61 protein-coding genes and 1 pseudogene (1 of these 62 cut by a window edge) are annotated in these 56,296 nt (G+C 59.6%); 29 read left to right on the forward strand and 33 right to left on the reverse strand.

What is annotated here, in order from left to right:
• The 5 genes and pseudogenes from FZX13_RS11155 to cysK all read left to right on the forward strand — a co-directional run.
• A pseudogene (locus FZX13_RS11155) lies at positions 1-143 on the forward strand (photosystem II D2 protein (photosystem q(a) protein)); the annotation flags it as partial.
• Complete coding sequence (gene psbC, locus FZX13_RS11160) at positions 127-1,515, forward strand: photosystem II reaction center protein CP43 (RefSeq protein ID WP_115022594.1); 1,389 nt, start codon at positions 127-129, stop codon at positions 1,513-1,515. The pseudogene FZX13_RS11155 and the gene psbC, both read left to right, overlap by 17 nt.
• 110 nt (positions 1,516-1,625) lie before the next feature.
• Complete coding sequence (locus FZX13_RS11165; RefSeq protein ID WP_226409628.1) at positions 1,626-2,768, forward strand: PLP-dependent aspartate aminotransferase family protein; 1,143 nt, start codon at positions 1,626-1,628, stop codon at positions 2,766-2,768.
• On the forward strand, positions 2,765-4,219 hold the full coding sequence (locus FZX13_RS11170) for a PLP-dependent transferase (RefSeq protein ID WP_226409629.1): 1,455 nt from the start codon (positions 2,765-2,767) through the stop codon (positions 4,217-4,219). Before FZX13_RS11165 ends, FZX13_RS11170 begins: the two co-directional genes overlap by 4 nt.
• A 99-nt stretch (positions 4,220-4,318) precedes the next feature.
• Positions 4,319-5,305, forward strand: a complete 987-nt coding sequence (gene cysK, locus FZX13_RS11175) for a cysteine synthase A (RefSeq protein WP_226409630.1) — start codon at positions 4,319-4,321, stop codon at positions 5,303-5,305.
• Positions 5,306-5,352: 47 nt separating this feature from the next.
• Here cysK and queA read toward each other — a convergent pair whose 3' ends face one another.
• The 5 genes from queA to lipB form a co-directional block, all read right to left on the reverse strand.
• A complete protein-coding gene (gene queA / locus FZX13_RS11180) occupies positions 5,353-6,462 on the reverse strand; it encodes a tRNA preQ1(34) S-adenosylmethionine ribosyltransferase-isomerase QueA (RefSeq protein WP_226409631.1) in 1,110 nt (369 codons plus the stop codon).
• 12 nt (positions 6,463-6,474) lie between these two features.
• Positions 6,475-7,851 carry a dihydrolipoamide acetyltransferase family protein gene (locus FZX13_RS11185; protein WP_226409632.1) on the reverse strand — a complete coding sequence of 459 codons (1,377 nt, stop codon included), beginning with the start codon at positions 7,849-7,851 and terminating at the stop codon, positions 6,475-6,477.
• Between the two features lie 56 nt (positions 7,852-7,907).
• A complete protein-coding gene (locus FZX13_RS11190) occupies positions 7,908-8,351 on the reverse strand; it encodes a YlqD family protein (protein WP_226409633.1) in 444 nt (147 codons plus the stop codon).
• A gap of 92 nt (positions 8,352-8,443) precedes the next feature.
• The gene (locus FZX13_RS11195; RefSeq protein ID WP_226409634.1) at positions 8,444-10,357 is read right to left on the reverse strand and encodes an AMP-binding protein; all 1,914 of its coding nucleotides are present in this window, start codon (positions 10,355-10,357) and stop codon (positions 8,444-8,446) included.
• A 28-nt stretch (positions 10,358-10,385) separates the two neighbouring features.
• A complete protein-coding gene (gene lipB / locus FZX13_RS11200; protein ID WP_226409635.1) occupies positions 10,386-11,084 on the reverse strand; it encodes a lipoyl(octanoyl) transferase LipB in 699 nt (232 codons plus the stop codon).
• Between the two features lie 11 nt (positions 11,085-11,095).
• Between lipB and hpf the strand changes: the two genes are divergently transcribed.
• The 5 genes from hpf to FZX13_RS11225 are packed head-to-tail and all read left to right on the forward strand — an operon-like array spanning position 11,096 to position 15,761.
• Complete coding sequence (gene hpf / locus FZX13_RS11205) at positions 11,096-11,683, forward strand: ribosome hibernation-promoting factor, HPF/YfiA family (protein ID WP_115022159.1); 588 nt, start codon at positions 11,096-11,098, stop codon at positions 11,681-11,683.
• Between the two features lie 14 nt (positions 11,684-11,697).
• Positions 11,698-12,378, forward strand: coding sequence for a 2-deoxyribose-5-phosphate aldolase (locus tag FZX13_RS11210; protein ID WP_115022161.1), 681 nt, complete (start codon positions 11,698-11,700; stop codon positions 12,376-12,378).
• Entirely contained in the window at positions 12,379-13,152 is a 774-nt protein-coding gene (gene recO / locus FZX13_RS11215; RefSeq protein WP_226409636.1) for a DNA repair protein RecO, read from the forward strand. It abuts the gene before it with no gap.
• 28 nt (positions 13,153-13,180) lie between these two features.
• A complete protein-coding gene (locus FZX13_RS11220) occupies positions 13,181-14,560 on the forward strand; it encodes an MFS transporter (protein WP_226409637.1) in 1,380 nt (459 codons plus the stop codon).
• 31 nt (positions 14,561-14,591) lie between these two features.
• A complete protein-coding gene (locus FZX13_RS11225; protein ID WP_226409638.1) occupies positions 14,592-15,761 on the forward strand; it encodes a glycosyltransferase family 4 protein in 1,170 nt (389 codons plus the stop codon).
• 9 nt (positions 15,762-15,770) lie between these two features.
• Here the strand turns inward: FZX13_RS11225 and FZX13_RS11230 are convergent, their stop codons facing one another.
• The 4 genes from FZX13_RS11230 to FZX13_RS11245 form a co-directional block, all read right to left on the reverse strand.
• Positions 15,771-16,289, reverse strand: coding sequence for an isoprenylcysteine carboxylmethyltransferase family protein (locus tag FZX13_RS11230; RefSeq protein ID WP_226409639.1), 519 nt, complete (start codon positions 16,287-16,289; stop codon positions 15,771-15,773).
• Positions 16,290-16,844: a L,D-transpeptidase gene (locus tag FZX13_RS11235; protein ID WP_370630817.1), complete on the reverse strand. Its 555-nt coding sequence runs from the start codon at positions 16,842-16,844 to the stop codon at positions 16,290-16,292.
• Between the two features lie 106 nt (positions 16,845-16,950).
• Positions 16,951-17,352 carry a hypothetical protein gene (locus FZX13_RS11240; RefSeq protein ID WP_115022171.1) on the reverse strand — a complete coding sequence of 134 codons (402 nt, stop codon included), beginning with the start codon at positions 17,350-17,352 and terminating at the stop codon, positions 16,951-16,953.
• Positions 17,353-17,373: 21 nt separating this feature from the next.
• Positions 17,374-17,934, reverse strand: a complete 561-nt coding sequence (locus tag FZX13_RS11245; RefSeq protein ID WP_226409640.1) for an acireductone dioxygenase — start codon at positions 17,932-17,934, stop codon at positions 17,374-17,376.
• A gap of 47 nt (positions 17,935-17,981) precedes the next feature.
• On the opposite strand from FZX13_RS11245, the gene cobI reads away from it, so the two are divergent.
• On the forward strand, positions 17,982-18,713 hold the full coding sequence (gene cobI, locus FZX13_RS11250) for a precorrin-2 C(20)-methyltransferase (RefSeq protein WP_226409641.1): 732 nt from the start codon (positions 17,982-17,984) through the stop codon (positions 18,711-18,713).
• Here the strand turns inward: cobI and proC are convergent.
• The 6 genes from proC to der all read right to left on the reverse strand — a co-directional run bounded on the left by proC (position 18,710) and on the right by der (position 23,410).
• Positions 18,710-19,486 (reverse strand): pyrroline-5-carboxylate reductase, encoded by a 777-nt coding sequence (gene proC, locus FZX13_RS11255; protein WP_370630818.1) that lies wholly within the window; start codon positions 19,484-19,486, stop codon positions 18,710-18,712. The two genes, cobI and proC, sit on opposite strands and share 4 nt — an antisense overlap.
• A 44-nt stretch (positions 19,487-19,530) precedes the next feature.
• The gene (locus FZX13_RS11260) at positions 19,531-20,097 is read right to left on the reverse strand and encodes a cell division protein SepF (RefSeq protein ID WP_115022174.1); all 567 of its coding nucleotides are present in this window, start codon (positions 20,095-20,097) and stop codon (positions 19,531-19,533) included.
• Positions 20,098-20,172: 75 nt separating this feature from the next.
• Positions 20,173-20,835, reverse strand: coding sequence for a YggS family pyridoxal phosphate-dependent enzyme (locus FZX13_RS11265; protein ID WP_226409643.1), 663 nt, complete (start codon positions 20,833-20,835; stop codon positions 20,173-20,175).
• Positions 20,836-20,839: 4 nt separating this feature from the next.
• A complete protein-coding gene (locus FZX13_RS11270) occupies positions 20,840-21,106 on the reverse strand; it encodes a PipX family protein (RefSeq protein ID WP_115022177.1) in 267 nt (88 codons plus the stop codon).
• Positions 21,107-21,130: 24 nt separating this feature from the next.
• The gene (locus tag FZX13_RS11275) at positions 21,131-22,039 is read right to left on the reverse strand and encodes an energy-coupling factor transporter transmembrane protein EcfT (protein WP_226409644.1); all 909 of its coding nucleotides are present in this window, start codon (positions 22,037-22,039) and stop codon (positions 21,131-21,133) included.
• A gap of 3 nt (positions 22,040-22,042) precedes the next feature.
• Positions 22,043-23,410: a ribosome biogenesis GTPase Der gene (gene der, locus FZX13_RS11280; RefSeq protein ID WP_115022600.1), complete on the reverse strand. Its 1,368-nt coding sequence runs from the start codon at positions 23,408-23,410 to the stop codon at positions 22,043-22,045.
• Positions 23,411-23,561: 151 nt separating this feature from the next.
• Here der and FZX13_RS11285 point away from each other — a divergent pair, with 151 nt between their 5' ends.
• On the forward strand, positions 23,562-23,945 hold the full coding sequence (locus FZX13_RS11285) for a L,D-transpeptidase (RefSeq protein ID WP_115022181.1): 384 nt from the start codon (positions 23,562-23,564) through the stop codon (positions 23,943-23,945).
• A gap of 1 nt (position 23,946) precedes the next feature.
• Here FZX13_RS11285 and FZX13_RS11290 read toward each other — a convergent pair whose 3' ends face one another.
• Positions 23,947-24,396, reverse strand: coding sequence for a DUF1823 family protein (locus tag FZX13_RS11290; protein WP_226409645.1), 450 nt, complete (start codon positions 24,394-24,396; stop codon positions 23,947-23,949).
• Positions 24,397-24,558: 162 nt separating this feature from the next.
• The gene (locus FZX13_RS11295) at positions 24,559-24,708 is read right to left on the reverse strand and encodes a hypothetical protein (protein ID WP_226409646.1); all 150 of its coding nucleotides are present in this window, start codon (positions 24,706-24,708) and stop codon (positions 24,559-24,561) included.
• On the opposite strand from FZX13_RS11295, the gene FZX13_RS11300 reads away from it, so the two are divergent.
• From FZX13_RS11300 to FZX13_RS11335, 8 genes are read left to right on the forward strand one after another with little or no spacing between them, the layout of a single operon-like run.
• Positions 24,703-25,914, forward strand: coding sequence for a sulfotransferase family protein (locus FZX13_RS11300; protein WP_226409647.1), 1,212 nt, complete (start codon positions 24,703-24,705; stop codon positions 25,912-25,914). The genes FZX13_RS11295 and FZX13_RS11300 overlap by 6 nt on opposite strands.
• Before the next feature lie 2 nt (positions 25,915-25,916).
• On the forward strand, positions 25,917-26,924 hold the full coding sequence (gene dusB / locus FZX13_RS11305) for a tRNA dihydrouridine synthase DusB (protein WP_226409648.1): 1,008 nt from the start codon (positions 25,917-25,919) through the stop codon (positions 26,922-26,924).
• Positions 26,921-29,923 (forward strand): rhamnan synthesis F family protein, encoded by a 3,003-nt coding sequence (locus tag FZX13_RS11310; protein ID WP_226409649.1) that lies wholly within the window; start codon positions 26,921-26,923, stop codon positions 29,921-29,923. Before dusB ends, FZX13_RS11310 begins: the two co-directional genes overlap by 4 nt.
• A gap of 8 nt (positions 29,924-29,931) precedes the next feature.
• Positions 29,932-30,870 carry a glucose-1-phosphate thymidylyltransferase RfbA gene (rfbA, locus tag FZX13_RS11315; protein WP_226409650.1) on the forward strand — a complete coding sequence of 313 codons (939 nt, stop codon included), beginning with the start codon at positions 29,932-29,934 and terminating at the stop codon, positions 30,868-30,870.
• A complete protein-coding gene (gene rfbC, locus FZX13_RS11320; protein WP_226409651.1) occupies positions 30,860-31,450 on the forward strand; it encodes a dTDP-4-dehydrorhamnose 3,5-epimerase in 591 nt (196 codons plus the stop codon). Before rfbA ends, rfbC begins: the two co-directional genes overlap by 11 nt.
• The gene (gene rfbD / locus FZX13_RS11325; RefSeq protein WP_226409652.1) at positions 31,447-32,331 is read left to right on the forward strand and encodes a dTDP-4-dehydrorhamnose reductase; all 885 of its coding nucleotides are present in this window, start codon (positions 31,447-31,449) and stop codon (positions 32,329-32,331) included. The genes rfbC and rfbD overlap by 4 nt, the downstream gene beginning before the upstream one ends.
• A 56-nt stretch (positions 32,332-32,387) precedes the next feature.
• Positions 32,388-33,530: a dTDP-glucose 4,6-dehydratase gene (rfbB, locus tag FZX13_RS11330; RefSeq protein WP_226409653.1), complete on the forward strand. Its 1,143-nt coding sequence runs from the start codon at positions 32,388-32,390 to the stop codon at positions 33,528-33,530.
• Positions 33,523-36,999 (forward strand): rhamnan synthesis F family protein, encoded by a 3,477-nt coding sequence (locus FZX13_RS11335; protein ID WP_226409654.1) that lies wholly within the window; start codon positions 33,523-33,525, stop codon positions 36,997-36,999. Before rfbB ends, FZX13_RS11335 begins: the two co-directional genes overlap by 8 nt.
• A 27-nt stretch (positions 37,000-37,026) precedes the next feature.
• Here the strand turns inward: FZX13_RS11335 and FZX13_RS11340 are convergent, their stop codons facing one another.
• The 4 genes from FZX13_RS11340 to FZX13_RS11355 form a co-directional block, all read right to left on the reverse strand.
• Positions 37,027-38,115 carry a sugar ABC transporter gene (locus tag FZX13_RS11340; RefSeq protein WP_226409655.1) on the reverse strand — a complete coding sequence of 363 codons (1,089 nt, stop codon included), beginning with the start codon at positions 38,113-38,115 and terminating at the stop codon, positions 37,027-37,029.
• A 165-nt stretch (positions 38,116-38,280) separates the two neighbouring features.
• Positions 38,281-39,114, reverse strand: a complete 834-nt coding sequence (locus FZX13_RS11345; protein ID WP_226409656.1) for an ABC transporter permease — start codon at positions 39,112-39,114, stop codon at positions 38,281-38,283.
• Between the two features lie 15 nt (positions 39,115-39,129).
• Positions 39,130-39,939, reverse strand: a complete 810-nt coding sequence (locus FZX13_RS11350) for a hypothetical protein (protein ID WP_226409657.1) — start codon at positions 39,937-39,939, stop codon at positions 39,130-39,132.
• Between the two features lie 45 nt (positions 39,940-39,984).
• Entirely contained in the window at positions 39,985-40,500 is a 516-nt protein-coding gene (locus FZX13_RS11355) for a DUF1997 domain-containing protein (RefSeq protein WP_226409658.1), read from the reverse strand.
• A gap of 60 nt (positions 40,501-40,560) precedes the next feature.
• Between FZX13_RS11355 and FZX13_RS11360 the strand changes: the two genes are divergently transcribed.
• Positions 40,561-41,994 carry a class II fumarate hydratase gene (locus FZX13_RS11360; protein ID WP_226409659.1) on the forward strand — a complete coding sequence of 478 codons (1,434 nt, stop codon included), beginning with the start codon at positions 40,561-40,563 and terminating at the stop codon, positions 41,992-41,994.
• A 2-nt stretch (positions 41,995-41,996) separates the two neighbouring features.
• Here FZX13_RS11360 and FZX13_RS11365 read toward each other — a convergent pair whose 3' ends face one another.
• Positions 41,997-44,657 (reverse strand): DEAD/DEAH box helicase, encoded by a 2,661-nt coding sequence (locus tag FZX13_RS11365; protein ID WP_370630819.1) that lies wholly within the window; start codon positions 44,655-44,657, stop codon positions 41,997-41,999.
• Between the two features lie 359 nt (positions 44,658-45,016).
• Here FZX13_RS11365 and FZX13_RS11370 point away from each other — a divergent pair, with 359 nt between their 5' ends.
• Positions 45,017-45,247 carry a hypothetical protein gene (locus FZX13_RS11370; protein ID WP_115022205.1) on the forward strand — a complete coding sequence of 77 codons (231 nt, stop codon included), beginning with the start codon at positions 45,017-45,019 and terminating at the stop codon, positions 45,245-45,247.
• Here the strand turns inward: FZX13_RS11370 and FZX13_RS11375 are convergent.
• Positions 45,244-46,185 (reverse strand): bile acid:sodium symporter family protein, encoded by a 942-nt coding sequence (locus tag FZX13_RS11375; protein WP_115022603.1) that lies wholly within the window; start codon positions 46,183-46,185, stop codon positions 45,244-45,246. The genes FZX13_RS11370 and FZX13_RS11375 overlap by 4 nt on opposite strands.
• Before the next feature lie 54 nt (positions 46,186-46,239).
• Here FZX13_RS11375 and FZX13_RS11380 point away from each other — a divergent pair, with 54 nt between their 5' ends.
• Genes FZX13_RS11380 through FZX13_RS11400 form a run of 5 tightly spaced genes read left to right on the forward strand, consistent with a single transcriptional unit; the run spans position 46,240 to position 49,664 of the window.
• Positions 46,240-47,379, forward strand: coding sequence for an 8-amino-7-oxononanoate synthase (locus FZX13_RS11380; RefSeq protein ID WP_226409661.1), 1,140 nt, complete (start codon positions 46,240-46,242; stop codon positions 47,377-47,379).
• Positions 47,376-48,110, forward strand: coding sequence for an alpha/beta fold hydrolase (locus tag FZX13_RS11385; protein WP_226409662.1), 735 nt, complete (start codon positions 47,376-47,378; stop codon positions 48,108-48,110). Before FZX13_RS11380 ends, FZX13_RS11385 begins: the two co-directional genes overlap by 4 nt.
• A complete protein-coding gene (locus FZX13_RS11390) occupies positions 48,044-48,856 on the forward strand; it encodes a methyltransferase domain-containing protein (RefSeq protein ID WP_226409663.1) in 813 nt (270 codons plus the stop codon). Before FZX13_RS11385 ends, FZX13_RS11390 begins: the two co-directional genes overlap by 67 nt.
• The gene (gene bioD, locus FZX13_RS11395; RefSeq protein ID WP_226409664.1) at positions 48,853-49,512 is read left to right on the forward strand and encodes a dethiobiotin synthase; all 660 of its coding nucleotides are present in this window, start codon (positions 48,853-48,855) and stop codon (positions 49,510-49,512) included. Before FZX13_RS11390 ends, bioD begins: the two co-directional genes overlap by 4 nt.
• Positions 49,509-49,664: a hypothetical protein gene (locus FZX13_RS11400; RefSeq protein WP_226409665.1), complete on the forward strand. Its 156-nt coding sequence runs from the start codon at positions 49,509-49,511 to the stop codon at positions 49,662-49,664. The genes bioD and FZX13_RS11400 overlap by 4 nt, the downstream gene beginning before the upstream one ends.
• 4 nt (positions 49,665-49,668) lie before the next feature.
• Here the strand turns inward: FZX13_RS11400 and FZX13_RS11405 are convergent, their stop codons facing one another.
• Complete coding sequence (locus tag FZX13_RS11405) at positions 49,669-50,001, reverse strand: hypothetical protein (protein WP_226409666.1); 333 nt, start codon at positions 49,999-50,001, stop codon at positions 49,669-49,671.
• On the opposite strand from FZX13_RS11405, the gene bioA reads away from it, so the two are divergent.
• The gene (gene bioA / locus FZX13_RS11410; protein ID WP_226409667.1) at positions 49,976-51,274 is read left to right on the forward strand and encodes an adenosylmethionine--8-amino-7-oxononanoate transaminase; all 1,299 of its coding nucleotides are present in this window, start codon (positions 49,976-49,978) and stop codon (positions 51,272-51,274) included. The two genes, FZX13_RS11405 and bioA, sit on opposite strands and share 26 nt — an antisense overlap.
• A 12-nt stretch (positions 51,275-51,286) precedes the next feature.
• On the opposite strand, the gene FZX13_RS11415 is transcribed toward bioA, so the two are convergent.
• Complete coding sequence (locus FZX13_RS11415; protein ID WP_226409668.1) at positions 51,287-51,559, reverse strand: DUF3143 domain-containing protein; 273 nt, start codon at positions 51,557-51,559, stop codon at positions 51,287-51,289.
• Positions 51,501-52,040 carry a J domain-containing protein gene (locus FZX13_RS11420; RefSeq protein ID WP_115022215.1) on the reverse strand — a complete coding sequence of 180 codons (540 nt, stop codon included), beginning with the start codon at positions 52,038-52,040 and terminating at the stop codon, positions 51,501-51,503. Before FZX13_RS11420 ends, FZX13_RS11415 begins: the two co-directional genes overlap by 59 nt.
• Positions 52,041-52,065: 25 nt before the next feature.
• Between FZX13_RS11420 and rsmG the strand changes: the two genes are divergently transcribed.
• Complete coding sequence (gene rsmG, locus FZX13_RS11425; RefSeq protein WP_226409669.1) at positions 52,066-52,797, forward strand: 16S rRNA (guanine(527)-N(7))-methyltransferase RsmG; 732 nt, start codon at positions 52,066-52,068, stop codon at positions 52,795-52,797.
• 9 nt (positions 52,798-52,806) lie between these two features.
• Here the strand turns inward: rsmG and FZX13_RS11430 are convergent, their stop codons facing one another.
• From FZX13_RS11430 to FZX13_RS11455, 7 genes are all read right to left on the reverse strand, one after another.
• On the reverse strand, positions 52,807-54,006 hold the full coding sequence (locus FZX13_RS11430) for an aldo/keto reductase (RefSeq protein WP_226409670.1): 1,200 nt from the start codon (positions 54,004-54,006) through the stop codon (positions 52,807-52,809).
• The gene (locus tag FZX13_RS11435) at positions 54,006-54,356 is read right to left on the reverse strand and encodes a ferredoxin (protein WP_226409687.1); all 351 of its coding nucleotides are present in this window, start codon (positions 54,354-54,356) and stop codon (positions 54,006-54,008) included. The genes FZX13_RS11430 and FZX13_RS11435 overlap by 1 nt, the downstream gene beginning before the upstream one ends.
• A gap of 3 nt (positions 54,357-54,359) precedes the next feature.
• Positions 54,360-54,752 carry a DUF1257 domain-containing protein gene (locus FZX13_RS11440; protein ID WP_226409671.1) on the reverse strand — a complete coding sequence of 131 codons (393 nt, stop codon included), beginning with the start codon at positions 54,750-54,752 and terminating at the stop codon, positions 54,360-54,362.
• On the reverse strand, positions 54,752-54,955 hold the full coding sequence (locus FZX13_RS11445; RefSeq protein ID WP_115022223.1) for a DUF2997 domain-containing protein: 204 nt from the start codon (positions 54,953-54,955) through the stop codon (positions 54,752-54,754). The genes FZX13_RS11440 and FZX13_RS11445 overlap by 1 nt, the downstream gene beginning before the upstream one ends.
• A gap of 74 nt (positions 54,956-55,029) precedes the next feature.
• Positions 55,030-55,842 carry a HEAT repeat domain-containing protein gene (locus FZX13_RS11450; RefSeq protein WP_115022225.1) on the reverse strand — a complete coding sequence of 271 codons (813 nt, stop codon included), beginning with the start codon at positions 55,840-55,842 and terminating at the stop codon, positions 55,030-55,032.
• A gap of 30 nt (positions 55,843-55,872) precedes the next feature.
• A complete protein-coding gene (locus tag FZX13_RS12925; RefSeq protein WP_255453122.1) occupies positions 55,873-55,998 on the reverse strand; it encodes a hypothetical protein in 126 nt (41 codons plus the stop codon).
• 30 nt (positions 55,999-56,028) lie between these two features.
• Positions 56,029-56,296, reverse strand: the final stretch of a protein-coding gene (locus FZX13_RS11455; protein WP_226409672.1) for a sodium:solute symporter family protein. Its footprint extends 1,487 nt past the window's final position; only the last 268 of its 1,755 coding nucleotides appear in the window; the start codon falls outside the window, past its right edge; the stop codon is at positions 56,029-56,031.

Below are 56,296 nucleotides of genomic sequence, written 5' to 3' on the forward strand. Positions count from 1 at the left end.
CAGAAGATCCCGAATTTGAGACCTTCTACACCAAGAACATCCTTCTGAATGAAGGTCTGCGTGCCTGGATGGCACCGGCTGACCAGCCGCACGAAAACTTCGTCTTCCCTGAAGAGGTTCTGCCCCGTGGTAACGCTCTCTAATCCCGGTCTTGGCGCCACTGGCGGCAAAGACCTCTCCTCCACCGGGTATGCCTGGTGGTCTGGCAACGCCCGTCTGATCAACCTGTCAGGCCGTCTGCTTGGTGCCCACGTGGCCCACGCTGGTCTGATGGTGTTCTGGGCCGGCGCAATGATGCTGTTCGAGGTGAGTCACTTCACCTTCGACAAGCCCATGTACGAGCAGGGCTTCATCTGCATGCCCCACGTCGCCACCCTTGGCTATGGCGTGGGACCCGGCGGTGAGGTCACTGATCTCTTCCCCTTCTTCGTGGTCGGTGTTCTGCACCTGATCAGCTCCGCCGTGCTCGGTCTCGGCGGCCTCTATCACGCCCTGCGTGGTCCGGAGATTCTGGAGAACTACTCCTCCTTCTTCTCCCAGGACTGGCGTGACAAGAACCAGATGACCAACATCATTGGTTATCACCTGATCCTTTTGGGCGTCGGCTGCCTGCTGCTGGTCTTCAAGGCCATGTTCTTCGGCGGCGTCTACGACACCTGGGCCCCCGGCGGCGGTGACGTTCGCCTGATCACCAACCCGACTCTCGATCCGGGTGTGATCTTCGGCTACCTGTTCCGCGCCCCCTTCGGTGGCGAAGGCTGGATCATCGGTGTGAACTCCATGGAGGACATCATCGGTGGACACATCTGGCTGGGCCTGACTCTGATCTTCGGTGGTATCTGGCACGCCATCACCAAGCCCTTCGGTTGGGTGCGTCGTGCCTTCATCTGGAACGGTGAGGCCTACCTGAGCTACAGCCTCGGCGCTTTGAGCTTCATGAGCTTCATCGCCTCGGCTTACATCTGGTTCAACAACACCGCCTATCCCTCCGAGTTCTGGGGCCCCACAAACGCTGAGGCTTCCCAAGCTCAGAGTTTCACCTTCCTGGTGCGTGACCAGCGCCTCGGCGCCAACATCGGTTCCGCCATGGGCCCCACCGGCCTTGGTAAGTACCTGATGCGCTCACCAACGGGTGAAATCATTTTCGGTGGTGAAACCATGCGCTTCTGGGACTTCCGTGGTCCCTGGCTGGAGCCCCTGCGTGGCCCCAACGGTCTCAGCCTCGACAAGCTGCAGAACGACATTCAGCCCTGGCAGGTGCGCCGTGCCGCTGAATACATGACGCACGCCCCCAACGCCTCCCTGAACTCCGTGGGCGGCATCATCACCGAGCCCAACTCGGTGAACTACGTGAACCTCCGCCAGTGGCTGGGTGCAGCGCAGTTCGTGCTCGCCTTCTTCTTCCTGGTTGGTCACCTCTGGCACGCAGGCCGCGCTCGCGCTGCTGCTGCTGGCTTCGAGAAAGGCATCGACCGCAAGGCTGAGCCTGTGCTGGGCATGCCCGATCTCGACTGAGCCACCGGTTCAATCCAAACGATCGTCAATTAACCCCCGCCTCACGGTGGGGGTTTTTTATTGGGCGGGGGGAGGCGATTTCTTAGCCTGTTCGGATCGACGGATCGTCCGTGAACACAGGTCTGAACACCCGCGTGATCCACCACGGCGACAGCTACGCGGACGACACCGGCACGGTGATGCCGCCAATCTTTCCCACCAGCACCTTCGCCCATGGCAACCCCGGTGGGTTTGATTACACCCGTTCCGGCAACCCCAACTTCCGCGTCCTCGATGGGGTGCTCGCCTCGGTCGAGGGCTGCGCTCACTCCACCGTCTTCGCCTCCGGCGTCAGCGCTATTACCGCTGTGGTCTCCCAGCTAAAACAGGGCGATCTGGTGCTGTGCGAAGAGAACCTCTACGGCTGCACCGTGCGTCTGTTCGAACAGGTCTTCGCCAAGTTCGGGCTCAAAACCGCATGGGTGGACTTCACCCAGCCGGAAGCGCTGGAGGAGATCCAATCCCGCAAGCCCGCAATGGTGTGGCTAGAGAGTCCCACCAACCCGCTGCTCAAGGTGATCGACCTGGAGGCGGTCTGCGCCATCACCCAAACCCTTGGGATCCCCGTGGTGGTGGACAACACCTTTGCCACCGCCCTCGTTCAGCGCCCGCTGGATCTGGGCGCCACCCTCTCGCTCACCAGCACCACCAAATACATCAACGGCCACTCCGATGCCCTCGGCGGAGCCGTGTGCACCAACGATCCTGACTGGCACCAGAAGATGGTGTTCTCCCAAAAGGCTCTGGGCCTGCAACCCTCCCCCTTCGACTGCTGGCTGATCACCCGCGGCATCAAGACCCTGCCGCTGCGGCTCAAGCAGCAGATGGCCAATGCCGCTGCTCTCGCCGATCAACTGGCCCAGCACCCAGCGGTGAACTGGGTGCGCTACCCCCACCGCAGTGATCACCCTCAACATCAGGTGGCGACCCGTCAGATGACAGCCGGCGGCGCAATCGTCACCGCGAGCTTCAATGCCAGCCAGGAGCAGACCTATGCCCTCTGCAAGCAGCTGCGCTGGTTCACGATGGCCGAGAGCCTTGGAGGCATCGAGAGCCTGATCTGTCACCCCGCCACCATGACCCACGCCGCCGTGTCGGCTGAGATGAAAGCAAAGCTGGGAATCGACGACGGACTGGTGCGCTTCTCGGTGGGCTGTGAAGACCTCGCCGATCTGCAGGCTGACCTTCAACAGGCCCTGGAGCTGCTGGCGTGAGTCCCCGCAACCTGCTCAACGATCCGGCCTGGCAGGGCTGCGATCTTGGCCATCCTCTGCCGGACTCACCCCATGCGGTGTCCGTCGCGCTGCCGCGCTGGCGTGATGTGGTTGCCTACGAGGAGAACGATCCGGCCTGCCGCGATGCACTGAAGACCGTCTATCCCCGCTTCGGGCTGCATCCACTGATCCAACAACTCACTCAACCGTCCGAGATTGCGGGCAGCACGGTCTGGCCCTACCCCACGGCTGCAGCAGCTCAGGCGGCCCTGGCCCACTGTCGCCGCAAGGCACCAGACAGCCGTTCGGAGTTGATTGCTATCGCGAGCGTCTCCTGCCTGCACAGCGATGCATCGGCCACTCCCCATGCCAAAGCGTTCTGGCAGCACACCGGCCTTGGGCTCTCGTCCCGCCAGGCTGCGATCGCCCTGGGTCAGGAAGCGCCTCCCACAAGCGAAGACGGCGAAGCGGCACGGCGTGCCATTCGACAACGCTTAGCCGACATCCACGACGTGGGGCCTGACCACATCAGCCTTCATCCCTCCGGCATGGCGGGGCTCCATGCAGCTCTCACTGCAGTGCAAGGCCTGCGGCCAGGACGCAGCACACTGCAATTGGGCTTTCCTTACGTGGATGTGTTGAAGCAACCACGGGTGGTCTTCCACGGCGGAGACCTGCTTCAACCGCAAGACCTAGCGGACGTTGAAGCAGCGCTGGATCAACTGGAGCCCGCCGCCGTGATTGTGGAGCTTCCCAGCAACCCGCTCCTGCGCTGTGTTGATCTGCCTGCCGTATCCGCCTTGGCCCGCGCCCGTGGCATCCCCGTGATCGCCGACGACACGATTGGCACCGGAATCAACCTCAATGCCTTGCCCTATGCGGATCTGATCTTCACCTCCTTAACCAAAAGCTTTGCTGGGCGTGGTGATGTGATGGCTGGAAGCTTGTTGGTGAGTCCCCAGTCACCCTGGGCCAGAACATTGCTCACCGCCGTCACGACGGTGGCTGGTCTTGGCGATGCCGATGCCATTGCCTTGGAGGAAGCCAGCCGAGATGTAAAGGAACGGGCACCAAAGCTGGATGCCCATGCGCTCCTTCTCGCTGAACGGCTGGAAACCCATCCAGCCGTCGAACGGGTGCTTCATCCCAAAGACTGCCCCAATTTTCGAGCTCTGATGCGCAGCGGAGCCGGCTATGGCTGCCTGCTCTCGTTCGAACTGAAGCAAGGTCGTCAGCAGGCGCAGGTGGTGTACGACGCTCTCCGCGTCAGTAAAGGGCCCAGCCTTGGCACCAATTTCACCTTGGCTTGCCCCTACACCCAGCTCGCCCACTACGACGAACTGGCCTGGGCCGAGAGCTGCGGCGTCGCCGCTGGTTTACTCAGGGTGTCGGTGGGTTTAGAAGACCATGACGAACTTTGGATGCGCTTTCAGCGAGCCTTGGAGAGCTAAGAGTCCGGTGAGACTCTGAAAAAGCCCTTAACAACGGAGGGGGGAGCCGCTCAACATCATTAGTTTGTTTTCTTCGGGCCCTCCTACAGCAGCAGCTCAATGTCCCGCATTTACGACGACAACAGCCAGGCCATCGGCAACACCCCGCTGGTGAAGCTGAACAACGTCACCAAGAATTGCAAGGCCACCGTCCTGGCCAAAATCGAGGGGCGCAACCCCGCGTACAGCGTCAAGTGCCGGATCGGCGCCAACATGATCTGGGACGCTGAAAAAAGCGGAAAGCTCACCAAAGGCAAGGTGATTGTTGAACCCACCTCCGGCAACACCGGCATCGCTCTGGCCTTCACTGCGGCTGCCCGGGGTTACAAGCTGATCCTGACGATGCCTGAATCGATGTCGATCGAGCGTCGTCGGGTCATGGCGGTTCTCGGCGCCGAACTGATCCTCACGGAAGCAGCCAAGGGCATGCCTGGCGCCATCGCCAAGGCCAAAGAAATCGCCGATAGCGACCCGGCTAAATACTTCATGCCTGGTCAATTCGACAATCCCGCCAACCCTGAAATCCACTTCAAGACCACTGGTCCGGAGATCTGGAACGATTGCGATGGCGCCATCGATGTTCTGGTGGCAGGCGTCGGCACGGGCGGCACGATCACCGGCGTCTCCCGCTACATCAAAAATGAAGCAGGAAAAGCCATCGAATCTGTGGCCGTCGAACCGACCAACAGCCCGGTGATCACCCAGACCATGAACGGTGAGGACATCAAGCCCGGTCCCCACAAGATTCAAGGCATCGGCGCCGGCTTCATCCCCAAAAACCTCGATCTTTCCGTGGTCGACAAGGTGGAGCAGGTGACCAACGAGGAATCCGTCGCGATGGCCCTGCGCTTGGCCCAAGAGGAAGGGCTGCTGGTCGGCATCTCCTGCGGTGCTGCCGCAGCTGCAGCGATTCGTCTGGCCGAGAAAGATGAGTACGCCGGCAAAACCATCGTGGTGGTGCTGCCTGACCTGGCTGAGCGTTACCTCTCGTCTGTGATGTTCGCTGAGGTGCCGACCGGCATCATCGAGCAACCGGTGGCTGTCTGAGTTCACTCCGAACCATAAGCACCAGCCCCGTCCTTGACGGGGCTTTTTTATTGCGTTGCCAAGCCAGTGGGCGCTGCATGGGGCTGCACCGCTGCAGCATCAATCCACATGGCATCGCCATAGGAGAAAAAGCGATAGTTCCTCTCAATCGCTTCCGCATACAGCTTCAACAAGGTTTCCCGGCCGATGAGGGCACTGACCAACAGAAGCAAAGAGCTTTTGGGCAGATGAAAGTTGGTGAGCAAGGCTTGAATCACCTTGAACTGATAGCCGGGCTGAATCACCAGATCAACCGGCCCCGTATACGGCATCAGAACGCCGCCATGGGCCTGAGCGGCTCCCTCCAGAGCACGAACACTCGTGGTGCCCACGGCAATCACGCGACCTCGACAAGCCTGCACCGCTTTCACCACAGCGGGGCTGACATCGACCCATTCGCTGTGAAGCTCCAACGCGGTGAGATCTTCCGTTTCGACGGGACGAAAGGTGCCAAGGCCCACATGAAGGGTGATCCGGGCTAGGTCAACCCCTTTCTGCTGCAAGGCCTCCAAGAGCTCATCGCTGAAGTGCAGTCCAGCCGTCGGCGCAGCCACAGCCCCGGGACGATCGGCGTAACGGGTCTGATAACGCTCGGCATCACCGGGATCGTGCCGTTCGATGTAGGGCGGTAAAGGCACCTCACCCACGTCATTGAGCAAGGCCTCAATGGTTTCGGCATCCCTGCAATCACTAGGGAACTGCACCACCCGGCCACCGCTGGCGGGATCTTCAGCAAGCACCTTGAGGCGGATGGAGGTTCCATCAATCGTGAGGCTGTCGCCTGGCCGCATGCGCTTGGCGGGGCGCGCCAGACACAGCCAGCGTCCCTCCCCACGCGGCTCAAGCACCAGCAATTCGGACAGCCCACCCCCGGAACGACGCACCGCCAGTCGCGCCTTCAGCACCCGGGTGTCATTCACCACCAGCAGATCTCCGGGCCGCAGCTGCTCGAGCAGATCCCACACCGTGCCGTGAGTTGCTTCCTTTGATGGCTCACCCTGGGGGGGAACCATCAACAACCGAGCGCTGTGACGGGGCTCGACCGGTGCCTGGGCGATGCGCTCTGGCGGTAGCGGGTAGTCGTAGCTGCTGAGTTGATGGTCCCTGGGGTCAGGCACGCGAACGACCGATCAGAGCGCCAAGCTCTCCGGACGGGTCTCGATCAGTTCAGCGAGATCCTTCAGGAATGCAGCGCCATCGGCGCCGTAAATCACCCGGTGATCCGCCGTCAGGTTGACCTGCATCTGACGCTTGACGGCGATGGACCCGTCTTTGCCCGCCACCACCGTGGGCCGTGAGGCTGCAACAGCAAGGATGGCTCCCGTGCCTGGGGGAAGGATCGCGTCGAAGCGATCAACCCCGAACATGCCGAGATTGGAGAGGGTGAAGGTTCCCGTGGAATATTCCTCGGGCTGCAACTGCTTACTGCGGGAGCGCTTGACCAGATCGCCCCACTGACGCGACATCTCATAGAGGTCGGTGCGATCAGCGTTGCGCAGCACAGGTGTGATCAAGCCACCATCTTCCATCGCGACAGCCACGGCGACGTTGACCTCAGCGGGGTAGGCCATGCCAGCCGCGGTCGTGGCAGCATTCACCTGAGGGTGACGCGCCAAGGTGACGGCCACCGCCTTGGCAAGCAACGCCGTCATCGTGACGCCCTTCGGCTTCACCTGTTTGTAAAAGGCATCCAGCTTGTCGGTGGTGATGGCGTAGCCGACGCGGAAGCAGGGAACCGCCAGGCTCGCCTCCATGTTTTTGTTCACCGCACCCTGCAGGGTGTTGAAGGCCACGGTCTCGCCGGGCCGACCAAAGCTGTTTCCAGCGGGCGCAGCAGGGGCCGAGGATGCAGCCGCATGCTGACCCGTAGCCGCAGGAGCGGAACCCTCCGCCACACGGGGGACAGAGATGGGCTGTCCAGAGGCTTGTTCGACGTCTTCGGCCTGAATCCGGCCATGGGGCCCGCTGCCACGCACCGTGGCCAAATCCACACCCATCTGGGACGCGAGCTTTTTGGCCCGGGGGCTCGCCACGATGCGGCCATCGTTCACAACCGGCGCCGACGGAGCAGGGGCGGCGATAGGTGCTGGTGCTGGTGCAGCCGCAGGAGTCGGAGCTGAAGCCTGAACCGCAGCTGATGTGGGAGCCGGTGCCGGTGCAGGGGCTGGTGCAGCCGCAGGGGCGCTGGGAGCCTTGGCCTGCGCAGGGGCTGGTGCAGCCGCAGGGGCGCTGGGAGCCTTGGCCTGCGCGTCAGCAATCTCGGCTTCGGTTTCGACAATGAGACCGATGGTTTCGCCCACCGGTGCCGTGCTGCCAGCCGGCATCAAGACGGCGGCGAGATAACCGTCCTGAAACGACTCAACGTCCATATCTGCCTTGTCGGACTCAACGACAAGGACGGACTCACCCCGAGCGACCTTGTCGCCGGGCTGTTTCAGCCATTCCACGATCTTCCCCTCCGTCATGGTGGAGCTGAGGGCAGGCATGAAGATGTCTGTGGTTGCCAAAACCGTCTCCGAAGGGGCAGATCAGGGGAGTTTACGAGTCAGCAGAAGGAAGCCGATCAGGCCTCCTCGATCGACTGAACTACGCCGTCCTTCACAACGATGGCCACCTGCATCTTCTGAACCAGGTTGTCGCCGACCTTGAGCTCACATGTGCTTTCCAGCTGCCCCTGCTCAACGATCTGATCCATCTCCAGTTCACGGACCTGGGCCTGCTGCTGAAGCAAGTTGCGCTTCTGCTCCTCCAGTTCGGCACGCTTGGCCGCCACCTGCTGTTGAATCTGCGCAACCTGATCCTGCACACGGGGATCCAGCGGATTGGCACTCTGACGGCGCACCTGATCCACGACGTCCTGACCCTCCTGTTCCAGCTGCGCCAGCTGCTGGTCGGCAGTCGCGATACCGCTGCTGAGCTCGCGCTCTGCTTCCTCTTTCCAGGTGGGTGTAACCACGGCTCGGACGGTGATCGGACGCTTGATCGTCAAGGAGGTGCCGTCGGACATGGATTCTTGGGAGACGGCCAAAGCGTGTCAGCACTTCCGCGTGTGGTCAATCACCGGTAAACCGACCGCCTCACAAGCGTCTTAAGCCGCGTTCAACGTCCGTAGAGAGCATCGATCAAGTGCTGATCGCGGCTGGTAATGCGATCACGACGCTGCTTCAGGGTCTGGGTCAAAAGTCCGTTCTCGATGCTGAAGAGACTCACCAGCACCACCCCGGTCAAGCGCTCATCTCCCCGAGATCCAGCCCTCTGCTTCAGCAACCTGTTGCATTCGCGCATCAACAGTTTGAGCAGGGCCGGTTCTCCAGGCTGGCCGCCCAGATCTTGAGCAACGGTCACTCCGGCTTCTGCCGCCCAGGCAAGGATCGCCTCCGCACGAGGCACGATCAAAGCACCGAGCTGGCGTTCGTCCTGACCCACCAACATCACCTGCTCGATGAGGGGGCTGGCCATCAGGGCCTCTTCCAATGGGCCTGGCTCGATGTTCTCGCCACTGCTCAACACGATGGTGTCCTTGGCCCTACCGGTGAGTGCCACGGAACCATCCGGCAGGAGCATGCCCAGATCGCCGGTGTCGAACCAACCCTCTGCATCAAGAACTTTGGCGCTGGCCTCAGGCTTCCCGAGATAACCCGCCATCACCTGGGGACCCCGCACCATCACCCGACCCCGTTGCCGGAAGCCCAAAGGCTGACCGTTGTCGGGATCCACAATTCGGAATTCGGTCTGTGGCATGGGTAGCCCCGAACTGCCACGAATGTTGCGCCAAGGCCTCCTACAACTCACCACAGGGCTGGTTTCCGTAAGGCCGTAACCCACCAACAGTTCAATCCCCACGGCTTCAAAGAACGCATCGATGTGAGGAGCGATGGCACCGCCACCGCTGATCGGATAGGCAAGCTGACCACCACTGAGCTGCCGCCGCAGCTTGGGCCAGATCAGGGCCGAAGCCAGAGCATGCATGGGCCAGCGCAGCGCAGCAGAACCGAAGGCACACAACCGTCCGGAAGCTGAAACCGGATCGAGCAGGAGGTTGCGAGCCGTTCGCATGGCGTTGCGCTGGGCAGCACTGTTGGCCAACGCCGCCCGAAGCAAGCGCTGTCGAGACGGAGGGAAGGTCTTGAGCACATCCTCAAATCCGGCTTGAACTGCCTCCCACAGCCGGGGGACGGTGGCCATCGCAATCGGCCGGACCCGCGGCAGATCCTTCTTCAGTTGCTTGATGGTTGTGTAGGTCTGCGTACAACCGCAGGAGAGAAAGTAGTAGCTGGCGCTGCGCTCGTAGGCATGCCAGATGGGCAGCACACTCAGCACCGGAGCACCGGGCTCGGGATAGGCCACGCAAGCCAGTGAGCTCATCTGATGCAGCAGGTTGGCGTGGGTCAATGGGACCCCCTTGGGCTGCCCGGTCGTCCCGGAGGTGTACAAAACAGTTGCGACGGCCTCTCGCCCCCCAGCCGGGCGAACGGGATCACATCCAGCACCCGACGACAGGAACATTTCCCAGCCGATAGTCCCCTCGGCTGGCTCCCCTTCCAGCTGAAGCACAAAGCGCAACAGAGCCGGTTGTTCTGGGGGAAGGTCCAGACGACGCCACACGTCTGCGTTCTGAACAACCAGGGCTGTCGCCTGGCAATCCAGAAGGATGTAACGCAGCTCCTCCACTGGGGCAGAGGCCCCGCGCACAGCATCAGCGGCGCCGGCACGCATCAAGCCTTGATCGGCCACAAGCCAGCGGGGGCTGTTCTCAGCAAAGAGAGCCACCACATCCCCTTCCTTGACGCCATGGCGCCGAAATGCAGCGGCGGCGGTGGCGATGCGCTCAGCCAGTTCGCCGAAATTAAAGCTTTCGGGATGAGCCGCATGGGGCGCATCCACGGCAGCAATGACCCCATAGCGGTCTGCGAGCCAGGGCCAAACCGCATCAACCCTTGGCAACGTCTGAACATGGGCGTGACGTTGCAGAGCATCCGTCTCGCGGGCTATCGGGCTCCAGCTGGCCGTCATCCGATGCAGGGGTTCAAACAGCTCAGGTCTATCTCGCTTCGTCCTCCCAGACCAGACCGAAGCGATGGGCCAGGGCCTGCCGCAGCAGCGGCTGCACTTCAGCCATCGTTAGTCCCGGCAACCAGTCCGCCAGCCTTCCCACAGCACGACCGGTGAGACCACAGGGGGTGACCTGCTCAAACCCCTGCATCGCGCAATCCACGTTTAGGGCCAGGCCGTGCTGGGTGATCCAACGACGACAGCCAACACCGATGGCGGCGACTTTGCGGTTGTCTAACCAGAGGCCTGTCAATCCCGGCAAACGCTGACCCTCCAAGCCCAACTCCGACAGAACATCCAGCACGACCTGCTCCAGCTGACGCAAATACCAGTGCAAGTCGGGAGTGCGCCGCCGAAGGTCCAATACCGGATAGGCCACCAACTGACCGGGGAGGTGATGGGTGACCTCACCGCCCCGATCAATCCGGTAAAGGGGTGCGGGTGGATCGACAGGGTCAAAATGCAGGTGCTCCTCACTCGCGCCGCGGCCGAGGGTGTAGCAGGGCTCATGCTGAAGAATCCAGACCGCCTCGGGCGCCAACGAGTCAGCCAAAAGACTGCTCTGCCAGCGCTGTTGCGCTGACCAAGCCGCATCGAACCGAACCAGATGATCGGGCTCGAAAAGAAATGCACGCTGGGGGTGGGCCGAATCGTGCGCCGTATCTAGCTTGCCGATGACAACCGGCACAGGAGCGAGGCATGAAGTTGCTGATCCATGGTCGCAACCTCGAGATCACGCCTGCATTGCGGGACTACACCCAAACCAAACTGGAGCGGGCCACAGCGCACTTCGATGGTGCTGTGCGGGAAGCGGACGTCCATCTCTCGGTAGCCCGCAACCCCCGCGTCCCGCAGCAGACTGCCGAAGTGACGGTCTTCGCCAACGGAACCGTGATCCGGGCCCAGGAACGGAGTGAAAACCTCTACGCCAGCATCGATCTGGCCGCTGGCAAGCTCGCCCGCCAGCTGCGCCGCTGGAAGGAACGCCACAGCGATCACCACCACAGCCATGGCCACAGCGCCAGCCACACCCCCAGCACGGATGTCGTCAACGACGACATCCCGGTTGAGGACTCCCTGTTGCAGGGGCGACAGCCGGAACTGCCGGATCCGGGTGTCCGACGGAAATATTTCGCCATGCCACCGATGAGCCTGGACGACGCTCGTCGCCAGTTGGATCTCATCGACCACGACTTCTATCTTTTCCGCGAGAAGGACAGTGACCAACTGCAGGTGATCTATCGACGCAACCATGGGGGATATGGCGTGATTCAGGCTCGTGACTGACCGCTTGGCCCGCCATGGCTGATCCAGCCCAAGAACTCCCCGACCTACCGCCAAGGCTTGATCAGGCGATCCTGGACCCGTTGCTGACCCGAGACCAACTCCAAACCCTTTCTGACTCCGGGGTGCAGGAGGGTGTGCGTGCCATCTGCACCACTCCGCGGCAGTTGCCGCTGCTGCGTGAGCGACTCGGCGGCACCGACTCGGGCCCTCGCCTGGTGGCCGCCATTGGCTTCCCGTTCGGTGCTATCCCAGCCAATCTCAAGCTGGCGGAAGCGGAGTGGTGTGCCGCCCATGGAGCCCAGGAGCTCGATGTCGTTCCAGACTTCCTTGCCTTGGCAAACGGCGATTCAGGAGCATTTGCCGAAGAGCTCTCGGCTCTCTGCGACCTGGGGCTTCCTGTGCGGACCATCCTCGACATGGCACGTCTTGAAACGGAACAACTGGAGCTGGCCGTGGAGGCCGCCATTGATGCAGGCGCTGCTGGTCTACAGACCGGAAACGGCTTTGGTCCGGCGTGTCATCCCGATCAGATCCGTCAGTTGAAGCAACTGAGCCGCAAACGCTGCGCGATCAAAGCAGCCGGTGGTATTCACAGCCTCAGCCATGTGAGTGAACTGTTGTTGGCGGGGGCCGATCTACTGGGCACCAGTAGCGCCCCTGCTCTGCTTCAGGCCCAACGCCGCCCCGCTGCCTGAATGGCAGAACGACGCCTCACAGGACTCGCCCTCAAGGTGGGCCCCCTGGGCGAGCACGACCGCCTGCTGAGCCTGCTCAGTGATGCGGAAGGTGTCAGCCGTTTCGCCGTTCCCGGAGCGCGCCGGCCGAAGAGCAGTCTCGCTGCCGCGGCACCCCTCACCCTTTTGGAACTCCAAGTAGGAGGACGCAGTGGCCTGGCACGAGTGCGTCAACTGCGGGTTCTGCGGAGTTTCTCCGGTCTCGGACAACAGCTTGAAACCCTGGCTGCGGCGCAGGCTCTGTGTGATTTGTGCCTTCAGCTGGCGGCGCAGGACCCCGTGGAAGGCTTGCTCGCCACGATGCAACTGCACCTGGAACGTCTCGAGAGCCACCGAGCCGAGCCTGAGCTGGTGCTGGCCGGCACGGTCCAGGCCTGCATCCATCTGCTCACCCTCGGCGGTTATGGATTGCCACTGCAAACGTGCTGCATAACGGGCAATCCCCTGGCACCTCCACTGGGTCAGTGGGACTGGCGCTGCAGCCTGCTACCGCAGGACGGCTTTGCCATCGACGAGCAGCCTGGGGCGGCTATCCAGCTGAATCCCTCCGAACTAGCGCTGCTGCAGCGGCTGACCCGTGCCGATCTGCCCCGACGCCGTGACGGCAACCTGATGGGTCCCCCGGCCGTGTGGCGTCGCCTGCTGAGCGTGGTCGACATCTGGAGCCGAACGCATCTCAACCGCCCGAGCAAAGCCCTGGCCATGCTGCAGGAGACGCTGCTGGCAGGTGCGTGAGCCATCATGGCCGCGATGCAGTTACCCCTTGAGCGGACCCAGCCTGTCCACGCCTGAACCCGCTCTGCCCACCGGCAGCAATCCCGAAGGGAAACGCGGGTTGGAAGCCGTGCTTCGACTGAACGATTTCCGCAAGCTGTGGCTGGGCCAGATCTTTTCCCAACTTGCGGACAAGTTCTACATCGTGTTGATGGTCTTTCTGATCGATCAACACCTGCTGCTGAAGGGGCAGGGCAATGGCGTGCTGGTGGAGATGGCGTCGGATTACGGCCTGGACATCAGCACACGCACTCAGGTGATCACCCTGCTTGCCACAGGCATCTTTGTTGCCAACACCATCCCCGCCATGGTGCTTGGGACGGTGGCTGGGGTCTGGGCTGACCGCTGGCCCAAGCGTCGGGTAATGGTGGCCAGCAATGCCCTGAGAGCCCTTCTCGTGGTGTTCGCACCGATTTGTCTCCTCTCAGGCCCGATTTGGCTCGGGCTTCCCTGGGGGTACTGGGGGCTGGTGGGAATGACCTTCCTTGAGTCGATCCTGACCCAGTTTTTCGCCCCCTCTGAACAGGCCACCATTCCCGTTGTGGTGCCTGGGGAACACCTCTTGGCCGCCAACTCCCTCTATCAAGCCACCAGCATGGGAGCCACGATCCTGGGCTTCGCCCTGGGGGAACCAATCCTTCGAACGCTGCACAGCAGCCTGGCGTCCCTCGGCATCGATGGCGGCGAGTTTCTGTTGCTTCCTCTTTGTTATGGCCTCGCCGCCCTCAGCCTGTCGCGCCTGAAACTTCAAGAATCCCCCAAGCCCGCCTCCAATACCTCGGTGTGGACAGAGATCGGTGAAGGGCTGCAGGTGCTGCGACGGGTTCCCTCCGTACGGGGCGCCATGATTCATCTGGTGCTGCTCTACAGCCTGTTGGCGGCGCTCTACGTGCTCGCGCTTCAGCTCGCTGCCCTGATCGACAACCTGGGCCCCTCGGGGTTTGGCGCACTCCTGGCCATGAGTGGGCTGGGAATGGCGATCGGAGCCGTCGTGATCGCCCAACTGGGACATCGGTTCAGCCGACGTCGACTCACAGCGACAGGCCTGGGAACCATCACCTGGACGTTAGTGCTGCTCAGCCAACTTCAGGGCTCCCTGATCTTCACCCTGAGCCTTTGCGGCATTCTCGGAATTGGAGCAGCTCTAGTAGCGATTCCCGCTCAGACCACCATTCAGGAAGAAACCCCCGAAACAGAGCGGGGAAGAGTGTTCGGACTCCAGAACAACTTGATCAACATTGCCCTGAGTCTGCCGCTCGTTCTGGCAGGGACCCTGGTGAGCAGCATTGGCCTGCAACCAGTGCTGTGGATGCTGGCTGGATTGGCACTGGTTGCGGCTTTGATCGAACGACCGTGGCAACGCTGCTAACTTGCCGTTCGCATGAAGAGGCCTAACCCGCTTGGCGCAGATTGCCTGGCTCGGCAAGAAGTCTCCCTTCTGCGGGAATGTGTCCTACGGGATCAGCACCACCGAAGCGCTGCGGCGTCGCGGGCATCAGGTGCACTTCATCCATTTCGACAACCCGCGCAGCCCTGAGCGCGACAACACGTCACTGCTGGCCAACGACCCTGACGTCAGCCTGCCCTATCTGGTCAAATCGCAGGTTTATACGATTCCCTCTCCTGGAGCACAAAGGGAGCTGAGGGAATCACTCGAACGGCTGCAGCCTGACCTGGTTCACGCCAGCCTCACCCTTTCGCCTCTGGATTTCCGTCTGCCGGAGCTCTGTCAGCAGCTAGGCGTCCCCCTCGTCGCCACCTTTCATCCCCCCTTTGATGCGGGCCTACGCAATCTGACGGCGGGAACCCAACAGCTCTCCTACCAGCTGTATGCACCGGCTCTGGCCCGCTACGACAGGGTCATCGTGTTCTCGCAGCTTCAGGCGGATTTCCTGGAGCGCCTCGGCGTTCCTGCAGATCGTCTGACAGTGATCCCGAATGGTGTTGACACCGACCGCTGGTGTCCAACAGCCCCAGGGACCCTTTCGCTGATGCATCAACAGGTTCGGCAGCGGCTGGGCCGAGAACGAATCGTGCTTTATATGGGGCGATTGGCGACGGAGAAGAACGTCGAGGCCCTGCTGCGAGCCTGGCGTCTTGTCTCCCCAGAGGGGTGTCGACTGGTGATCGTGGGCGACGGACCGCTTCGCAACAGCTTGATGAACCAGTTCAACGACGACCGGATTCTCTGGTGGGGCCATGAGCCGGACCAGGACACCCGGGTTGCCCTGCTCCAGTGCGCTGAGGTCTTCATCCTCCCGAGCCTTGTCGAAGGCCTGTCGCTGGCCCTGCTAGAGGCGATGGCCACCGGAACAGCCTGCGTTGCCACCGATGCGGGTGCCGATGGCGAGGTCTTGGAGCAAGGAGCGGGGATCGTGTTGAGCACGCAAGGAGTCACCACCCAGTTGCGCACCCTGCTCCCAGTGATCAGAGACCAGCCGGTGCTGACAGCGGAACTGGGCCGGCAAGCCCGCATCCGCGCGCTGGAGAGATACACGATTTCACGCAACATCGACGCCCTCGAACAGCTTTATTCAGATCTGATGCTGCGCAGCAGGGTCGCCGCCTGAACTTGTCGATCAGCGCCAGTCGAGACCAGGCATCCAGCCGACAATCGCCGGAGTAACCGCGACGTATTGGGTGTAATTCGGATGCACCGCCCTTAACCCCTCCTCCTCAAAGCGGGCTTTCCCCCGCAGCACCACCGCCAAACTGAACAAGAGCAACAGATGCAGCAAGCTGCCGGTGGCCAGCACAACACCTGCTGAACAAAGCAACAGGGCCCGGTAAAGAGGATGCCGACAGATGGTGTAAGCCCCAGTAGCGATCAGTTGATTCGACAGCTTGGGCGCCGGCAGCGGCGAGAGGCTGGCCCCAAGAGAGCGCAGGGCCCCGATGGCCCGAAACAGACCCAAAGCCAGCAACAGCAAGCCAAGCCCAAACAAGGGCAAGGGCCAGATCAACAGACCGAAGCTGGCCGGGGAAGGCCAGACAGGGAGCAGATGGGCCGTGATCAGCAGCAGCTGAGCCAGAAGCCACCACTCACCGCGGCGGTTGTCCAACCAGCCACCCCAACTGAAGCCCCAATCCGAGAACATTTACTCACTCACCACCAGTGTTCGGACGTTACGGCGCTGCACAAGGCCCGCCAGGGCCTGCATGTCCTCCCAGCGAATCAACCCCACACAGCCCAGCGTGCCGCTGTTGGCATTGCGGTTGGCGCTGGGATCGAGATGAATGCCCAAATGTCCTCGCCCTGTTGGGAACTCCGGTTCAATCCCGATCCAGATCGGCCCGAGCTCGCTCGGATCAGCGGGACCCAGGGCTTCTACCGGCCCGAGGCTGTAACGACCAGCAGGAAGCGGCGCACGGGTGCCGGACCGATGACGATCGGCGTTCTGACGGTGGGCTCGACCGCTGACGGCATCAAAGTGCTGCACAGGCTCGCCAGGGGTTTCCAGACGAAGACTCCAGATCGGATCTCGAGTGTGTGTGAGCGATCGCATGGTGCGGTTCAGCACCAGAACCGACTCACCAGTGGATGAGGGAGTGGATGGGGAAGTGGATACAGAGGCCAGATCCATCTCAGCCGCAGAACAGGGCACCGATAACAGCGCCAGCAGATTCAAGGCGAGACAAGACCGAACGACCACAGCAACCAGGCAAGGAGGCCGGAACCCTATGGGCGGTTTTTATTCGCTGAGGAAATAAAAGCCAGCCGTCTCACCGTCCCCTTCTGAGACCCGCCGCGAGAAGGGCTCAGAGTTCGTTTCCAGCGAGCTGCAGCGCTTCAGCCTCCCTCTTGGGATCCAAGGCACAGCTGTCATCCAGCAAGAGCTGAAGACGTGGGCTCACGGCCTCCACCAGGGGGTTGGTCAGCACAACCCGGCTGATGCCCAGCTCCTCCAGCGTGTTGACCAGCGCTTGGTTGGCTTGGCTGCGCCGAAGACGTCCCTTCTCTACGAGGCAGTCGCTGCTGGCCTTGGCCATGGCGGCATAACTTCGAATTCTGCGGGCCAGCACCACCACGGCGACCCGCCGTTGAACCTCGGGTGCCAGGGGAGCATCCTCTGCGGCAACAGCCATCACTCCGGCAACAGCCATCCCTGACGCCAAGGGCAGAACCAAGAGCAGCCCAGCGAGAGATCGGGGGAAGTGCATCAACCTGCCTGGAAAGCTCACTCAGTCAAGCCTGGGAAAACGCTGGGCGATGGTGCTGCCGCTGTACTGAGCCACCCATCCCTCAGGATTATTGAACCAACGCACGGCACAGAACCGGGGGTGCTGGCCCATATCAAACCAATGACGGGTCCCTGCCGGAACACGAATCAGGTCGCCCTGTTCACAGAGCACGCTGAGCACCTCAGAACCGATGTGCAGCACAAACAAGCCGCACCCTTCCACAAAAAAGCGCACCTCGTCTTCAGCATGAGTGTGCTCCTCAACAAACTTGCAACGCAGGGTCTCGCGATCGGGGTGATCCGGGGTCATCCGAATCGCATCGACCGTGGCATAGCCGCCATCGCGCTGAACCCGGGCAATGGCTGCGGCATAAACCTCAAGGATGGAGGCTTGATCAGCACCCTCAGGAAGGGGCTGATGGGCGGGCCATTGCTCAAAACCGATGCCCCGGCGCTGAAGTTCCGCCTGAATCACCGCTGGATCACCGCTCTCCAGCTCGGGTAGAAGCCCATTCGGGGCATTTTGTGCTGTTTCGTCTGGAAAGATGCTGAGACGACTCATCGTCTGGACCCCGGGCGCATCGACTGCTGACCATCATCGATCCCACCATGACTGGGGGTCTCACGCTGGTGGGAGTCGGCCCGGGCGATCCATCTCTGCTGACCCTCGCCGCCGTTGAGGCAATCCGCCAAGCGCAGGTGGTGGCCTACCCGGTCGGACGAACGGGAGCCGACAGCATGGCCGCCCGCATCGCCACCGATTGGATCCGCAGCGACCATCAGTGCCTGCCGCTGTTATTCCCGATGGTGGAGGCCGCCGAGCCACGTCGAGCCGCCTGGGAGACGGCGGCGCAACAGCTGCAAAACATCGTCCGTTCTGGCCAGCGCGTTGCGCTGCTGTGTGAAGGCGATGCGTCTCTGTTTGCGAGCTGCAGCTATGTCCTGCTGGCCATTCTCCAGGAGTGGCCCGACTGTCCCGTCACGGTGATTCCCGGTATCACCTCGTGCTCCGCCGCGGCCGCTGCCGGCCTCTGGCCCCTCGCCCTGCAGCAGGATCAATTGCTGGTGCGCCCCTGCCCCGACACCCCTGAAGAGCTGGGAGTGGTTCTGGACACCGCCGCCACCACAGGGCAGGTGCTCGCCCTGCTGAAACTGGGGCGACGCTGGAGTTGGGTGCAACCCCTGCTGAAGCAACGCTCGCTGCTGGATCAAGCACTGTTCGCCGAGCGAGTCGGCTGGCCGGAACAACGCATCTGTTCAGCGGATGTCGTTGATGCCGAACCGCGCCCCTACTTCTCACTACTGCTCATTCGTCAGGGATGGCCTGATGTGTTGCCCTAAGCCAGCTCCCGACTGCGTTCCGCGGCTGCGATGACAGCTTCGATCAAGGCGGAGCGCAGACCGATACGTTCCAAGGCACGAACGCCAGCAATCGTCGTTCCCGCCGGTGAAGTGACCATGTCCTTGAGCTGGGCAGGGTGCAAATCGCGACGATCCAGCAGTTCAGCCGTTCCAGCCAGGGTTCGGTGGCTCAGCCGCAACGCCAGATCCCTTGGCAGACCGGCAGCCACCGCTCCATCAGCCATGGCCTCAGCCACCAAAGCCACAAAGGCTGGACCCGAGGAAGTCAACGCCAAGAAGGCATCAAGCTTGGCTTCAGCCAGCTCAAGCACTTCGCCCACATCGGCGAATAGCTGCTGCACCTGATCCCGTTGCGCTGGAGCGATCCCTTCACCCCAGGCCAAAGCCGTCAAACCGGCTCCCACCAGCGCAGGGGTATTGGGAACCGCCCTCACACAGCAGTGGCCAGGAAACAGATGCTGCAAGCGAGCCAGAGACACTCCCGCCAAAACAGAAATGAGCAGCGGCCGATCCGTGACGGGTGGAGCTGCTGCAGCAACGGAATCCAATTGCTGCGGCTTCACCGCAAGCAACTGGACCGGTGCGGTCCAAACCTTGGGAGCTGAAGGATCGTCAGCAGCAACCAGTCCGATGCCAGCCGGCAACTCCAAGCGGCGTTGCTCCAAGGAGCCGCTCCCCCCAACAACGGCCAACAGCTGGTGAGCCGGAATCCGACCACTCTCCAGAAGTGGAAGCACAAGGGCCTGAGCCATGCGGCCCAGACCGATTACACCGAAAGCTGGCTGCACAGGAGAATTCAGAGAGCGGCGGCTCCCCAAGCGGGCGAAGGAGCGCTGGAGGATTCCCCAGCATCTGCCACATCGGCCTCACGGCTCACAACCGTGGGGGCCGAGGCCTCGTCCTGGCCCGTGTTGGTGACGGTGACGCAACTTGGGGCGAACAGGAAGATGCTCTCTCCGACGCGCTCCTGATGACCATCAATTGCGAAGGTGCCACCAGCAACGAAGTCAACGGCACGCTGCGCCTGGTCAGGCTCCATCATCGTGAGGTTGAGAATGACCGTCTTGCGTTCTCGCAGGGCCTGGATGGCCCGAGGCATTTCGTCGAAGCTGCGAGGTTCCATCACATTCACCTCAGCAGATGCAGTGCTGATGCCCGGCATCCCGATCACATTGGATCCAGGCAGGTCACTACCGAGATCAAATGGGTTGGTATCACCAATGGTTGCCAGTGCACCACCATCAGCCTGCATGGCGCGCTGGTCCTGGTCGTCTTGTTCGTCTTCGTAAGCGAAATCATCCAATTCGCCATCGAGATAGTCATCGCCAGCGACGACAGCACGGAGACGGGAGATCAGCGACACCTTGGGATTCCTCTCGGTCTGAATGTGGTTCGAAAACCATGTCCCTGGATACCGTTTTCGCCGGTGCGAGGCAAGTCAATTCGCAGAGTCTGTTGACACCAATCTCGGGCCGAACAGTGCCGAGCCAACCCTGAGCCAGGTGCTGCCCGCCTCCGCAGCCTCTTTCCAGTCGCTGCTCATCCCCATCGAACACTCCGCCAAGTCGAACCGATCCGCCAGGGAACGGCAGTCGGAAAACAACTCTTTGCGCTGCTTCGCGGCCATGTCGAATGGCGCCATGGTCATCAGGCCCGAGATCCGCAACCCCGGCAGAGCTTGCAGATCTGACCAGATAGCGCAGAGTTCATCGGCAGACAGCCCCCCTTTACTGGGATCTGGGCGCAGTTTGACCTGAAGCATCACATCGGGCAGCCGGGCCTCCTCCACAGCAATGCGCGACACCCGTTCAGCGAGCAGCAAAGAATCGACGGAGTGGATGAAATCGAAGGCCTTCACCACGGGCCGCACTTTGTTGCTCTGGAGGCGGCCGATGAAATGCCAGCGCAGCTGCAGATCGATCAGCTCCTTCTGCTTACGCAGCGCCTCCTGAACACGGCTTTCCCCGAAATCAAACTGACCGAGCTCTGCCACGGAACGGACGGCCGATGCCGGGTGGCCCTTGCTAACCGCCAGAAGCCTGGCGGAGGAGGGGCGGTCAACTTGGAGCGCCTGCCAACGCGCAGCGAATGAATCCGTCAAGAGTTCAGATGAACGTCTGATCGAACAGCTGAGTCCAGGAGTTCAGGTCCTCTGACCGGTCCCGCCGGCACCGGCCCAGATGCACCTCAGCGTGGTGACGTGCGTCGCCGTAGGGGATCACTTCGAACTGGGCGCCACGGGGCTGCAAGGTGACCAGGAAGAACATTCTCTGGGCATACAACGTGGCGTAAACGTCACGCCCCTCACCAGCCGGAGCTACCCGATAGAGCATCCCGAAGGTGGGGTGATTCAGATATCGCTCGGACGCCATGCCGTGATCAGCCTTGATCAGAGGTCATAGAGCACCGTACTGACCCCGGAGCCCGATCACCAACAAGAGCAATGTCATCGCCAGGCCATTCAGCAGGTGAGCAGGATGTTCAGGAGGCATGCGGAAATACGAAGGGCCAAGAATCCGACCCCCACGGGCCACCAGTGCATCCGCTCCCTGCTCAGCTCTTAGAAGGATGTTGGCCAACAGCCTCTCTCCCACGGCCAGCACCAAGCCGAAGCCGGCCTTGAAACCCAGCTGGCGCAGATTGACGGCACGACTGGCAAGAGATCGCAGCAGATTCTGGAGCTCTTCCTGAACGAGAGGCAGAAAACGAAGGGCCAACAACAGTTGAAACCCCAGCCGCTCCACAGGACACCCCAGCCACTTCAAAGGAGTCAGACACCAACTGAGAGCCCAGACCAGATCCTCCGGAGGGGTTGTGATCAGCATCAAATTGACGCTGTGAATCACCGTGAAGATCAAGGTCGACGTCCGCAGCCCCAGCACTGCAGAGGCGCGGTCCACCACCAGAGGACCCAGCTTGAGACCACCCAACTGCAGGGGGCCTAGGCGCAGCAGATCCCAGGAGGGTCCTTCCGTCTCGAGCCCAGGAAGCTCGGCCGGATTACGAAGGGGGAAAGCCGCAGGGGGATCAACAGCAGGCAACAGCATCGACAACAGGCCCACCACAAGCGCCAACGCCGTCAGCAGAAGAACGGACCGCCACCACAGCGACCGGGCCAGACCACTGGCCAGGGTGATCACCACCAGAGCAACCACAAGAGCGACGCGCCACAAGGGGCCGGCCAAAACAGGTGTGAGCAGAAAGACGAGGGACCAGGCCAGCTTCAGTCGAGGGTCCAACCGCCTGAGCCAACCACTGGAGCCATCGACGTATTGGCCCATCGGGACCTGACGTAACCAGTCCATGACTCAGCCTTTACGGCTCTGTTGACGGGCCAGATCGCGTTCAGCGTCGCGCTGTTGCTTGCCGCGCCAGAACAGACGCAACGGACTTCCATCGAAGCCGAGGCCCTCGCGGATCTGACGCTCGACATAGCGCCGATAGGTCTCCCCGAAAAGTTTGGGGTCGTTGACGAACAGGGTGAAGCTGGGGGGTCGACTTGCGACCTGCGTGCCGTAATACAACTTGCCCTGACGCCCCCCTCGGGTGGTGGGCGGACTACGCCAGCTGAGTGCTTCCTTCAGCACCTCATTCACAACGGAGGTACTAACTCGGCGACGATGCTGTTCAACCGCCAAGGCGGCCAGAGCGAAGATGCTGTCCACCCGTTGGCCGGTGAGTGCCGATGTGAACAACATCGGGGCCCAATCGAGGAAGTACAGCTTGGAGCGCAGCTCTTTTTCCATCGCCGTCATGGTGTGGCTGTCCTTCTCGACGGCGTCCCATTTGTTGACAACCACCACACAGGCTCGTCCGTCCTCTTCAATGCGGCCCGCCAGGCGCTGATCCTGCTCGGTCACGCCATCCAGGGCATCAATGACCAGCACGCAGACATCGCTGCGTTCGATCGCCTTGAAACTTCGGTTGATCCCGAAAAATTCCGGGCCATAGTTGACGCTGCGCCGCCGGCGGATGCCAGCTGTGTCCACCAGACGCCAGGGGCGTTGCTCCCGGATGATGCTGGTGTCGATCGTGTCGCGCGTTGTGCCGCGAATCGGACTGACGATGGCCCTCTGTTCTCCACAGATGGCATTGAGAAGACTGGATTTCCCGACATTCGGCCGGCCGATGATGGCCATCTGAATCGGTTCCTCCTCCTCCCCCTCTTGATCCTTCGGCGGGAGAAACGTGAGCACCTGATCAAGGAGTTCACCGGTTCCGGCCCCGTGGATGGCCGAAATCGGATGGGGCTCACCAAGCCCAAGACTCCAAAATTCGCCGGCCATGGCCAGGCCCTGTTCAGGCGACTCACACTTGTTCACCGCGAGAAGCGTGGGACAGCGATGACTGCGCAGAAATTCAGCGATGGATTCGTCAGCGGCCGTCAGTCCCTGCTGACCGTCCACGATCACCAAGGCCACACTGGCTTCCTCGAGAGCAAGAGCCGCCTGCTCCCGGATCTCAGGCAGAAATTCACTGTCGTCATCAAACACCAGTCCGCCGGTGTCGACGACCTTGAATTCCCGATCACCCCAATAGCCGTCCTGATAGGTGCGATCACGCGTCACGCCGGGCTCATCGTGAACGATGGCTTCTCGGCTGCGGCACAACCGGTTCACAAGGGTCGACTTACCGACATTGGGGCGTCCGATGATTGCGACGACGGGACGCGCCAAGGGTCTGTTCAGGCCAATCATTCACCCTACAGAGACGCCTTTAGTGCCGATGAGCCTGGTGCCCATCGCGAGCAGAACCGAAATTCTTTCCGGCCGAGACAAATGAGTCTTAATTGAGACAGCTAGGGCGAGTGAAGTGTGTTCCCTCGCCATGCTCGAGCTCGTCGCCAGCCTTGTGGTCGACCTCTCCGACCAGCGCCTGACGGTTTACAACAGCCAACAGGAAGTCGTCCGCGTGATCCCCGTCAGCACCGGCAAGGCCTCAACGCCAACACCGACCTTCAACAGCAAGGTCTTCACGAAGTACCGCTCCACCACGATGTACGGACGCACCTACACCGTTCCAGGCGTGCCTTACACGATGTGCGTCAGTGCCAACGAGGCCATCTGCCTCCATGCAGCGCCCTGGCAGGAGAACGCCGGGCAACCCTTCGGCGTCCCCCGCAGCCATGGCTGTGTGCGCATGCCCATGACCCACGCCCGCTGGTTGTTCCACAACACGCCGAAGGGCACGCCGATCACCATTCAGGCCTGAATCACCCCACCGGCAGATCGCCGGGGTGCCCCTGCACCGGATCGGCTGGAGCCGGAAGCTCTGTACCTAAAGGCCCCTGTTCCGGCAGGGGCTCCCCTTGCTGTGCCAGCCAGGCCAAAAGCCAGTTCACCGCCGTGGCACGACGGGTCCGTCGGGGGAAAAGCTCACCGATCCGGTAGCCCGCAAAGTTGAGCTGCTGCTTCAGCAGCTGCTTGTATTCCTTGGGAATCGATCGGGTCAAACGAACCGATGCCGGCCGCTCGGCGATCAACTCGGGCGCCAAGGGGAAGGCATCCGCCCAATCTGTTGGCGTGTCTGGACCGGCGCACCATTGGAGTTCATTGGGCCGGTATCCCAAGCGCTCCCAAACCCTCTCGCAGACAAAACGATCACTGCAGCGGTCCTCCAGAATTTGATCAAGCAGATCTCGACTAATGGGCCACAGCTCCATCAATGGAACAATGAGAGAGATGGAATAAGGGTATGACCATCGTGACCCCTAAAGCTCAAATACACCGATAGACCTACCAACTAAGATGGTATAATTATATTTGATATTTACAATCAAGACCTATCGCTTAAATCGCGAGCAAGGCAAAAAGCAACAAAAACCTTAGCAAGGTCTAACAACAAAAGCCAAAGCCATGACATCACTTAAAAATAAAAACAATCCGTCATAACAATGACCAATCCAATAAGCCAAAAATCTTCCAACAATAGCCAAAACAGTGCTGGTCACGCCGTCTTCATCACTGGCATGCATCGAAGCGGCTCAAGCGCGTTGTCACGCGCCATGACAACACTTGGCATTCAGCACACATCCAATCTGATGAATGCAAGCGAGGACAACAAAAAGGGATACTGGGAAGACAATGAATTCGTCTGCTTCAACGACGATCTACTGAGGAGAACAGGACAACTTTGGGAGATGCCCAAACTAATAAAAGTCGATGAAATCTTAAACCTTGTAGACGACCTCGGAGAGGAAGCATCGTCCTTTCTCAATCGAAAAATATCCTCAGGAAAGCCCACCTGCCTCAAAGACCCAAGACTATGCAATCTGGCCCTTTTTTGGAAAAAAATATGCGAAGTAAACAGCATAAAATACGACTTTATAGCAACATACAGAGATCCACTATCGACGGCAAATTCAATAAAAAAGCGAGACAACATTGACATTGAAAAAGGACTTTCAATGTGGTGCACATACTACCTCAATCTCCTTGAAAATCTCAACTGCAACGACGTAATAGTTGTCAACTACGATGAACTACTAGACAACACACGCTACGCACTTGAAGCTCTTTCAAGCTCCTTAGGAATCACTCTGATTGAAGACGAGTTAAAGATTTACTCAGAGCAGTTTCTCGACATAAGACTACGACATAACGATCAAGCACTCATTTCAAAAAAGCCAATTGAAATTATCAGCAATCAAATTAAAAACACTCTAGACGACCTGAAGGCAAAACAAACAGATCATTACCCCAACTGGAGCAATACATTAAATCAACTACGTAATTCTTTGATCGAGGCAGATCCAGAACTCTCAGAGGAAAGCACAGCGTCTAAATTGAAAAAACTTTTCGCAGTTCACTACACAAAAGCAGAAAGATGTTCCAAGGAAATTTGCGAAGCCAAACAAGATATACATACACTACATTCTTGGCTTAACGAAAGCAAACAAGAAACACAATCTACGCGGATAGAGCTAAGTGCCATCAAAAAAGAACTCCAACATACCAACGAAGTGTTGGTAGCCACCCAGACTGAATTCGAGCGCATCAAAGTTCTCCGACAAGCGGCTAGAAAGCGCTACGTGGAAGCCTTAGAACAATTCCACAGCTTAACCCAAACTATTTGGTGGAGAACAGCAACACCATTGAGATTAATACTCTCATCACGGCATGACAGAGCGAATCTCCGGTCACTCAAATCGCGCATTAGCCCCGAAACAGAGAAGGACTAAATATGGAAAACCTTTTTAATCAACCAATATCACTAAAGGGCAATGGAAAGCCACGCTCATTGCATTCTCGGGTATTGCAGTCGCCTCTCGCTGGCGTTAGCGACAGAGTTTTTAGATCACTTGTTCGTCACTGGGCTCCCGATGCCCTGCTGTTCACCGAGATGGTGAATGCCACCAGCCTGGAAATGGGGCACGGGCGCGGCAAGGTTGAGTCGCTCGCCGGCGAATCAGGACCCATCGGCGTGCAGCTGTTCGACCATCGCCCCCAGGCCATGGCTGATGCCGCACGGCGGGCCGAAGCCATTGGCGCCTTTCTGATCGACATCAACATGGGATGTCCCGTGCGGAAGATTGCCCGCAAGGGGGGCGGTTCCGGCTTGATCCGTGATCCAGAGCTGGCCATTCGGATTGTGGAAGCGGTAGCGGGTTCCGTGGCGGTGCCCGTCACGGTGAAGACGCGCCTGGGTTGGTGCGGCAGTGATGCGGATCCAGTGCACTGGTGCCAGCAACTGGAACGTGCAGGAGCTCAACTGCTCACGCTGCATGGACGCACCCGCGAGCAGGGCTTCAAGGGCGCTGCGGACTGGAGCGCCATTGCCCAAGTCCGAGAGGCCCTCACGATCCCGCTGATCGCGAACGGCGACATCAACACCCCCGAGGATGCGTTGCGCTGCCTGAATCAGACCGGTGCAGCGGGCGTGATGGTGGGCCGAGGCACCATGGGAGCTCCATGGCTGGTGGGACAGATCGACGCCGCACTGGCCGGTCGCGCCATCCCTTCCACACCCAACCCGTCAGCACGGCTTGCGCTGGCTCGAAATCAACTGGACGATCTGGTGCAGGAACGCGGCGACCATGGACTGCTGATTGCCCGAAAACACATGGGCTGGACCTGCACGGGCTTCCCTGGAGCGTCGCGACTGCGTCATGACTTGATGCGGGCTCCCACACCCGACCAAGCCAGGGATCTGCTGACTCAGCAGATCGACGCCCTTGCCGCGTCCGCTTGACTGGACACCCCGACGATCAGGGCGTGGCGCCTTCAAGCGGCAAGGACAACACGCTTGATGCCAATGCCTGGCAGCGCTGGCGGTCTGGCCTCGCCAACGCCGAAGAGATCGAGCATTGGCAGCAACAGCTCCACCAGCAGCTGCCCCAGCTCCCGCAAGAGCTGCTGGATCCGTCTCTGCTGCCCATCGCCCTGTTGCGCGACCCGATCCATTGGTCCCCCGAAGACAGCGGGCTGGATCCGGTCGATCTGTTGGCATCCCACAGGGATCTCACGCACGCCAACCAATTGCTTTCCAGCGGCCGCCTGCGCGAAATCGCCCTCGGCCACCGCAGCCTGTTCACTGATCTGCCGCCGGTTCACCTCCAGGCCTACCGGGATGGGCTGAGACCAGTGGCATGTCAGGACGGCCTCAGCGCCCTGGAGCACCTGGCCGGCATCGGCCGTCAACGCTTTCAGCGAGGACTGCCCCTTGGCAAGGATCTCGATCGGTACCAGCCCCCCGCTCCAGACCCAGCACCAAGCGAGTCCATTCCCTCAGCGGCCTCGATGCTGGTGGTTCTCCACCAAACACAAGCGGAGCTCGAGGCCGACCACATCCAGCCAGGGCAGGGGTGGGGCCAGATCCGCCACGCCTCTCTGGAGGATCCTTCCGGTTGGATGAGCGAGCCAACTCTCGATGGCGAAACCCTGGTCAGCTTCTGCCATGCCAGTGATCAGCTGGATCGCCAGGCGGCCCTGCGCATGGCGCAGTGTGCGATGAAACACCCTGCAGCGGTCTTGCTGACCAGCGATGAGACGCTGCGCTGGAGCGATGACCCAGGCATTCCGGCAGGGAACCGCCAGAACCGAACAGAGATCACACCGTTTCGTCTGCTCTGTCGGGGATGCCTAGGCGGCCTGGTGACGATCCGCTGGTCAACGCTGCAACAACTGACACTGCCGGCGTCCACCGGTTCGCTCCATGCCCTGCTGCTGGATCTGGCGCTGCAGGTTTGCGAACGCGGCGACGCCGTCGCCCACTGTTCAGAGGTGTTGCTAGCGCGATCGATTCGGGCGAACCCGACCGTGCCCGACGTGGCCTCGCCGGCCGACCGCCATTGCTGGCCCCCTGAGCTGAGCGCTGAGATCCTGGCGATCACCCAGCGACACAGCCCAAGCTTTCTGGTGCCCGGTGGGCAACTCACTCCCGTTGATTCGCTGAGCGCCTGCCATCAGCTGCAACTCCACACCGAACCCACCGTTCTGGTGTCGGTTCTGATCCCGTTTCGCGACCGGATCGACCTCACCCAAAGCTGCGTCGCCTCCCTGCGCCGCTGCGCCGGAGCTGTGGCCTATGAGCTGATCCTGATCGACAACGGCAGTGAGGAATCCGCCACCCAGGCCTGGCTAGACGAACAGGCGCAGCGCGACGACGTCTGCGTGGTGCGGGTGGACGAACCGTTCAACTATTCGCGTCTCAACAACATCGGCCGACGCCATGCCCGTGGCAGCCATTTGTTGCTGCTGAACAACGACATCGAATTCCGATCAGCTGAGGTGCTTCAGGCCCTGCTGGACCCGTTCGCGTACCGCGGCACCACTGCTGTGGGGGCGAGGCTGCACTACCCCGACGGGAGCATCCAGCATCAAGGGGTCGCCGTGGTGAAGGGGGAACGGCGCTGTGTGGTTGAGCCCGGAAAACACCTGCACAGTGCCCCTGTGCTGGCCACGCTCACCCCCTTGCTGGTGCAGGAGGAGTTCACCGCAGCGACAGGGGCCTGCCTGATGCTCCGCTGCAGCGATTTCGATCGCATCCAAGGGTTCGATGAAGATCTCGCCGTGGTGTTCAACGATGTGGATCTCTGCCTGCGCCTCAGGCAGAGCGGTGGTTCGGTCGCCGTGACCCCCTTTGTGGAGATCGTTCATCACGAATCAATCAGTCGCGGCAAAGACCGCGAAGGCACCGCTCTGGCCCGGCATCAAAGGGAGTCCGGTCACCTGAGGGCCAAGCACGCCAGGTTGTTCACAGAAGGTGATCCCCTCACCAGTCAGGGCATTCACCCCCACAGCAATCGCTACCAACCCAGGGAGACAGCGCCGCGATCGAAAGGGCCGGTTGCCGATGCCGTGCTGATGCACTGGAGGAATTCAAACTTCCAGCCCAGCCGCCAACGACCAATCGTTCTGCTGGCGCATTTTTCAGGCAACAACCGGTTTCGAGACGACCTCTTCCCACTGATTGATGAGTACCGACGCTTCGCCGATGTGATCGTTGTGTCGTCGGCCAGCGGGTTGCGCTGGCACCAGAGAACGCTGCATCGGCTGCGCCAACGCTGTGCAGCCATCGTTATTCGACGCAACCAGGGGTATGACTTCGGCAGCTGGAAAACAGCACTGAACCTGCATCGGCAGGACATTGAGCAGGCAGCATTCCTGGTGCTCACCAACGACAGCTTCTGGGGACCGGTTACTCCCCTCGACGACCTGTTCCATCGCCTGCATGCCAGTTCAGCGGACGTGATTGGGCTGACGGACGATTTGATGTACGAACCCCATCTGTCGTCAGCCTTCACTGCTTACAAACCCAAGGCACTGCAGTGCCCAGCCTTTGGCCGTTTCTGGGAGACGTTGCAGCTCTGGCCCCGCAAACGGGACCTGGTCAAACATTGCGAAGTCGGGCTGCCGGTGCAGCTACAGGCAGCGGGGCTGAGGCTTGAGAGCCTCTACACCCACAACGCCAACGGCAATGTTCTGCACTACGACTGGAAGCACTTGATTGAGCAACGCGCCTTCCCCTTCCTCAAGGTGAGCCTTCTGCGGGACAACCCGACGCGACAACCCGTCGACACCTGGCCCGAAGTGATCGGCCAACGCAACCCTCAGCTGGCGGCCAGCATCCAACGACAACTGCGGCCCAAACCAGGATTGCAGCGGCTGTTGGAACGGCTTCGCCGTCGAGGGAACGCAAGTGATCGCAGGGGGTCTCGTGCTGTAATAGCGCCGACTTCACGCCGGTGAGCCAGCTGATGAGCACCGCATCCAAGCGACGGGGAATCATCCTGGCTGGCGGAACTGGCACGCGGCTGCACCCGATCACCCAGGCCGTCAGCAAACAGCTGTTGCCGGTTTACGACAAGCCGATGATTTATTACCCGCTCAGCACCTTGATGCTGGCGGGGATTCGCGAGGTGCTGATCATCACCACCCCCCACGACAGGGAGTCTTTCCAGCGCTTGCTCGGCGATGGCAGCCGCTGGGGCATGACGATCGAGTACGCCGTGCAACCAAGCCCGGATGGATTGGCCCAGGCGTTTCTGATTGGTGCCGACTTCCTGGCGGGCCACCCCGCTGCTCTGGTGTTGGGGGACAACCTCTTCCATGGACACGATCTGGTGCCCCAGCTGGTGAACAGCAACGCTCAAGCCCAAGGGGCGACGGTCTTTGCCTACCCCGTCAGGGATCCCGAGCGTTATGGCGTGGCCGAGTTCGATGCCGATGGCCGCGTGCTGAGCCTGGAGGAAAAACCTCAACAGCCCAAGAGCCGCTACGCCGTGACGGGGTTGTACTTCTACGACGACAGCGTCGTGGAACGTGCCCGCCAAGTGAAGCCTTCGGCGCGGGGCGAGCTGGAGATCACCGATCTCAATCAGATGTATCTGGACGAAGGGCGGCTGCGGGTGGAGCTGATGGGCCGGGGCATGGCCTGGCTCGACACCGGCACCTGCGACTCCCTCAACGATGCAGGCAGCTACATCCGCACCCTGGAACACCGTCAGGGGCTCAAGGTGGGGTGCCCGGAGGAGGTGGCTTGGCGCCAGGGCTGGATCACAGCAGAACAGCTGAATCAGCTAGCGCAGCCCTTAAAGAAGAGTGGCTACGGCTCTTATCTCCTCCAGATGCTTGAGGAGAGCGTGAGCGATCACGCGGCCCTGCAAACCAGCCTGGAGGTAAGCCATGCAGCTTGAACAACTCACAACTCCTTCCGGCGCATTGATGCAGGGGCCCCTGCTGATTACGCCCCAGGCCTTCGGCGATGACCGTGGCTGGTTCTACGAAAGCTGGAACCAGCGCAAGTTCGATGAAGCCGTCGGCGAATCGGTGCTGTTCTCGCAAGACAACCACTCCCGCTCGGTCCGGGGTGTGCTTCGGGGACTGCACTATCAGCTCGCACCGGAACCCCAGGCCAAGCTGGTGCGTGCCACGGTCGGATCGATTTACGACGTCGCCGTCGACATCCGGCGCGACTCGCCCACCTACGGCGCTTGGGTCGGCGCCGAACTGAGTGCCGAAAACAAATGCCAACTTTGGATTCCCGAAGGCTTCGCCCACGGCTTTCTCACCCTCAGCAGCGTTGCTGAAGTGCAGTACAAGGCACGGGGGTTCTGGAACAAAGCTTGTGAACGGGCCATCGTCTGGAATGACCCGGATCTGGCCATTGCCTGGCCGATTGATCGGCTAGAGGGCGGAGAGGTGAGCCTCTCTGGCAAAGATGCCGAAGCGCCGGGGTTCAAAGCCGCTGAAGCCGCGGGAGACGTTTTCCCATGAAGGTTCTGCTCACCGGAGCTGGCGGACAGCTGGGGCAGGCCCTGATCGCCTCCGCCCCCCAGGGACTTGAGCTGGTGGCCACCAGCCGCCAAGAGCTTGACCTGGCTGACCCTGACGCCTGCCGCGGCGCCGTGGAACAGCATCAACCGGATTGGGTGCTCAACGCAGGTGCTTACACAGCGGTGGACAAGGCCGAGTCGGAACCCGATCTGGCCCACGCCGTGAATACCGGAGCGCCGGAAGCCTTTGCTCATGCGCTGGATCAACAGGGGGGACGCCTGCTCCAGATCAGCACCGACTTTGTCTTCAACGGAACCCAGGGAACGCCTTATCAACCGGAGCAGCCCCGCGAGCCTCTCGGGGTTTATGGCGCCAGCAAAGCTGCTGGAGAAGCGGCGGTCCAAGACGTTTTTGGAACAGGAGGCCGGGGGCTGATCCTGCGCACCAGCTGGGTGATCGGGCCCGTCGGCAAGAACTTCGCCCTCACCATGCTGCGCCTTCATCGCGAGCGGGATCAACTGGGTGTTGTCGCCGATCAGGTGGGCTGTCCGACCAGCACGCTGAACCTGGCCATAGCCTGCTGGAGAAGCCTTGAGGTCGCCGGTGAAAGCGAGCTCCCGGCGGTGATGCACTGGAGTGACGCCGGGGCCGCCAGCTGGTACGACGTAGCGGTGGCAGTGGGCCGGATCGCGGCTGAGTTAGGCCTCATCGACACGCCCGCTGAAGTTCAACCGATCACAACAGCGGACTACCCAACGCCAGCAGAGCGCCCGGCCTATTCCCTTCTCGATTGCACGGGCACCAGAGCCGCCTTGCAACTGAACGGGCAGCATTGGCAACACGCCCTGAGGGATGTGTTGCAGCAGGCCAAAACCCAATAAATCTCCACTGAGTTCACAACCCACTCCCCCACAAAGCCTCTCCCCAACCCTGATCAATGGTTTCTTCCATGCCTTCCGCCTCTGACCTGCTGGGAGAGCGCCGCAGAGTTCTGGTCACTGGAGGTGCCGGGTTCATCGGAAGTGCCGTGGTCCGCAGGCTGCTGCGGGAGAGCACGGTGACCGTGTTCAATCTGGACAAGATGGGATACGCCAGCGACCTGTCGTCGATTGAGGAGGTGCTGAACGAGCTGGACGACGCGGCGACAGGTCGGCACAGGCTCCAACAGGTGGAACTAAGCGATGCAGCTGCCGTGGAGGCGGCGGTCAAGGAGGCCGACCCGGATCTGGTGATGCACCTGGCGGCCGAAAGCCACGTGGATCGATCCATTTCTGGTCCTGGCGTGTTCATCGAGAGCAATGTCACCGGCACCTACAACCTGCTCCAGGCAGTGCGAGGGCACTTTGAGGACTTGCGTGCTGAACGCCGGGACGCCTTCAGGATGCACCACATCAGTACGGACGAGGTGTTCGGCTCGCTTGGATCCGAGGGACGCTTCTCAGAGACAACGCCCTACGCCCCCCGTAGCCCCTACTCCGCCAGCAAAGCGGCAAGCGATCACCTCGTGCAGGCCTGGCACCACACCTTCGGTCTTCCGGTGGTGCTGACCAACTGCTCCAACAACTACGGACCCTGGCAGTTCCCGGAAAAGCTGATTCCAGTGGTGACCTTGAAAGCAGCCGTAGGAGAATCGATCCCTCTCTATGGCGATGGGATGAATGTGAGGGATTGGTTGTACGTGGAAGACCACGTCGATGCCCTGCTTCTCGCGGCCTGCAAGGGTGAATCCGGCAGCAGTTACTGCGTGGGCGGCCACGGTGAACGCACCAACAAAGAGGTCGTTCAAGCGATTTGCCAGCAGCTGGATCAGAGCTGCCCTGCATCAGCTCCCCACACGGATTTGATCACGCCGGTGACCGACCGTCCAGGCCATGACCGCCGCTATGCGATTGACCCGACCCGCATCAGCTCCGAGCTGGGCTGGAGTCCACGCCACAATGTGGAACAAGGTTTGGCAGAGACCGTTCGTTGGTACCTGTCCCATCAGGAGTGGTGCAACAAAGTGCGAGCGCGCGCGGGATATGACGGCAGCAGGCTGGGAATGAAAACACAAACCAATGCAGAGTCGGGGAATGCCTAAACAACGACATTCACTATCGGCGCTGTCCAACACGGCGCGGCAGCTGCTCAAAGCCTCTGCGTCTGCACTGGGCGAGCAACGAATATTGCCCAAGGCACTGCGAAAACGCCTGATTCGACTGTGGCAGCCCGTCCCCTCAAGCCCACCGGAGAACAGACGCAAGAGAACCTCTCCTGAACTGCAGGATTACATCAAAGACCTGCAGAACAACAAAGCAGAAAAACAAATAATTCGCGACTTTCGAGAACTAGCGCATTACGCCTATGCCTTTGATATTGAACATTATAAATCACAATTAGAGCCAAACATAGCGAATACACTTCAAAGCATCGGCGACGTCATTTTTCACTACTGCTCCTCAGGGAGCAACAATGGAATTGATCCCAGCAAACTATTCGATACAGACAATTATTTCAGCAAATACCCCGACATCAAAGAGAGTGGACTTAATCCAATGGTCCACTTCTTCAAGTTTGGCATCCATGAAAACCGCTATTCAATGGATGACATCCACTACATGCGGAAGATGGCCGACATCAAAAGGCCAGACGCAGATGCAATAAATCAAACAAAAGAAGATCTTCATACTAAAAAAATTGGCGTATTTCTTCACGTCTTTTACCCAGAACTTGCGGAGACAATCGCCGCCTACCTAGAAAACATACCGTGCAGAATTGATATCTTTATTTCCACCACAAAAGATGCAACCCAGGCACTGCAGGACATCTTTGGAAGGGTCAATAATGCCCAAAAAGTTGAAGTCAGACATTTTAAAAATATTGGACGCGACGTCGCACCTTTTATTGTTGGATTCGGGGATCAGATCCTCAATTACGAGCTTATTCTCAAGCTGCATTCCAAAAAGAGCCCCCACAGCAATGCCCTAAGTGGCTGGTTTCTACACTGCCTCGACAACCTGATTGGCAGCAAAGCCGTCACTGCAACCAACCTAAAGGCACTGCAATCGACAGAGATAGGCATCGTCTATCCAGTTGAAAATTACGCCCTCAGCCTTGGGATCAAACACGATTCGTGCTGGGGACATGAAGATGGAAACTACAAAAAAGCCAATTCTTTCCTGACTCAATTCAACCTCAGTCATATCAAAAGAGACAGTCAGTTCCGATTCCCGACTGGAACCATGTTTTGGTGCAAGCCAGACCTACTCAAGCCGATTCTCGACTGGAATCTGGATTGGCAGGACTTTGATGAAGAAGGGGGGCAGATCGACGGAACAATCGCCCATAGCATCGAAAGACTCATTGGCATTTCAACAACCGAAATATACAATCAAAAACTACAAACAACCTACTGCGGATATTCCCTTTCAAAACAACACCTCACCGACAAATCTGTCATCGAAGGTCGCAATAAACTAAAAATCGATGGCTTCGAGAAGGTCATTCACTTTAAACCTCAACCGCTTGAGCCAAACTGGTCACTGCAGAACAACATTAATCGCAAGTCACTCCACATTCATTGGGTGATCCCCAACTTTACGCCAGGTCTCGGTGGCCACATGACCATTTTCAGAGCAATCGACTTTCTCGAGCGCTGTGGCCACAAATGCACGATCTGGGTGCATTCCGAAATGAAGGGAGACAAGCCGAGTCGACTAAGCCTTTTGCATAAACGTGTTATCGATCAATACTTCATATCGCTAAAAACTGACCAGGTTTACATGCTGGGCAACAGCCAGGACGACCTGGATCGTGTGAGTGGAGACGTGGTCATTGCTACAGATCGAATGAGCACCTATCCAGTTCTTGGAATGAGCAAGTTTCAGAAAAGATTCTATTTTGTTCAAGACTACGAACCGTACTTTTTTGCGCGAGGAAGTTCAAGCATCCTTACTGAACAATCCTACGCATCTCATAATAATTTCTCATGTATTTGTGCAAGCCCATGGCTGAAAAAACGGATGGAAAGTTTTGGTAATTCAGCGATGTCCTTTCCACTCGCTGTTGATCAAAGTGTTTACCACCATGAGGCAACGGAGCAGCGCAGTCGAAACACAATTGCCTTTTATGTGAGACGCAGCACGCCTAGGCGGCTATACGAACTTGGACTTCTTGCCTTGAGGGCTTTGTTTGATCTGGGAGACAATTTTGAAATTATTACCTTCGGAGAGAAAGAGCTCCCAGATCTTGGAATCCCTGTGAAAGTCAAACACGCAGGAATTCTGGATGCCAGTGCCTTGGCCAACCTGTATCGCGAATGCACGATTGGATTCGTCCTTTCAGGAACCAACTACTCCTTGGTTCCCAATGAGATGATGGCCTGCGGGCTGCCCGTTGTTGATATCGATGCTGAGCACACACGGCTTTCCTACCAACCAGGAACAGCAGTCTTGGCCGAAGCCTCACCAGCTGGCCTGGCAAGTGTCTTAAGTCGCTTGTTGAATGATGCAACATTCAGAGAAAACACCGCAAGTGCGGGACGCGCAGCCACCGCAAACCTCCACTGGGATGCCTCCAACAAGCGAATTGAAAGCTTTATTCAGGAAGAACTGCCAGCAACAACAGCAGGATCTTCGCGTTCCACCCCATCGACTCCTTTGGTGACGGTGGTAATCCCCGTTTACAACGGAGGTAGATTGCTCAAAGCCGTCGTTGAGTCCTGTCTTGCGCAGGATCTCGATCAGGCATTTGAAGTGTTGTTGATCGATAGTGCGTCCAGTGATGGATGCCTGGAGACCCTGCCACAGGACGAACGACTCCGCCTCCACAGGATTCGCAAGGAGGATTTCGGCCATGGGCGCACCCGCAACCTGGGAGTGGAGCTTGCCCGAGGGAAGTACGTCGCTTTCATCACGCAAGACGCCCTCCCAGCGAATCGCATGTGGCTCATGAACTTAATCGCGCCACTGCAGAATGATCCAAGTGTGGCCGGGGTCTTCGGCTGTCATATCGCCCATACCGATCATGGACAACTCACCGCCCATGACCTTGACCAACACTTCAATCGTTGGATTTTCAGAAGCCATCGCCAACCGATCGAGCTCGATGCTGATCGACAGAGCTCCAATGGCGTTGTCTCTACCCATGAACGCTTTTACTCCGACAACAATTCCTGCTTGAGGAAATCAATTTGGGAGAATCTGCCACTACCAGATGTCGTGTATGGGGAAGATCAGTTGTGGGCACGTGAAATTCTCAGGCAGGGTTACAAAAAAGCCTATGCCTCAACAGCAGTGGTTCGCCATTCCCATGAATATGGTTTTCGGGAAACGGTCATACGCGCCAACACAGAATGGCATTTCTATGACCAAATGCTCGGCGAAAGGTTGCCTTCCACTAAACAAGAGGTGCTGAATATGGTTGAGACAGCTTGCGCCAATGATCGTAAGGCCAAAGATCTCTATCCAAATATCAGCGACAATGACCTAAGTCGACGACGTCGGCTTCATTTTGCACGGGCTTGCGGCTATTACTTGGCCAGCAAAGGTCATGGTGACATACGCCCTTGAACACTCGAATGGTGCTGTAATGGAGTCTCAGGCTTTCCGCATCGCATTAAGGAGGAATCCACCCACACCCCAAGCCACAATAATGATACCGACAGACCCTAGAAATGCTTGCCACCGCCAGTTTTGATCTGGCGTAGCAGGCAATTGAGGTTGACTGAGAACAACCACAAATTTCAACTGTCGTTGACTCTCGCGACGACTGTTATCGGAAGCAAGACGAGCAGACTGCAACGTTTGCGTCGCAAATTCAACATCAGAAACCAAACCAGCCTCTTCAAGCGCAAGAGTATTTAAATCACGTCCATTCTTACTTACGGCACGATCTCTCTCCTCACGAATCTGAACTTCAAGTTCTTTAACTTGGTCTGCAATAAACGAGACTTCCGGTGCATTGGGGTCTCGGTACTGGCGGCGCAATGCGGCTTCTTGAACTTTCAAATCAACCAGTTGAGACTCAAGCCCAGAGATATACGAACTAGTTGCTGATTGTTCAGTCAACACACTTAGGTTTCCATGCTTTTCCTGGAAGAGCTCAAGACTTCTCTTTGCTACCTTGAGATTAGTCTCGGCCAGTCCCACCTCTTTTCTCGCAAATTGATTTTGGTCAGCATTAATGGATTGATTCACCTCATTAACAAAACGACGAGACTGTTTTAGCAACTCGTTGTTGAGGTTGAAAGCCTGCTGGGGTGAAAATCCAGATGTCGTCAGGATGACTGAACCACTCAAGGGCTGAGGGGCCACACTCAATTGCTTTCTATAAAAGCCAAGCTGTGCCGGAGCAGAACTGTTAGCGGGCAATCCAGCCCGAAGATCGGGAAGCTTGATGCGGTAATCCTGCTCAAGTTTTTTCCCATCGGGGAACAAGCGATTCTTAACATCAGATGATTCGAGATAAACCTGTAGGTACTGACCATCCACAAGGGAGGTCAAAACCTGAGGAGCTGCGGCTGCACCCGACAACACCGAAGCTGATGCTCCTTCTAGAGGTAAAGCCTGTTGAATCACAAACTCTGAAACGGCCGTATAGCGATCCCGCCCAATCACAAAACAATAGAAAGCCGAGGTTGCCAGAAAGACTGATATCAGAACCCTAGGCTTTGCAATCCTGTCCAACCGCTCTCGCCAGACCGGTTTTGGCTGATCCGGAACCAGGGAATTAGAAATCCGAAACGACGATGGCAGCTCCTTTTGGAGAGAAGTGGAGGAGCTGGAAGGCGGGATTGATTCAGGCATAACTAAAAATTAAACCAAGGCAAGCGACTGGGCAGGGAACAAGTGCTAATCATCATTGGCCTCCAGGAGCACTGACTCGTTGGTTCGGTAAAGAATCAAAGAAAATCCAAGAAGAATCATAGAACACCAAACCAAATAAGACAGAGAAATATCTGGTATCGGATATTCGTTATTCATCGAATACCTGAAAAGCTCAACGGCATGAAGAATTGGATTCCATGTTACGAACGGCCTTGTATACTCAGGAAGCTCGAAAGTCGCGAAAAATATTCCAGAAGTAAAAATAATCAATCGCTGCAAAATTCGCTTAAGAATTCTCGTAATCCACTTATTAAATCTGCCAAGAAACACAAGACAAATCCCAAAACCAAGCGCCATGAATACCGTCAACAAGTAGACACTGATTGCCAGACCAGGACTATCGAGCTGAAAACTCCACGTAAAATACCAAACCAAACCAAGGATTGCCAACGATATGGTTGAAATAGCCCTGAAATCATTAACCAATAAGGCCAAGAGAATATCCAATGGCTGGATTCTTTTATAATAAAGAGGAGCCCTTAGCTTCAAGCCAGAAAGCGCCTTAATCGCCCCTTGCCTAAACAAAAAAGCAAGAGTAAATCCGGAAGCGATAAAAACAACAATATTGAAGTACATGTCCGTTGAACCACCCGCAGCATACCTATTAGTACCCCTCAAAAAAGCAAAACCTACGCGCATAACAATATAGAACAACATGATCTGCAACGGAGTCACAATGCTCTCCCAGGCACCAATCGAAGTTCCGGTCGATTTTCTATTATTCTCATAGGTGGCTATCGCCAAAACAATTGCAATCTGACGCCAAATTGAATTGAAAAGCTTTCGCAAAAAAATCATGACTTCAAGAGCCCCTCAACCGAAACCATCATCATCAAAACCATCATCAGTAGATTCCAAATTAAGAAGATTTTGACCCAGCTCAAGTTGATCATCTTCTGATTCTGACAGATCAAACGCTTCAAGATTTTGATCGGCCCACTGAATCGACTCTGAAAGTCCACCTGAAAACAGAATCTGACCCAAGGAGCCCAACACAAGGCCCTCGTTACAAAAATCGCGTCGAAAGCGGCTGTTGGTGGAAGTCGCTAAAAGAGTCTTGCCCTCAAGCTGCCTCAACAAGAGTGATCGAAGCGGCTTCGCAGGCCTAGACATTAAAAACCTTGTGCTAGAAAATAAATAGCAGTCAAATGAAAAAAGAACGGACAATGCTAGGAAGAAAAAGTCTTTTTGCTCTTTTGAAAGCTCTTTAATAATGACGCTGGGGTATATCTCCTTTTCTGACAGCAGGCCCCAGAACTCATCCAAACCAACGCGAGATTTTTCAAGACAGTCGCTATAGACAGTGGAGAGAAAGCTGAGAGCGTGAGAGATGCGTAACTTGCTGTCCAAGCCGCCTTCGCCGCCGACAGGCCAGCCAATTACCCCATCACACACTATTTCACCGAACACTGGAGGAACAAAGCCAGCAATAACAGAACTTAACTGGTATCGCAAAAATGAACTATTTGTAATCACAGCAATCCTTTTTGCTTGCAGCAGCTCCCAATCCCAAGGAGTCTCAAACGAAATTTGAGGGTTTGATTTATCGCAGCGAAGTGAAAGATTCCGGAACGTCAACACCGGCGTGGCTAAACCCGTCGCATCCACCACCACAACAGCCAAGAACGTCCCAAGGACGTGACGATACCACCGTGAAATGAAGCAGCTTCAGGAGTGGCTTGCAACCCAATCAAGAGCACCTTTCATCAGTCCGGTGCGACAACGCTTCTCCAAGCGATCCGCTACCAAATCCAGAGCGAGATACCCAGTGCGTCGCATCAGCGGCTGCGGCAAAAGTGCCGCTGCTCCACTCGGTGAGAGCTCAAGACTGAGATCAGCCTTCGCCATCAGGCATTCCGGCTTTGGACGGATCCATGCCTGGCACTGGAACTGAACCAGATCCTGCAACCGACCGAGTCCATGAATCGTGCAATGTTCAAACTCGATGGTGAGTCGATCACCATCCCAACTAGAGCGAAATATCACCTCCGGCTGCAGCTGGAAATTCAGCAGCTGATAGGGACGAGACGCATAGAGGAAACGGCCGTTCCGCAGCCGCTCCACTCTTTTGCGATTCAACAGTGCTTTCATCGGACGGCCAGGCTGCGAGAGGTATCCCTGCAGCTGCGCCAGGGATGCATCGGGCAACGGAAGAGCGATGCCATGGGAACGGTGAACCTGCACCGGACAACAAGGAAACGGTTGATGCGGAACGATGGCACGTCTGACGGAAGGTGATCACGGATGATCGATTCAACGCTCGATCGCGCCGAGGCCCCGATGACGCAGCCGTTCAGGATTGAAACCGACAGCCTGGGTGGCATTGAGGTGGCATCTGAGGCGCTCTGGGGGGCCCAGACCCAGCGGTCGCTTCAGAACTTCGCCATCAGCAATGAACGAATCCCCCTCGAAATCATCCAGGCACTGGCCTGGATCAAGCGCTCCTGCGCCACGGTGAACGGCCAGCATGAGCTTCTGAGCCTTCAACAGGTAGAGCTGATCTGCACGGCGGCCGATGCCATTGCCGCCGGCCAGCACAACGATCAGTTCCCACTTCGGGTCTGGCAGACCGGAAGTGGGACCCAGACGAACATGAACATCAACGAGGTCATCAGCAATCTGGCGTCCAAGGCGTCAGGCACCGCCCTCGGCAGTCACTGCCCGGTGCATCCCAATGACCACGTCAATCGATCGCAATCCACCAATGATGTGTTTCCCGCGGCCATCCATGTCGCCGCGGCCAAGCAGCTGAAAGATGGGCTGCTGCCAGCACTCGATGCCCTGGTGCATGCCTTCGATGCCAAAGCCCAGGCCTGGATGCCGATCGTCAAGATCGGCCGCACCCACCTGCAGGATGCGGTGCCCCTGCGCCTTGGCGATGAAGTCGCCGCATGGCGGGATCAACTCAAACAATCCCAGGGCTGGATTGAGGACTGCCTGGTCAGCCTTGGCGACCTCCCCCTTGGGGGCACAGCGGTTGGCACGGGGTTAAACACCCCCCCGGGCTTCCGCCATGCCGTCGCGGACGAGCTAAGCCGGGTCGCTGGCGTTGATCTCCGTCCTGCGGAAAATCTGTTCGCGGTCATGGCCGGCCATGACGCCCTCGTGCATGCGATGGGGCAGCTTCGCCTTCTATCCGTGGCCCTATTGCGCATCGCTAACGACATCCGTCTGCTCGGATGCGGCCCCAGGGCCGGTCTGGGCGAGCTGCAGCTCCCCGCCAATGAACCGGGCAGTTCGATCATGCCGGGAAAAATCAATCCCACCCAATGCGAGGCCATGGCGATGGTCTGCACCCAGGTGATCGGACTCGACGGCGCCGTAGCGGCCGCCGGCGCCGGTGGCCATCTGCAGATGAATGTCTACAAACCCTTGATCGGCTTCAACCTATTGCAGTCGATTCGGATGCTCAAGGACGCCATCACCAGCTTCCGCCAGAACCTGGTGGAGGGATTGGAGCCGGATCTGGAGCAGATTCAAAGGTTCGTCGATCGCTCCTTGATGCTGGTCACCGCTTTGACCCCCAGCATCGGTTATGAGAAGGCAAGCGCTATCGCTCAACATGCCCACCATCAAGGGCTGACGCTGAAACAGGCGGCCCTGGAGCTCGGTCACATCACGGAAGCGGACTTCGATCAACAGGTGGATCCCAGCGCCATGGCCGCTCCTGACGCCTGAGCTCAGGCCGCCCGCTCTGTTGCCGGGTTGAGAGCAGCGGAGGATGGCACCAGATCCTCAGCCTCGGCCACCGGGAAGCGATTGATGGCTTTCAGGGCCTGCCGGGCATGGCTGCGTAGCTGCTCGCTGATGGCCTCGCAATAGGGAACCTGGGCAAGCAGATCCACGGTGCGGCGCATGATGCGCACCACATCGCCCTCGTCTAACGACGTATTGGCAATCAAATCGCTCCAGGTTGTTCCCCTGGCCCAGGCATCCACCAAGCCCATCAACTCGGGTTCCCACCAAGCTGGCACCACCACTCCTGCGCGTTCCTGGGCCCTCAGCAGCTCGCGACGTAAGCCAGATAAATCCTGAAGGGCCTCCTCTGCCGCAGCAGGCGGCGGAAAGCCACTCCAAAGGTCAGGGCGATTGACCTCCGTGCTGATCGCCTCAAACACCGCCGCCAGGTCAGGGGGTGAGAGGTCATCGAGATGACCACTCATCAGAGCCAGCCCCAGCCACAGCTCGTTGTCGCCCCGCAACGCGGCAACGGTGCGGCCAATCTCCGTGGGATCCAGCTCGTCGAGACATCCAAACTGTTGAAGGATGTCCATCAAGGCCAGGAAGGTCTCCCAGTGACGGTTGGCCCGTTGATGCAGCACCCGCTGACGTTCAGCGATCTCGAGTTCCAGATCCTCCATGCGGCGGCGGTGCTTCTTGAGCTGCTTGCGATCCCCCCAGCGATGGGCCGGATGCTGCTCCTGCTCCTGTTCGAGATCTCGGACCAGCCGGGCTTGAGTCAACACTTCCCCGGCCAAGTCGTATTGCGGGGTGGTCATGTCGTGGCGCCGGGCCATATGGGCTACCGCCAAGGCCAAACCACCACTGGCCTGATCGCCATGACGCAACTCTCCCGAGCGGGTCAACTCTGGTAACGCCAGCCCATCCACCTGAAGACAACTGAGCTCTGCATGGATGCTCACCACGGCCTGACAGGGAAGCAGGATCCAGACGTTGTCATCGGTCAGACAGAGCAGCAGCGGAAACTGACCCGGACCCTTCACCTTCTCGACAATCACCGCTGGTGCGACGCGCCCTCGTAGCTGTGGCGACTTCAAGCTGACCAAGGTGCCGGTGCTGGCGAACTGAAGGGCCATCGTCAGCTCGTTGGCCAACGTTTCCTCAGCCTGTTGCTGGAGAATGCGAAGCAAGCGCCGCTCTTCACGGAGCCGCCCACGCATTTTCTCGTAGTCCTCGAAGTCTTCCCAGGGGATATCGCCAGCAACTCCCTCAAGCTGGCTGAGTTGCAGCCGCAGTTGCGAGAGATTGTCTTCGTCCTCCACGAGGTCGAGCCCCGCCAGGTAGCGGCCAAAACTGCGTTCCACCAGCTCCCTGGCCTTGGCCAGGTCATGGCGCTGCAGCAGGTTGAGAACCATCCCGTAGCTGGGGGTGAACTGGCTCACCAAAGGGTCGGCAGGACTCGTCGCGAGTTGTCCGGCCTCACGCACGCCCTCAAAGCGGCTCTGAACCGTCACGACGTAACCCTGGGAATCGAGACCACGCCGTCCGGCACGACCGGCCATCTGCAGAAACTCACTGCCCATCAGTGGGCGATGCCCGCGTTCGGTTCGCTTGGACATCGCAGCGATCACCGTGCTGCGGGCGGGCATGTTGATGCCTGCGGCCAAGGTCTCCGTCGCGAAGACCACTTTCACCAGCCCTTGCTGAAACAGCTCCTCAATCAACTCCTTCCAGGCGGGAAGAACACCGGCGTGGTGTGCCGCGATGCCCCGTAACAGGGCATCGGCATGGATTCCATCTCGGACAGCCTCAGAGTTGTCGTCGCTGTAGGCCGTCAAGCGAGCCTTGATCCGCGCCTGCTCCTCCTTGGTGACCAGACACTGCACACCAAGATCCCGAACCGCCTTGTCACATCCACGTCGACTGAAGATGAAATAGATCGCCGGGAGCATCTGCCGCTCGGCCATCTGGGCCACAACAAAACTGATTGGTGGTGGTTCCGGTTGAGGCGGTCTCTGGGAGCGTCCCTTGCGCTTTTGCCCCTTGGGCGCGCGCCAGACCTTGCAGTTGGGATGCAGTCCGGTTCCAGCATCATTCAGCAATGGGTGCAAACCCTTGGCGCTGCAGAAACTGAACTGAAGAGGAACCGGTCGGTGATCACTCATCACCAAGGTGGTCGGACCATGAACCTTGTCGATCCAGTCGGTCAGCTGGCCTGCATTCGCCACCGTGGCGGAAAGCGCCACGAGTTGCACCGGCGGGGGGCAGTGAATGATCGACTCCTCCCAGACCGTGCCGCGCTGGGAGTCATTCATGTAGTGGCACTCATCCAGCACCACAGCTTCCACATCAGCCAGGGGATCATCGTGCTCATCCGCCTCGGCGTAGAGCATGTTGCGGAAGATCTCCGTGGTCATCACCACGATGGATGCCTCGCGATTCATGCTGAGGTCACCGGTCATCAGCCCCACGTTCTCAACGCCGAACTGAGCACGGAAATCTCTCAATTTCTGATTGGACAGGGCCTTCAGTGGTGTGGTGTAAAAGACCTTCTGGCCGTGGGCCAGGGCGCGATGGATGGCGTATTCCCCGATCAGCGTCTTGCCAGATCCTGTGGGGGCACTCACCACAACCGAGTGCCCCTGATTGAGGGCATCCATGGCCTCAAGCTGGAAATCATCCAGCGGGAATGGAAAGATTTCGGAGGGATTCAGTGCTGCACTGCGATCGACATCGGGCTCTGATGAAGGCGTGGCCGGTGTCGATTGGTTCATCGAACAATCCTAAGGAGGCCTGCTGAGCCTTCCCTTCAACTAAGCGATAAGCCAGGCCAATGCCATCAATTAGATGTGCCGACATCCTTTGACGGAAGCGACCTAGACCGTGAAAATAATAGGGAGAATGCTTCGAGCCTTGGTGAGCCCACCGGGGCTTTTTTTGTGCCATGAAACCCAGCTTCAAAAGGGTGACAGAGGCACACCGCCGGTGCCATGACAGAGGGAATGAAAAGCACCCTGCTGTGACCACCACCCAGCTCACCAAGCCGCGGCCGGCTGAAGACACCCTGATTGATGCACTGCGGGGCTGCCGCGACGTCAAGGAGCTGAAGGCCCTCGAACAGCGCCTGGCCTCCAGCACCGATGCCCCACCGCTGTTCACCTGGATCTGTGATCTGCTCGTGGCACGACGCATCTCCCGCGGGCTCGCCGCCCGTCTGCTGTTCGAACTCCACGGTGGGGGCTTGACTTAAGACGACTGACGAAGCGAAGGAGTTGGCCGCCGCCTCCAGAGGGCGGCAAGAGCGCTGCCGATCAAACAGTGAATGACAGCGGAAATGGCACCCGGTAACGCCGTGAGGGGACTAGCGAACCCTCCACTTCGAGCGAGCACGACTGCCAATCCCGAGTTCTGCATCCCCACCTCAATGCTGATGGTGCGCTGGGCCTGCACGGTTTGGCCCATCAGCCGCGGAATCAGCCAACCCAGCAAAAACCCGCCGCCATGCAATAGGAGGCAAGCCAGGATCAACACGGGGCCCTGTTGACGCAGCACCGCTGTCTGACTGCCGACGATGCTGGAGACGATCATCACGATGGACATCACTGCCAGAGGGGGCATCACCGGCTCAATCCGCTGGGCCACACCGGGAAGACCACGCTTGAGCACGACCCCGACGGTGACGGGCAGCAGCACCACCTGAAGCACAGTCAAGAACAGAGCCCAACCATCCACCGGCACGTACTGACTGGCGAGAACCTGCGTGAGACGTGGAGTCAGCACAACAGCAGCCAGGGTGCTGATGGTTGTCATGACCACTGAAAGCGCCACATCACCGCGGCCGATCAGTGCCACCACATTGCTGGCGGTCCCCCCCGGGCAACAGCCGACAAGAATCAAACCCACTGCCAGAGGTGCGGGCAGGTGCAGGGCCGCCGCAATGGCTGCTGCGAGGGCCGGCATCACCAGGAACTGCGCCAGCACCCCGAGCAGCATGGCGCGCGGCCTGCGACCAACGCGCAGGAAGTCTGCCGGCGTCAGCCCCACACCCATGCCCAACATGATCACGCCCAGTCCAAGGGCAATCAGTGGCCCCCTGAACCAGACAAAGAGGGGTGGATGCACCAGGGCCAGAACAGCTCCCAGCAACGTCCAAAGCGGAAAAAGCAGAGTAAATCGCTCCCAGGTCATGACGATCAGAGGACTGCGGCCATCCTTGATCAGGGCGGGTTCCAAACTGTTGTGATGCGGGACCAGGCTTCTCCCATTCACCCGGCGCGCCGCCGTCGCCTGCGGAGCTGGGACTCCGGCCAGGAACCCTGGCAACTGCGAGATCCGTCTGGAACGCGCCAACTTCTCGATCTGGCCAGCAACGACTACCTCGGCCTCAGCCGGCATCCCACTGTCGTCGCGGCGGCGATGGAAGCCATGGCCTCCGATGGGGTCGGGGCCGGTGGCTCTCGACTCATCACCGGCACCCGACCACGTCATCTGGAGCTGGAGTCGGCTCTCGCTACTTGGTTGGATCGGAATCGGGTGCTGCTATTCCCCAGTGGATTTCAAGCCAATATCGCCGCCGTAACAGCCCTTAGTGAACGGCACACCACCGTGTTGGTGGACCGGCTGATTCACCACTCGCTGCTGGCAGGCATCCGCACGAGTGGGGCACGGCTGCAACGATTTGCCCACAACGATCTTCAGGATCTCGACCAGCGTCTGCAGCGGCTGAAGCACGCAACGACAACACCTCTGGTGGTGACCGAAAGCCTGTTCAGCATGGAAGGCACCAGTCCCGACCTGAAAGGCATGGCCGACCTGTGTGCCCACCACGGTGCACATCTGCTGGTCGACGAAGCCCATGGCCTAGGCGTGCTGGGTCCAGAAGGCCGCGGGCTTTGCCATGGACTCCGACAGCCAGTGGCTTTGGTCAGCGGCACCTTTGGGAAAGCTTTCGGCAGCGGAGGCGCCTTTCTCGCAGGGGATCACACCACGATGGAACGGCTGCTTCAGACCAGTGGCGCCTTCCGTTACACCACGGCCCTGGCGCCACCGCTGGTGGCTGGGGCCCAAGCCGCCCTGAACTTGATCCAGTCCAACCCGACCTGGGGATCCGAGCTGTGCCAACGCTCTGAATTTTGGAGAACAGCACTCATGAACCAGGGCTGGCCGCGCCCCCCAGGGAGCGGACCAGTTCTCCCCTTGCTGGTCGGTGGGGACCAAGACGCTCTCGACCTTCAGCAAGAGCTGGAGCAGGCCGGTCTGCTTTCGGTCGCGATCCGACCACCCACAGTGCCTGAGGGCACCTCCCGGTTGCGCCTGGTGCTGCGGCGGGACCTGCCGGAGGGCACATTGGAGCAACTGCTCGCAGCCCTCTGCGCTCGATGATGCAGATCCTGGCAATGCATGGTTGGGCAGGCCACGCCGGCGCTTGGTCCCACTGGCGAAAGCAATTCGAGCAAGGGGGGGCCACCTGGAACATCGCCGAACGGGGCTATGGCAGTGAGAAGCCCATTCCACCGGCATGGACCACCTTCCCAAAACGAAACGTCCCAAAACGAAACGGCGCGGAACGAACAGGCCCGGAACGAAACGTGCTGATCGCCCACTCCCTGGGGCTCCATCTGCTGCCAGCATCCGTCCTGGAGAATGCATCGGCAGTGGTGCTGCTTGGCAGCTTCACCAGATTTGTGCCGGATGGGCGAGCAGGGCGCTCTATCGGGGCCGCTCTACAGGGAATGCAGGCAGCCCTGGGCACTGACCAGGAACTGCCGATGCTGGAACGCTTCCTCGACAAAGCAGCTTCACCTCATGCCCTCAGCGCCCTGCCCCCCAACCCCCTGCTGCAGGGCCTGACGACCCTGGGGCGCCAGCGTCTCCAGCAGGATCTGGACCTGCTGGCGCACTGCCGGACTCTGCCGACGGGGTGGCCAGACACCGTTCCTGTTCTGGTGGTGCAGGGCGAACGGGATGCAGTCGTGCCTGCAGAGTCAGCGCAACAGCTCATCGATGCGCTGGAGCATCAACCGCTGAGCCTCCATCGCGACCCGACTTGGGGTCACGCGCTGATCACGCCAAGGGTCTTCTTGGTGGTACAGCGATGGCTGGAGGGCCTGTGATTCGCTCCGACCAAGTTCTGGAGCGATTCAGTCGCGCAGCACCGACCTACGCAACCGATGCCCTGCTGCAACGGGCAATGGCCTGGCGTCTCGCACAACTCAGCCGACGCTGCGCGATCCCGCGCGGCCTTTGGGCTGATCTAGGCAGCGGTACCGGTCATCTCGCCGCGGCCCTGGAGGCCTCTCACCCCGGGCAGGAGGTGATGCGCATCGATGGGAGTGCCGCCATGCTGAGAAGCCATCCCAGAGGGGTGCAGATCCTGCGGCATGACCTGAGCAGCGGACTGCCGGACTTGCCAGTGCCACCTCAACTGCTGGCCTCCAGCTTTGTTCTTCATTGGTTGCCGGATCCGGCGCAGCAACTTCGCACCTGGGTGGATGCACTAGCGGACCAAGGCTGGCTGGCCCTAGCGGTGCCGATTGATGGCAGTTTTCCGCAATGGCAGCAGGCCGCCCAAAAGGCCAGTCAGAACTGCACCGCCTTGACCATGCCAGTGCGGGATCAACTGATGGCGGCCCTCCCCGATGGCGTGGTGCAACTGGAACAGTGCCTGAGCTTCACCCAGCACGCCGCCAATCCGCTGAAGCTGCTGCGGCCCATGAGCAACGTTGGCGCTTCGGTAACCAACGCTGGTCAACTGTCCCCAGGTCAGTGGAAGGCCGTCTTCCGGGCTTGGCCCCAATCCGATCAGTCGCCACGGTTCGCCCTGACCTGGAAGATGTTGATCCTGATGGTGAAGCGATGAGCAGCAGCTTCAGTCGACTGGTGGTTTGCGGAACGGACACGGACGTGGGCAAAACCGTGGTGAGTGCATGGCTGGTGCAGGGACTTGAAGCCAGCTACTGGAAACCGGTACAGAGCGGTCTTGAAGGCGGTGGTGACCGGGAACGGGTGCGCCAGCTCTTGGACCTCCCTCCGGAACGAATGCTGCCCGAGGCCTATGCCTTCCAAGAGCCGGTCTCCCCCCACTGGGCCGCCGAACTGGACGCAACTGTTCTCGACCCGGCCCAACTCCAGATTCCTAACCATCGGGGGGCCCTGGTGGTGGAGACAGCTGGAGGTCTGATGGTCCCCCTCACCCGCAGCTGGCTCCAGATCGATCAACTGGTGCAGTGGCAGTTGCCGATCGTGCTGGTCGCCCGGAGTGGGCTTGGAACCCTTAATCACACCCTGCTCAGCCTGGAAGCATTGCGAAAACGCAATCTCAAGGTGCTGGGACTGATCCTGAACGGCCCTCTGCATCAGGACAACCCCGGCACCCTCGAACAGTTCGGTGATGTTCCGGTGCTAGCGCAACTCCCACCGCAAGCCTCACTCTCAGCAACAGTTCTGGAGCGGCTTTGGCATGAGCAGGATCTCAGCACTAAATTTCATCAGGTGCTGAACCAAACTTCCCTGTGACTTCACGTCAAACCCTGGCGTCTCTGGCTGTTTCAGCACTGTGCGTGGGCATTCTGGTGCTGTTCACCGATATCGAAGTGCAGCTCGTGCGCTGGGTGAACTGCAGCGCCATCGCCACAGAGGCAGAAAAGAACAGTGACGTTTGCCGTTGAGGGATCAGCCCAGGGATTTTGAACCCGTGGGGCAGGTACCTAACCGCATCGCTGCATGGCGTACTGCGATCCGCAGGGGCCAGCCCTGACGGAGTTCCGCCTGAATGACCTCCAGCTGGGAAGACGACCAGCCCCGCAGCTCAAGATCACTGCGGATCGATTGCCAGTCGCCCTCCGGAAGGACAAGGCGTCGCGTCATAGGGCGACGCACTGCAGACCCCTCAGGCCTGCTTGGGACGGCAAAACGCTTGGACTGACGACGGGTGCGAGTGGCAGCCATCCAGGGCATCAGTAACAGCTCCAGATCCAATATGGCAAAAGCTGCAGTTGCTGCCATGGGGCAAACACGACATCCAAATCTTTGGCCCCCCTTCACGCAGATGGCTAAAGCAGCCAGCTCTCAACGGGTGGTCTCTGGGGACGGTGCCCTGCTGATCCGCGAGGAAGGAGAGCCCCTGATCGATGCCATCAGCAGCTGGTGGGTCACCCTGCATGGCCATGCCCATCCGGTGTTGGCCAAAGCGATCGCCGATCAGGCCGCCTGCCTCGAGCAGGTAATCTTTGCCGACTTCACCCACGAGCCCGCGGAGCAACTAGCGGTGCGACTGAGCGGAATCTGCGGTCTGCAACGCCTGTTTTTTTCCGACAACGGGTCAACCGCGGTGGAAGTGGCCCTCAAGATCGCTTGCCAGTGGTGGGCCAACCGAGGACAACCTCGCCATCAGATCGTCGCCTTCGACGGGGCATACCACGGAGACACCTTCGGAGCGATGGCCGTTGGTGAACGCAACCTGTTCAGCGCGCCCTTCGAAGACAAGCTCTTTCCCGTCGCCCGTGTTCCCTGGCCAGCCACCTGGTGGGACGACGACGACGTGGAGGCCAAGGAATCGGCGGCGCTGGAGGTGCTCGAACGCGTGCTGGAGACGCCGACAGCGGCAGTGATTCTCGAGCCTCTGCTTCAGGGAGCCGGCGGAATGGCCATGGTGCGGCCTGAATTTCTGCGGCAGGTGGAAGCACGAACCCGCCAGGCAGGATCGCTGCTGATTGCCGACGAAGTGCTGACCGGCTTCGGACGCTGTGGCGACTGGTTCGCCAGCCGGCGGGCGGGCATCCGGCCAGATCTGATGGCCCTTTCCAAAGGGTTGACGGGTGGATGCCTGCCGATGGGCGTCACCATGGCCAGTGAAGAGGTGTTCGAAGCCTTCGTCGGTGAAGACCCCTGCTTGACCCTCTGGCACGGCCACAGCTTCACCGCCAATCCACTGGGATGCGCCGCGGCCAACGCCAGCCTCGACCTGCTGGAGCGCAACCCCGCTGCATTTCAACAGTTCGAAGAACGGCATCGACCGCACCTAGAGCAGCTGGCACGGCATCCGCGGGTGCAGCGCCCTCGATTGACGGGGACTGTCGCCGGCTTCGATCTTGTCGTGGATGGGACCTCCGGCTACCTCAACCCGGCGGGTCCGAAATTGAAGCGACTGGCCATGGAAAACGGAGTCTTCCTGAGACCCCTGGGCCAGGTGGTCTATCTGCTGCCACCGCTCTGCATCAGTGATGCCCAGCTGGAACGGTGCTACGCGGTGATCGCGATGGCCCTTGATCAGCTCTGAGCTCTTTTGGCCTCAAGGACCCGCCTGAATCGCCGCTTCGACATCGGCTCGGGAGAGGCCGTAAGGCAGAGAACACTGCACCATCGCTTCCAGCGAACCGGGGTGCCAAATCACTTTGAGATCTTCCCGCTCAAGCAGCAGCAGGGCCCTCCATTCAGAACGCTCAAGCATCCACTGGCAGGGGTTGTCATCCATGCGAATCGCACCCATCTGCTGAAGCCAGGCCTCAAGCGCCCGGAGAGAGTGCTGATTCAGCGGGGTGCTCTCCGGGGGCAGGGCGGCCATCAGTCAGCGAACGCACGGTTGTTCTTTGAGTCTGCTCATCCGCCAACCAGCTGGGTGACACCTGCCAGTCGCGCCCCTGCGCAAGAGCTACCCCCAACCCCAGCACCAGGCTGAGCAACAGCGCAATGCTCAACAACAACAAGGAAAACCATTCACCGCCAGACAGAGGTCGACGTTGACCGATGCCCTGCCAGGCATCGGGACGGGGTTGGTTCTCCAGAGGCGGTGCCGTTGGCACTGCTGATGAGTCCAGGTTGAGGGTTGATTGACTCTGGCGCAGCAACGCGTCGTAGGACTCCTTGAGCTGCTGGAACGCAATGCTGGCCTGATCTGGCGGAAGTTGCGTCGTGTCGGGATGCAGGGCCTTGGATTGACGTCGAAAGGCCTGACGCAGGGTTTCAGCGTCGACCCCTGGGCGCACGCCAAGCCGTTCGTGATGGCTGAGGCGGGCTTCGGACACAGGGGACGGCCGGTCCTTCATCCTAAGAAGAGTTGTTGCTCCAGCCATGGCCGCCACCGCGCCTGAACCGGCGTACTGGGACGCACTGGGATGGCTGCCATCGCAAGCGCAGCGCGACCAGCTGGTCGCCCTTCAGGGCCAGCTACAGAGCTGGAATCAAAAGGTCAACCTCACGCGCCTGGTTGATGGTGATGATTTCTGGGTGGGTCAGGTCTTTGACAGCCTCTGGCCGCTAACGGGAGAACTGCAATCACCGGAACAGCCGTTGCACTGGATTGATGTGGGCACCGGGGGTGGATTCCCCGGGCTGGCCATCGCCATTGCCCTGCCCAAGGCACGGGTGACCCTTCTGGATTCAGTTGGGCGCAAGACAGCCGCCGTTGAAGCCATGGCCAACACCCTGGGGCTGGCTGATCGAGTGCGCGTCCGCACCGAGCGGATCGAGACCACCGGTCGCGACGGCGCGTTCCGCGGCAGTTTCGATCGAGCCGTGGCCCGGGCCGTGGCGGCAGCCCCTGTGGTGGCCGAATACCTCGTGCCCCTGCTGAACACGGACGGGCAGGCCTTGCTCTATCGCGGCCAGTGGAATGACACCGATGCCGTGCCGTTCAACAAGACCCTGCGCCTGCTTCAGGCCCGTCTGGTGGAGGTTCAGCACCGGCAGCTCCCCAACGATCGCGGCACACGCCATCTGTTGCGGGTGCAACCGAACGGACCCTGCCCCCGCAGCTACCCGAGGGCCGTGGGAACGCCGAGCCGTGAACCCCTTGGGACGTAAGTCGACCGTTCAGACGCTCGACAGTCGCATCTGGGATGCCCCTTTGAGCCGGTCCTTGAGGCTGAGCAGGATGTCGGGGATGCGCTCACGCCACGGACTCGCCTGCAGAACGGTTTGTAACTCCTGCGCACTGACCTCCCCATCAAAGGCATCGGCGTTGGCACCGGCGAACCAGTGCCCTCCCGAGCCCAGCAGCCGATAACGGGCCTTGGCATAACTCTCGAGATCCCAGGCTTCAAGCAGGTTGTACAGCCAAAGCAACACCGGCAAATTGATGTCCCCCGGCGTCGCATGCCAAGGCGGCAGCCCGACGAACCAGGTGGTCATCCAGTCACGACCCAGCGCGTCATCGGCCGCACGCCGCAGCCGCTGGTCCACCGGGGCAATCAAAGCCGTCGCATCCGGCAGCAATTCCAGCGCCTCCAGGTGAAGGTCAAGATCCTCTGGCCGTGCGGCTCCGACACTGATGGTGTGCACCCGCGGATCCTGCAAACAGAACAGATCGTTGAACACGATGGGATGCAGTGGAGCACACAGCTCCAATAGCCGTTGGGACGGCGTGTGCAGATGGCCGCCTTTGTCCGTGGGACTGATGATGAACACCCCCATGTCCTGACGGCGGGCAGCATCCAGGGCTGGACCGTTGTCCTGACGGATGTAATACCAATGCAGGTTCACATAGTCGAAGGCACCTGAGGCGCAGGCATCAGCGATCAACGCCGTGGGTCCATGGGTTGAAAAGCCCACATAGCCGATCCGTCCATCCGCCTGCCAGCGGCGCACCACCTCCATGCATCCCCCAGGCTGAAGGGTCTGGTCGAGATGCTCCGGCAAGTTGATGCCATGGATGGCCAGCAGATCCAGGCGATCACAACCCAGCCGCTCAAAGCTGAGCTCCAGTTCCGCTTCAAACGCGGCGGGATCTGGCCGGGGTGGCACTTTGCTCTGAAGCAGACGTGAAGGGTCGGGCGTAAGCGGCAGGGCCCAACCAAGCTGACGCTCGGAACTGCCGTAGTGCCGCGCCGTTTCAACGTGATGAAAGCCCAGATCCACCGCTCGCTTCAGGGTCGTTTCGACCTGGGTCTGGGAGGCGGGAGTGATTTCGTCTGGGGGAAGGTCGGTCCAGCTCTGCTGAAACCGCATTCCACCCAGAGACAACAGGGGAATCTCGAGCTCCGTGCGGCCGAATCGACGGGTGGGCAGCGCCATCAACCCTGAGGACGAGGTTGAAGATTCTGGCGAATCAGGTTCTGCTTCAGCGTTTCAAGCGACTCGAAGGCAACCCAGTGAATGCAATCAACGGGACAGGTATCGATGGCCTCCTGGATGCATTCGGTGGAGTCACCGTCCTGACGGATCGCTCTGGAGCGTCCTAGATGCGGCTCAACAACAAAAGTGTTGGAAGCCACGTGGGCGCAATAGCGACAGCCAATGCAGACGGCCTCGTCAACCCAGACGGCCTGGTCTCGCATATCTCCGCCGAGCAAGGGCTCACGCCCTGTTGGTTGCTCCTGCGGCCGAGCGGGGGCTGAAAAGGCGTAAGAAGAAGGATCAGCCAGGTTTCAAGCGTCCCAGCGGGTCACCACGAGTTCAATCGAACCATCCTGTGCCTGGATCTGTTCTGCGACCTGAAAACCTTCTTTTGAGGTGGCTGCCAAAACAGAGTTCAAGGCGTAGCGCTGGGTGAGCTTGGAAAGGAAGCGTTCCACAGGAATCTGTTGCTTCCAAAGATCTAGATCGGTCACCAGCTCGTAGGACTCAGATGCGCTGTTCCAGCGGAAGCCGATGTCGCCTCCCTCTTGCACTGCGATAGCCAGATCGGCCGTGACGGTCTGACCGCGATAACCACGCACGGAGCGTTCCCCCTGATCAGGGGCATAGCCCATATCTTCGAGGGCTTTGACCAGAGGCTCGAGCTGACGCAGTTCGGTCTTTACGGTGCTGAAATGCGACATCAGTTCGTATGAGCGGGAAGAATCTGGGACTGGACTTCAGGCTGCAGAAACGCTTCGGATGTGGACTCCTGACGTTCAACCGTTCCAAGTGCAGCTTCAACTTCTTCAGTGAGCTGCTGGCACGCCTCACCAGCAACCCCCTCGACCCGCTCTTCCACACGACCGTCGGGCCGAATGGTGAAACGAATGGTCTTCTGGGGCATCGAAGCGGCGTGATTTGCGCAGCAATCTAGTGGGGGTCACCGCTGATTGTTGCCTTCTTCGTTACACAGCCCTGTTACAGGATGAATCCGTCGTTGATCAACGTCTGCAGACGTTCCAGCACCAGCGGATCCTCCAGTTGTTCGAGAGCGGTTCTGGCCTCATCACGCACGGAAATCTCACCGTCGTGGAGCAGGGCACTGACCAGAGCTTCAACAATCTCGGCTTGCCGCGGTTGCACCAGCTGATCGATCAAACGACCCAAGGCCCAAATGCAGTTGCTGCGCACCACCGCTTCGCTGTCGATGCGCAGGCTTACAAGCAGTTGCCCCGCAGCGGGGTCTGCCTTTACCGGTGAACGGCTGCCGGCCTCAGCTAACGAGCCTGGACACCACAGGCGAACAGCAGCGACATCCGTCTGCAAGGCACGGATGAGCGGATTGAGCACCGGCGCATCCGGAAAATTGCCCAGACTCCAAGCCGCGGCCTTACGGACGTAGGCATTGGCATCCATCTGCAGCAGCTGCAGCAGCGGTTCAACGGCCGGAGGCGATGGATTACGACCCAAGGCGTAGACCGCACTCATCCGTTCCACTGGACAGGAGTTCTGCAGCAGAGGCAGCAGCAAGGCGATCGCCCTGGGGTCGCGGTATTCGCAAAACACTTGCAAACCCTGCAAACGTTCTCCGTGTTTGCCCCGCAACCAGATCAGAGCCTGGTCACAGGCCCTGGCAATCTCCAGGGAGGAGTCCTGATCGGTGTTGTCGAGCTGGATCGCATCAAGCGGATCCACGTCCTCTTCGGCCGCCAGCTCGCGCGCCAGAAGTTCAGGATCCACGGAAAGGTTGGAGAGCCCCTGGTCCTTCTGTTGGCTGCGATCGTCAGTCATGGATCGATGCTACGGGAGGCATTCCAGGGCTCAACCCATCGGAGCTGGAGCCAGCATGTCACCGGGGAGCCAGATCCGCGCACTCACGGCCACCAACGCCAGAACGAACAGAAGAACAATCAGAGCCGGCAGAAGGGTGGAACGAAAAAACGACACCGGAACACTGCAACCAAGGCGCCATTCTGCTCAAGACGGCACGGCATCGACACGCCGCCGCAGTTGCCAGATCGAGAGGATCAGAACCGACAGACCAATCCAGCCAGTCCACTGCTGGTGCAACAGAAACCCACCCGTCCCGAGCAAGCCGCCGAACAGCACACCGCAAGCGAGAACGAAGCGACGCAACATCGCAGGTAGGGACTCCATGGGCATGACGCCAAAGCGCTGGCGAAGACGTGCCCAACCAGGTCCCGGAGGGCGAACCGTCCGCACAAACTGCTCCAAGACAGCATCC

Source organism: Synechococcus sp. MU1625 (assembly GCF_020514205.1).
Lineage (GTDB): Bacteria > Cyanobacteriota > Cyanobacteriia > PCC-6307 > Cyanobiaceae > Parasynechococcus.

Coding starts and splice junctions, on each gene's coding strand:
- dusB (WP_226409648.1), top strand. CDS start 25,917: ATGGAAAACCTTTTTAATCAACCAATATCACTAAAGGGCAATGGAAAG.
- rsmG (WP_226409669.1), top strand. CDS start 52,066: ATGGCCGCCACCGCGCCTGAACCGGCGTACTGGGACGCACTGGGATGG.
- FZX13_RS11345 (WP_226409656.1), bottom strand. CDS start 39,114: ATGATTTTTTTGCGAAAGCTTTTCAATTCAATTTGGCGTCAGATTGCA.
- FZX13_RS11285 (WP_115022181.1), top strand. CDS start 23,562: ATGCTCGAGCTCGTCGCCAGCCTTGTGGTCGACCTCTCCGACCAGCGC.
- FZX13_RS11245 (WP_226409640.1), bottom strand. CDS start 17,934: ATGAGTCGTCTCAGCATCTTTCCAGACGAAACAGCACAAAATGCCCCG.
- FZX13_RS11405 (WP_226409666.1), bottom strand. CDS start 50,001: ATGGCAGCAACTGCAGCTTTTGCCATATTGGATCTGGAGCTGTTACTG.
- FZX13_RS11430 (WP_226409670.1), bottom strand. CDS start 54,006: ATGGCGCTGCCCACCCGTCGATTCGGCCGCACGGAGCTCGAGATTCCC.
- FZX13_RS11445 (WP_115022223.1), bottom strand. CDS start 54,955: ATGCCCCAGAAGACCATTCGTTTCACCATTCGGCCCGACGGTCGTGTG.
- FZX13_RS11375 (WP_115022603.1), bottom strand. CDS start 46,185: ATGACCTGGGAGCGATTTACTCTGCTTTTTCCGCTTTGGACGTTGCTG.
- FZX13_RS11240 (WP_115022171.1), bottom strand. CDS start 17,352: ATGCACTTCCCCCGATCTCTCGCTGGGCTGCTCTTGGTTCTGCCCTTG.
- rfbB (WP_226409653.1), top strand. CDS start 32,388: ATGGTTTCTTCCATGCCTTCCGCCTCTGACCTGCTGGGAGAGCGCCGC.
- FZX13_RS11360 (WP_226409659.1), top strand. CDS start 40,561: ATGATCGATTCAACGCTCGATCGCGCCGAGGCCCCGATGACGCAGCCG.
- FZX13_RS11450 (WP_115022225.1), bottom strand. CDS start 55,842: ATGACTGACGATCGCAGCCAACAGAAGGACCAGGGGCTCTCCAACCTT.
- FZX13_RS11420 (WP_115022215.1), bottom strand. CDS start 52,040: ATGAAGGACCGGCCGTCCCCTGTGTCCGAAGCCCGCCTCAGCCATCAC.
- cysK (WP_226409630.1), top strand. CDS start 4,319: ATGTCCCGCATTTACGACGACAACAGCCAGGCCATCGGCAACACCCCG.
- recO (WP_226409636.1), top strand. CDS start 12,379: ATGGCAGAACGACGCCTCACAGGACTCGCCCTCAAGGTGGGCCCCCTG.
- FZX13_RS11335 (WP_226409654.1), top strand. CDS start 33,523: ATGCCTAAACAACGACATTCACTATCGGCGCTGTCCAACACGGCGCGG.
- FZX13_RS11270 (WP_115022177.1), bottom strand. CDS start 21,106: ATGGCGTCCGAGCGATATCTGAATCACCCCACCTTCGGGATGCTCTAT.
- bioA (WP_226409667.1), top strand. CDS start 49,976: ATGGCAAAAGCTGCAGTTGCTGCCATGGGGCAAACACGACATCCAAAT.
- hpf (WP_115022159.1), top strand. CDS start 11,096: ATGAAGTTGCTGATCCATGGTCGCAACCTCGAGATCACGCCTGCATTG.
- proC (WP_370630818.1), bottom strand. CDS start 19,486: ATGGCTCAGGCCCTTGTGCTTCCACTTCTGGAGAGTGGTCGGATTCCG.
- rfbC (WP_226409651.1), top strand. CDS start 30,860: ATGCAGCTTGAACAACTCACAACTCCTTCCGGCGCATTGATGCAGGGG.
- FZX13_RS11290 (WP_226409645.1), bottom strand. CDS start 24,396: ATGGAGCTGTGGCCCATTAGTCGAGATCTGCTTGATCAAATTCTGGAG.
- rfbD (WP_226409652.1), top strand. CDS start 31,447: ATGAAGGTTCTGCTCACCGGAGCTGGCGGACAGCTGGGGCAGGCCCTG.
- FZX13_RS11385 (WP_226409662.1), top strand. CDS start 47,376: ATGATGCAGATCCTGGCAATGCATGGTTGGGCAGGCCACGCCGGCGCT.
- cobI (WP_226409641.1), top strand. CDS start 17,982: ATGACTGGGGGTCTCACGCTGGTGGGAGTCGGCCCGGGCGATCCATCT.
- FZX13_RS11190 (WP_226409633.1), bottom strand. CDS start 8,351: ATGTCCGACGGCACCTCCTTGACGATCAAGCGTCCGATCACCGTCCGA.
- FZX13_RS11365 (WP_370630819.1), bottom strand. CDS start 44,657: ATGGATGCCCTCAATCAGGGGCACTCGGTTGTGGTGAGTGCCCCCACA.
- FZX13_RS11195 (WP_226409634.1), bottom strand. CDS start 10,357: ATGACGGCCAGCTGGAGCCCGATAGCCCGCGAGACGGATGCTCTGCAA.
- FZX13_RS11415 (WP_226409668.1), bottom strand. CDS start 51,559: ATGGCCGCCCTGCCCCCGGAGAGCACCCCGCTGAATCAGCACTCTCTC.
- FZX13_RS11230 (WP_226409639.1), bottom strand. CDS start 16,289: ATGTTCTCGGATTGGGGCTTCAGTTGGGGTGGCTGGTTGGACAACCGC.
- FZX13_RS11295 (WP_226409646.1), bottom strand. CDS start 24,708: ATGCATGCCAGTGATGAAGACGGCGTGACCAGCACTGTTTTGGCTATT.
- FZX13_RS11275 (WP_226409644.1), bottom strand. CDS start 22,039: ATGGACTGGTTACGTCAGGTCCCGATGGGCCAATACGTCGATGGCTCC.
- FZX13_RS11300 (WP_226409647.1), top strand. CDS start 24,703: ATGCATCGAAGCGGCTCAAGCGCGTTGTCACGCGCCATGACAACACTT.
- FZX13_RS11440 (WP_226409671.1), bottom strand. CDS start 54,752: ATGTCGCATTTCAGCACCGTAAAGACCGAACTGCGTCAGCTCGAGCCT.
- bioD (WP_226409664.1), top strand. CDS start 48,853: ATGAGCAGCAGCTTCAGTCGACTGGTGGTTTGCGGAACGGACACGGAC.
- FZX13_RS11210 (WP_115022161.1), top strand. CDS start 11,698: ATGGCTGATCCAGCCCAAGAACTCCCCGACCTACCGCCAAGGCTTGAT.
- rfbA (WP_226409650.1), top strand. CDS start 29,932: ATGAGCACCGCATCCAAGCGACGGGGAATCATCCTGGCTGGCGGAACT.
- FZX13_RS11380 (WP_226409661.1), top strand. CDS start 46,240: ATGCGGGACCAGGCTTCTCCCATTCACCCGGCGCGCCGCCGTCGCCTG.